Source organism: Faecalibacterium sp. Marseille-Q4164, assembly GCF_017377545.1.
Taxonomy (GTDB): Bacteria; Bacillota; Clostridia; order Oscillospirales; family Ruminococcaceae; genus Faecalibacterium; species Faecalibacterium duncaniae.
Window position 1 is genome coordinate 515,704 of record NZ_JAFREJ010000001.1, and the last position, 56,185, is coordinate 571,888.

Annotated in this window: 54 protein-coding genes (2 of these 54 running past the window's edge); 39 read left to right on the forward strand and 15 right to left on the reverse strand. The window is 58.1% G+C overall.

Annotation, left to right across the window (positions count from 1 at the left end):
- The 7 genes from J3352_RS02470 to J3352_RS02500 form a co-directional block, all read left to right on the forward strand.
- Window positions 1-688, forward strand: partial view of a carbohydrate ABC transporter permease gene (locus J3352_RS02470; RefSeq protein WP_035394544.1) — the 3' portion only. It extends 239 nt beyond the left edge of the window; only the last 688 of its 927 coding nucleotides appear in the window; the start codon falls outside the window, past its left edge; its stop codon occupies window positions 686-688.
- Between the two features lie 14 nt (window positions 689-702).
- The gene (locus J3352_RS02475; RefSeq protein WP_005934426.1) at window positions 703-1,680 is read left to right on the forward strand and encodes a carbohydrate ABC transporter permease; all 978 of its coding nucleotides are present in this window, start codon (window positions 703-705) and stop codon (window positions 1,678-1,680) included.
- Window positions 1,681-1,972: 292 nt separating this feature from the next.
- A complete protein-coding gene (locus J3352_RS02480) occupies window positions 1,973-2,902 on the forward strand; it encodes a dihydrodipicolinate synthase family protein (RefSeq protein WP_005934429.1) in 930 nt (309 codons plus the stop codon).
- Between the two features lie 70 nt (window positions 2,903-2,972).
- Entirely contained in the window at window positions 2,973-3,434 is a 462-nt protein-coding gene (locus tag J3352_RS02485) for a YhcH/YjgK/YiaL family protein (protein ID WP_097771908.1), read from the forward strand.
- A complete protein-coding gene (locus tag J3352_RS02490; protein WP_097771907.1) occupies window positions 3,427-4,131 on the forward strand; it encodes an N-acetylmannosamine-6-phosphate 2-epimerase in 705 nt (234 codons plus the stop codon). Before J3352_RS02485 ends, J3352_RS02490 begins: the two co-directional genes overlap by 8 nt.
- A gap of 15 nt (window positions 4,132-4,146) precedes the next feature.
- Window positions 4,147-5,076, forward strand: a complete 930-nt coding sequence (locus J3352_RS02495; RefSeq protein WP_097771906.1) for an ROK family protein — start codon at window positions 4,147-4,149, stop codon at window positions 5,074-5,076.
- 30 nt (window positions 5,077-5,106) lie between these two features.
- Entirely contained in the window at window positions 5,107-5,745 is a 639-nt protein-coding gene (locus J3352_RS02500) for a GDSL-type esterase/lipase family protein (RefSeq protein WP_097771905.1), read from the forward strand.
- Between the two features lie 106 nt (window positions 5,746-5,851).
- Here J3352_RS02500 and eis read toward each other — a convergent pair whose 3' ends face one another.
- From eis to J3352_RS02515, 3 genes are all read right to left on the reverse strand, one after another.
- Window positions 5,852-7,060 (reverse strand): enhanced intracellular survival protein Eis, encoded by a 1,209-nt coding sequence (gene eis / locus J3352_RS02505; RefSeq protein WP_097771202.1) that lies wholly within the window; start codon window positions 7,058-7,060, stop codon window positions 5,852-5,854.
- A 16-nt stretch (window positions 7,061-7,076) separates the two neighbouring features.
- Window positions 7,077-8,411: an aspartate--tRNA(Asn) ligase gene (gene aspS / locus J3352_RS02510; protein WP_097771904.1), complete on the reverse strand. Its 1,335-nt coding sequence runs from the start codon at window positions 8,409-8,411 to the stop codon at window positions 7,077-7,079.
- A gap of 80 nt (window positions 8,412-8,491) precedes the next feature.
- Window positions 8,492-9,112, reverse strand: coding sequence for a sugar transferase (locus J3352_RS02515; RefSeq protein ID WP_097771204.1), 621 nt, complete (start codon window positions 9,110-9,112; stop codon window positions 8,492-8,494).
- Window positions 9,113-9,352: 240 nt separating this feature from the next.
- Between J3352_RS02515 and J3352_RS02520 the strand changes: the two genes are divergently transcribed.
- Complete coding sequence (locus J3352_RS02520) at window positions 9,353-11,368, forward strand: TIM-barrel domain-containing protein (RefSeq protein ID WP_097771903.1); 2,016 nt, start codon at window positions 9,353-9,355, stop codon at window positions 11,366-11,368.
- A 180-nt stretch (window positions 11,369-11,548) separates the two neighbouring features.
- On the forward strand, window positions 11,549-12,922 hold the full coding sequence (locus J3352_RS02525; protein WP_156068732.1) for an MATE family efflux transporter: 1,374 nt from the start codon (window positions 11,549-11,551) through the stop codon (window positions 12,920-12,922).
- Window positions 12,923-12,964: 42 nt separating this feature from the next.
- On the opposite strand, the gene J3352_RS02530 is transcribed toward J3352_RS02525, so the two are convergent.
- Window positions 12,965-13,507, reverse strand: a complete 543-nt coding sequence (locus J3352_RS02530) for a GNAT family N-acetyltransferase (RefSeq protein WP_097771207.1) — start codon at window positions 13,505-13,507, stop codon at window positions 12,965-12,967.
- A 187-nt stretch (window positions 13,508-13,694) separates the two neighbouring features.
- Between J3352_RS02530 and J3352_RS02535 the strand changes: the two genes are divergently transcribed.
- The 3 genes from J3352_RS02535 to J3352_RS02545 are packed head-to-tail and all read left to right on the forward strand — an operon-like array spanning window position 13,695 to window position 15,845.
- On the forward strand, window positions 13,695-14,450 hold the full coding sequence (locus J3352_RS02535; protein WP_005934447.1) for a GntR family transcriptional regulator: 756 nt from the start codon (window positions 13,695-13,697) through the stop codon (window positions 14,448-14,450).
- 14 nt (window positions 14,451-14,464) lie between these two features.
- On the forward strand, window positions 14,465-15,406 hold the full coding sequence (gene pyrB / locus J3352_RS02540; RefSeq protein WP_156065793.1) for an aspartate carbamoyltransferase: 942 nt from the start codon (window positions 14,465-14,467) through the stop codon (window positions 15,404-15,406).
- Between the two features lies 1 nt (window position 15,407).
- A complete protein-coding gene (locus tag J3352_RS02545; RefSeq protein ID WP_156065795.1) occupies window positions 15,408-15,845 on the forward strand; it encodes an aspartate carbamoyltransferase regulatory subunit in 438 nt (145 codons plus the stop codon).
- Window positions 15,846-16,324: 479 nt separating this feature from the next.
- Here J3352_RS02545 and J3352_RS02550 read toward each other — a convergent pair whose 3' ends face one another.
- The 3 genes from J3352_RS02550 to J3352_RS02560 all read right to left on the reverse strand — a co-directional run bounded on the left by J3352_RS02550 (window position 16,325) and on the right by J3352_RS02560 (window position 19,875).
- A complete protein-coding gene (locus J3352_RS02550; protein ID WP_156065797.1) occupies window positions 16,325-17,614 on the reverse strand; it encodes a sensor histidine kinase in 1,290 nt (429 codons plus the stop codon).
- On the reverse strand, window positions 17,607-18,332 hold the full coding sequence (locus J3352_RS02555) for a LytTR family DNA-binding domain-containing protein (protein WP_156065799.1): 726 nt from the start codon (window positions 18,330-18,332) through the stop codon (window positions 17,607-17,609). The genes J3352_RS02550 and J3352_RS02555 overlap by 8 nt, the downstream gene beginning before the upstream one ends.
- A 172-nt stretch (window positions 18,333-18,504) precedes the next feature.
- The gene (locus tag J3352_RS02560; protein ID WP_156065802.1) at window positions 18,505-19,875 is read right to left on the reverse strand and encodes a sodium-dependent transporter; all 1,371 of its coding nucleotides are present in this window, start codon (window positions 19,873-19,875) and stop codon (window positions 18,505-18,507) included.
- A 186-nt stretch (window positions 19,876-20,061) separates the two neighbouring features.
- Between J3352_RS02560 and J3352_RS02565 the strand changes: the two genes are divergently transcribed.
- From J3352_RS02565 to J3352_RS02585, 5 genes are all read left to right on the forward strand, one after another.
- Window positions 20,062-20,607 (forward strand): RNA polymerase sigma factor, encoded by a 546-nt coding sequence (locus J3352_RS02565; RefSeq protein ID WP_005934461.1) that lies wholly within the window; start codon window positions 20,062-20,064, stop codon window positions 20,605-20,607.
- Window positions 20,597-20,941: a hypothetical protein gene (locus J3352_RS02570; protein ID WP_156065805.1), complete on the forward strand. Its 345-nt coding sequence runs from the start codon at window positions 20,597-20,599 to the stop codon at window positions 20,939-20,941. Before J3352_RS02565 ends, J3352_RS02570 begins: the two co-directional genes overlap by 11 nt.
- Window positions 20,931-21,551, forward strand: a complete 621-nt coding sequence (locus tag J3352_RS02575; protein ID WP_156065808.1) for a hypothetical protein — start codon at window positions 20,931-20,933, stop codon at window positions 21,549-21,551. The genes J3352_RS02570 and J3352_RS02575 overlap by 11 nt, the downstream gene beginning before the upstream one ends.
- A complete protein-coding gene (locus tag J3352_RS02580) occupies window positions 21,538-22,179 on the forward strand; it encodes a PrsW family glutamic-type intramembrane protease (protein ID WP_156065811.1) in 642 nt (213 codons plus the stop codon). The genes J3352_RS02575 and J3352_RS02580 overlap by 14 nt, the downstream gene beginning before the upstream one ends.
- A gap of 145 nt (window positions 22,180-22,324) precedes the next feature.
- A complete protein-coding gene (locus J3352_RS02585; RefSeq protein WP_156058176.1) occupies window positions 22,325-22,690 on the forward strand; it encodes a hypothetical protein in 366 nt (121 codons plus the stop codon).
- A gap of 140 nt (window positions 22,691-22,830) precedes the next feature.
- Here the strand turns inward: J3352_RS02585 and J3352_RS02590 are convergent, their stop codons facing one another.
- Window positions 22,831-24,438, reverse strand: coding sequence for an MBL fold metallo-hydrolase RNA specificity domain-containing protein (locus J3352_RS02590; protein ID WP_005934470.1), 1,608 nt, complete (start codon window positions 24,436-24,438; stop codon window positions 22,831-22,833).
- A gap of 207 nt (window positions 24,439-24,645) precedes the next feature.
- On the opposite strand from J3352_RS02590, the gene typA reads away from it, so the two are divergent.
- On the forward strand, window positions 24,646-26,469 hold the full coding sequence (gene typA, locus J3352_RS02595) for a translational GTPase TypA (RefSeq protein WP_097771893.1): 1,824 nt from the start codon (window positions 24,646-24,648) through the stop codon (window positions 26,467-26,469).
- A gap of 79 nt (window positions 26,470-26,548) precedes the next feature.
- Here the strand turns inward: typA and J3352_RS02600 are convergent, their stop codons facing one another.
- Window positions 26,549-27,577, reverse strand: coding sequence for a GDSL-type esterase/lipase family protein (locus tag J3352_RS02600; protein ID WP_242699842.1), 1,029 nt, complete (start codon window positions 27,575-27,577; stop codon window positions 26,549-26,551).
- Window positions 27,578-27,951: 374 nt separating this feature from the next.
- Here J3352_RS02600 and J3352_RS02605 point away from each other — a divergent pair, with 374 nt between their 5' ends.
- Together J3352_RS02605 and J3352_RS02610 are read left to right on the forward strand one after the other, a co-directional pair.
- Window positions 27,952-29,175, forward strand: coding sequence for a 6-phosphofructokinase (locus J3352_RS02605; protein ID WP_005934476.1), 1,224 nt, complete (start codon window positions 27,952-27,954; stop codon window positions 29,173-29,175).
- 94 nt (window positions 29,176-29,269) lie between these two features.
- Window positions 29,270-30,496, forward strand: a complete 1,227-nt coding sequence (locus J3352_RS02610; RefSeq protein WP_097771892.1) for a 6-phosphofructokinase — start codon at window positions 29,270-29,272, stop codon at window positions 30,494-30,496.
- A gap of 86 nt (window positions 30,497-30,582) precedes the next feature.
- On the opposite strand, the gene J3352_RS02615 is transcribed toward J3352_RS02610, so the two are convergent.
- The gene (locus J3352_RS02615) at window positions 30,583-31,410 is read right to left on the reverse strand and encodes an RNA methyltransferase (RefSeq protein ID WP_156065816.1); all 828 of its coding nucleotides are present in this window, start codon (window positions 31,408-31,410) and stop codon (window positions 30,583-30,585) included.
- Window positions 31,411-31,593: 183 nt separating this feature from the next.
- Here J3352_RS02615 and J3352_RS02620 point away from each other — a divergent pair, with 183 nt between their 5' ends.
- The 4 genes from J3352_RS02620 to J3352_RS02635 all read left to right on the forward strand — a co-directional run bounded on the left by J3352_RS02620 (window position 31,594) and on the right by J3352_RS02635 (window position 35,635).
- Window positions 31,594-32,310: a YoaK family protein gene (locus tag J3352_RS02620; protein ID WP_117476118.1), complete on the forward strand. Its 717-nt coding sequence runs from the start codon at window positions 31,594-31,596 to the stop codon at window positions 32,308-32,310.
- A 175-nt stretch (window positions 32,311-32,485) separates the two neighbouring features.
- Complete coding sequence (locus J3352_RS02625; protein WP_097771889.1) at window positions 32,486-32,959, forward strand: RNA polymerase sigma factor; 474 nt, start codon at window positions 32,486-32,488, stop codon at window positions 32,957-32,959.
- Window positions 32,960-33,940, forward strand: a complete 981-nt coding sequence (locus J3352_RS02630; RefSeq protein ID WP_097771888.1) for a hypothetical protein — start codon at window positions 32,960-32,962, stop codon at window positions 33,938-33,940. It abuts the gene before it with no gap.
- 204 nt (window positions 33,941-34,144) lie between these two features.
- Window positions 34,145-35,635: a DUF1846 domain-containing protein gene (locus J3352_RS02635; RefSeq protein WP_005934483.1), complete on the forward strand. Its 1,491-nt coding sequence runs from the start codon at window positions 34,145-34,147 to the stop codon at window positions 35,633-35,635.
- 89 nt (window positions 35,636-35,724) lie between these two features.
- On the opposite strand, the gene J3352_RS02640 is transcribed toward J3352_RS02635, so the two are convergent.
- Window positions 35,725-36,228: a CYTH domain-containing protein gene (locus J3352_RS02640; RefSeq protein WP_005934485.1), complete on the reverse strand. Its 504-nt coding sequence runs from the start codon at window positions 36,226-36,228 to the stop codon at window positions 35,725-35,727.
- A gap of 261 nt (window positions 36,229-36,489) precedes the next feature.
- On the opposite strand from J3352_RS02640, the gene J3352_RS02645 reads away from it, so the two are divergent.
- The 5 genes from J3352_RS02645 to J3352_RS02665 all read left to right on the forward strand — a co-directional run bounded on the left by J3352_RS02645 (window position 36,490) and on the right by J3352_RS02665 (window position 43,954).
- Window positions 36,490-37,719, forward strand: a complete 1,230-nt coding sequence (locus tag J3352_RS02645; RefSeq protein WP_097771887.1) for a class I SAM-dependent rRNA methyltransferase — start codon at window positions 36,490-36,492, stop codon at window positions 37,717-37,719.
- 250 nt (window positions 37,720-37,969) lie between these two features.
- Window positions 37,970-40,057 (forward strand): glutamine synthetase III, encoded by a 2,088-nt coding sequence (locus J3352_RS02650; protein ID WP_156065822.1) that lies wholly within the window; start codon window positions 37,970-37,972, stop codon window positions 40,055-40,057.
- A gap of 202 nt (window positions 40,058-40,259) precedes the next feature.
- The gene (locus J3352_RS02655) at window positions 40,260-41,579 is read left to right on the forward strand and encodes a glutamine synthetase family protein (protein ID WP_156065825.1); all 1,320 of its coding nucleotides are present in this window, start codon (window positions 40,260-40,262) and stop codon (window positions 41,577-41,579) included.
- A 75-nt stretch (window positions 41,580-41,654) separates the two neighbouring features.
- Window positions 41,655-42,224: an ANTAR domain-containing response regulator gene (locus tag J3352_RS02660; RefSeq protein ID WP_156065827.1), complete on the forward strand. Its 570-nt coding sequence runs from the start codon at window positions 41,655-41,657 to the stop codon at window positions 42,222-42,224.
- Between the two features lie 98 nt (window positions 42,225-42,322).
- Complete coding sequence (locus J3352_RS02665) at window positions 42,323-43,954, forward strand: CTP synthase (protein ID WP_097771883.1); 1,632 nt, start codon at window positions 42,323-42,325, stop codon at window positions 43,952-43,954.
- Between the two features lie 114 nt (window positions 43,955-44,068).
- Here the strand turns inward: J3352_RS02665 and J3352_RS02670 are convergent, their stop codons facing one another.
- Both J3352_RS02670 and J3352_RS02675 read right to left on the reverse strand, forming a co-directional pair.
- Complete coding sequence (locus tag J3352_RS02670) at window positions 44,069-44,827, reverse strand: RICIN domain-containing protein (RefSeq protein ID WP_156065830.1); 759 nt, start codon at window positions 44,825-44,827, stop codon at window positions 44,069-44,071.
- Window positions 44,828-45,088: 261 nt separating this feature from the next.
- Window positions 45,089-46,285, reverse strand: a complete 1,197-nt coding sequence (locus tag J3352_RS02675; protein ID WP_156065833.1) for a cation:proton antiporter — start codon at window positions 46,283-46,285, stop codon at window positions 45,089-45,091.
- Between the two features lie 326 nt (window positions 46,286-46,611).
- Between J3352_RS02675 and rpsF the strand changes: the two genes are divergently transcribed.
- The 3 genes from rpsF to rpsR are packed head-to-tail and all read left to right on the forward strand — an operon-like array spanning window position 46,612 to window position 47,710.
- Window positions 46,612-46,896: a 30S ribosomal protein S6 gene (rpsF, locus tag J3352_RS02680; protein ID WP_005933510.1), complete on the forward strand. Its 285-nt coding sequence runs from the start codon at window positions 46,612-46,614 to the stop codon at window positions 46,894-46,896.
- Window positions 46,897-46,926: 30 nt separating this feature from the next.
- On the forward strand, window positions 46,927-47,406 hold the full coding sequence (locus J3352_RS02685; RefSeq protein ID WP_005933513.1) for a single-stranded DNA-binding protein: 480 nt from the start codon (window positions 46,927-46,929) through the stop codon (window positions 47,404-47,406).
- A gap of 46 nt (window positions 47,407-47,452) precedes the next feature.
- The gene (rpsR, locus tag J3352_RS02690; RefSeq protein ID WP_050762800.1) at window positions 47,453-47,710 is read left to right on the forward strand and encodes a 30S ribosomal protein S18; all 258 of its coding nucleotides are present in this window, start codon (window positions 47,453-47,455) and stop codon (window positions 47,708-47,710) included.
- Here the strand turns inward: rpsR and J3352_RS02695 are convergent.
- The gene (locus J3352_RS02695) at window positions 47,700-47,855 is read right to left on the reverse strand and encodes a hypothetical protein (protein WP_156065836.1); all 156 of its coding nucleotides are present in this window, start codon (window positions 47,853-47,855) and stop codon (window positions 47,700-47,702) included. The two genes, rpsR and J3352_RS02695, sit on opposite strands and share 11 nt — an antisense overlap.
- A 323-nt stretch (window positions 47,856-48,178) precedes the next feature.
- Between J3352_RS02695 and J3352_RS02700 the strand changes: the two genes are divergently transcribed.
- The 7 genes from J3352_RS02700 (at window position 48,179) to J3352_RS02730 (ending at window position 54,999) form a co-directional block, all read left to right on the forward strand.
- Window positions 48,179-49,195, forward strand: coding sequence for a LacI family DNA-binding transcriptional regulator (locus J3352_RS02700; protein WP_097771880.1), 1,017 nt, complete (start codon window positions 48,179-48,181; stop codon window positions 49,193-49,195).
- Between the two features lie 60 nt (window positions 49,196-49,255).
- Entirely contained in the window at window positions 49,256-50,596 is a 1,341-nt protein-coding gene (locus J3352_RS02705) for an ABC transporter substrate-binding protein (protein ID WP_097771879.1), read from the forward strand.
- 96 nt (window positions 50,597-50,692) lie between these two features.
- Window positions 50,693-51,544, forward strand: a complete 852-nt coding sequence (locus J3352_RS02710) for a carbohydrate ABC transporter permease (protein ID WP_005933523.1) — start codon at window positions 50,693-50,695, stop codon at window positions 51,542-51,544.
- The gene (locus J3352_RS02715) at window positions 51,544-52,386 is read left to right on the forward strand and encodes a carbohydrate ABC transporter permease (RefSeq protein ID WP_156065842.1); all 843 of its coding nucleotides are present in this window, start codon (window positions 51,544-51,546) and stop codon (window positions 52,384-52,386) included. Before J3352_RS02710 ends, J3352_RS02715 begins: the two co-directional genes overlap by 1 nt.
- Before the next feature lie 13 nt (window positions 52,387-52,399).
- A complete protein-coding gene (gene malQ, locus J3352_RS02720; protein WP_156065845.1) occupies window positions 52,400-53,878 on the forward strand; it encodes a 4-alpha-glucanotransferase in 1,479 nt (492 codons plus the stop codon).
- 320 nt (window positions 53,879-54,198) lie between these two features.
- Window positions 54,199-54,645 (forward strand): hypothetical protein, encoded by a 447-nt coding sequence (locus J3352_RS02725; RefSeq protein WP_005933531.1) that lies wholly within the window; start codon window positions 54,199-54,201, stop codon window positions 54,643-54,645.
- Window positions 54,646-54,669: 24 nt separating this feature from the next.
- Complete coding sequence (locus J3352_RS02730) at window positions 54,670-54,999, forward strand: hypothetical protein (RefSeq protein ID WP_097771250.1); 330 nt, start codon at window positions 54,670-54,672, stop codon at window positions 54,997-54,999.
- Window positions 55,000-55,086: 87 nt separating this feature from the next.
- Here the strand turns inward: J3352_RS02730 and J3352_RS02735 are convergent, their stop codons facing one another.
- Window positions 55,087-56,185, reverse strand: partial view of a galactokinase family protein gene (locus tag J3352_RS02735; protein WP_156065849.1) — the 3' portion only. 194 nt of this gene lie beyond the right edge of the window; only the last 1,099 of its 1,293 coding nucleotides appear in the window; its start codon lies off the right edge, out of view; it ends in the stop codon at window positions 55,087-55,089.

Sequence of the window (56,185 nt, forward strand, 5' to 3'; positions counted from 1 at the left end):
CTTCCTGGGTGCTCTGAAGAACACCTTCATCATCGTCATCGTGTCGGTGCCTGTGACCTGCGCCTTCTCGCTGTGGGTCAGCTCCGCCATCGTGGATCTGCCCGAGTGGGCCACCAGCCTTTTCCGCTGCGTGTTCTACTTGCCCGTTGTCACCGGTTCCGTTGCCGTTACCGTTGTCTGGAAGTGGATGTACAACAATTACTACGGCATCTTCAACTATCTGGGCAAGACGCTGGGTCTGATCGACAAGAACATCAACTGGCTGGGCGATGAGCGGTTCGCTCTGGGCTGCATCATCCTCATCCTGCTGACCACCTCTGTGGGCCAGCCCATCGTTCTGTATGTTTCCGCCCTGGGCAACGTGGACCAGTCCATCGTAGAAGCTGCCGAAGTGGACGGCGCGACCGATTTCCAGTGCTTCTGGAAGATCAAGTGGCCCGCCATCATGCCCACCACCCTGTACATTCTGGTCATCACCACCATCAACTCCTTCCAGTGCTTTGCGCTGATCCAGCTGCTGACTTCCGGCGGCCCCAACCACAGCACCGATACCATCATGTACTACATCTACTACACCGCGTTCAAGCTGTACCGCTACGGCTATGGCAACGCCATGGGTGTTGTGCTTGCCATCATCATTGCCATCCTGTCTGCGATCCAGTTCAAGGCTGGCAACCAGAATAATTGAGGAGGTGCGTAACAATGAGTGCAACTGCTGCAACCGCAAAAAAGCAAAAGCCCTTGAAGCGTCACCCCAGCAAGCTCAAGCAGGCCAGCGCCTATACCATCCTGACCCTGATCCTGATCAGCATCGTGGCCGTGACCTTTGCGTTCCCGCTGTACTGGATCATCACCGGTTCCTTCAAAACCGGTGCAGCCATCAACTCCACCACCCCCGAGTGGTGGCCCCATGAGTGGGTGCTGACCAACTACCAGAAGCTGTTTGCCGGAAAGAGCGCCCCCCTGTGGCAGCTGGCCATTCCCTTCAGTGCACGCTTCAGTGCCGACGGCGATCCCATCTACTTCTCGGTCGGACCCACCGCTCCTGCTGCCCTGCGCTGGATGATCAACACCGTGTTCATGGCTGTTGTCTCCATGATCCTGACCTGCATCACCGCCGCCATGGCCGGTTATGCACTGGCCAAGAAGCGCTTTGTGGGCCGTCAGCTCCTGTTCACCCTGATCGTGTGCGCAATGGCTCTGCCCAAGCAGGTCATTCTGATTCCCCTGCTGCGTGAGATGAGTGCCCTGAACCTCTACAACACCATCTGGGCCGTCATCTTCCCCATTGTCGGCTGGCCATTCGGTGTGTTCCTGATGAAACAGTTCAGCGAGGGCATCCCCACAGAAATGCTGGAGGCCGCCCGCATTGACGGTGCAAGTGAAGCCAAGACCTTTATCAGCATCGTGCTGCCCATGGTCAAGCCGGGCATCGGTGCTCTGGCCATCTTCACCTTTATCAACAGCTGGAACGATTACTTCATGCAGTTGATCATGCTGTCCAGCACCAGCAATCTGACCATTTCTCTGGGCATTGCAAAGCTGCAGGCGGAAAACAGCACCGACTTCGGTCTGATCATGGCAGGTGCTGCACTGGCTGCTGTGCCTATCATCATCATCTTCCTCATCTTCCAGAAGTACTTCACCAAGGGCATCGCAATGGGTGCTGTTAAGGGCTAAAATCCCGACCGCCGCCTGCGGCGGGAACAGGGAGGGATTTTTGGCGCAGCGGTCTGCAGGATGCGAGGCCCGCCCAAGGGCCGAAGCAGACGCTGGGCACCGCAAGAGGGCGCTGATCCCGTTGACCGAACGAAAAGCGTTGGAGCTTGATGTTCAGGAAGCAATTTTTGGCGCAGCGGTCTGCAAGACGCAAGGCCCGCACCAAGGGCCGAAGCGGATGCAGGGCACCGCAAGAGGGCGCTGATGCAGTGAACAGAACAAATAAGCATATAGGAGCTTAAGGAGACAAACCATGAAAGATATCACTAAGTACCAGGGCGTTATCCCCGCTTTCTACGCCTGCTACGACGCAGAGGGCAATATTTCCACTGAGGGTGTCAAGGCCCTCACCCGCCACCTGATCGCCAAGGGCGTTAAGGGCGTGTATGTCGGCGGTTCCTCCGGTGAGTGCATCTACCAGCATGTGGACGAGCGCAAGGCTGTGCTGGAGGCAGTGATGAGCGAAGCCAAAGGCAAGCTGACCGTCATTGCACATGTTGGCTGCAACAACACCGCCGACAGTGTGGAACTGGCCCGCCATGCCGAGAGCGTGGGTGTGGATGCCATTGCTTCCATCCCCCCCATCTACTTCCACCTGCCCGAGTATGCCATTGCAAAATACTGGAACGACATGTCCGCTGCTGCTCCCAATACCGAATTCGTCATCTACAACATTCCCCAGCTGGCTGGCACCGGCCTGACCATGAGCCTGCTGAAGGAGATGCTCAAGAACCCCAACGTGGTGGCTGTCAAGAACAGCTCCATGCCCACCCAGGACATTCAGATGTTCAAGGATGCCGGTATCGCTGCCCGCGGCGAAGGCAACTTTGTGGTCTTTAACGGCCCCGATGAGCAGTTCGTCTCCGGCCGCGTCATTGGCGCAGACGGCGGCATCGGCGGCACCTACGCCGTGATGCCTGAGCTGTATCTGGCCATGAACGAGCATATCAACAAGGGCGAGGTCAAGGAAGCACAGGCCCTCCAGTACGAGGCCGACCGCATCATCTACAAGATGTGTGAGGCCCACGGCAACCTGTACGCCGTGCAGAAAGAGATCCTGCGCCGGATGTACGGTCTGGAGCTGGGCGGCGTGCGTGAGCCCATGCCCAGCCTGATCCCCGAGGATGAGGCCATCGTGGCCGAAGCACAGGCCATGATCGAAGCCGCCATCGCAAAACTGTAAGCTGAACAAGCGCCCCCTCTCCGTCTCTTTTCAGAGGGGAGGCGGGCGCTTCTTTTTGGAGGGAAAGCGTATGATCTGCGATACCCTGGATCAACTGCATCTGTACAAGGGGTTCCACAAAAACCTCGACACGGCCATTGAGTTTCTGGCCGCACACCCGCTGGATACCCTGCCGCTGGGCCGTACCGAAGTGGACGGCGACGAGGTGTTCATCAATGTGATGGATGCCGATCTCAAACCTCACACCGATTCCCACGCCGAATATCACCGTCTCTACGCCGATCTGCAGATCGACCTGACCGGCGGCGAGGGCTGGGGCTACGAGACCGCCCCCGGCACCGAGGTAGAGCCCTACCAGCCGGATATCGGCAAAAAGGACAGCGAGGATGCCGTTTTCGGCGCTCTGGGCGAGGGGCGGTTCGTCCTCTTCTTCCCCGGTGAGCTGCACCGCCCCGGCGTGGAAATGCCCGGCTGCGATCGTGTCCGCAAAGCTGTTGTCAAGATCAAGATGGAGGATAAGTATCATGGATAAGGAAAAACTGTTTGCTCAGATCAAGGGCGGGCTGATCGTCTCCTGCCAGGCATTGGAGCACGAGCCCCTGTACACCAAGGAGGGCGGCGTGATGCCCCTGATGGCCAAGGCTGCCGCCATGAGCGGCGCGGTGGGCATCCGTGCCAACACCGTGCGGGACATCACCCAGATCAAGGAGGTCGTGGACCTGCCCGTGATCGGCATCATCAAAAAGGACTACCCCGGCACCCCCATGTACATCACTGTGACCATGAAAGAAGTGGACGAGCTGGTGGCCTGCGGCGTGGATATTCTGGCGGTGCAGGGCACGGGAGCTCTCCGCCCGGACGGTTCCACCTCCGCTGAGTTCATCCGCACTATCAAGGCAAAGTACCCGGATCAGCTGGTGATGGCCGACTGCGACAACTTTGAGAACGCCATGGCCTGCGCCGAGGCCGGTGCCGACTTTGTGGGCACCACCATGCGCGGCTACACCCCTGAGACCCAGGGCATTGACGACATCGATTTTGATTTCGTCCACAAGCTGGCCACCGAGTGCCCCGCCAAGGTCATTGCCGAGGGCCACATCCACTACCCCGAGCAGGCCGTCAAGGCACTGGAAGCCGGTGCTTTTGCACTGGTGGTGGGCGGTGCCATCACCCGCCCTGCCGAGATCACGGCCCGCTTTACCGGTGCCATCAACGCCATGAACAAGTAAAACGGAGACACCGAGATGAAACAGTATCTTGCGATCGATATCGGCGGCACTGCCGTCAAGCTGGGCATCGTGGATGAGACCGGCGCGGTGGGCCCCAAGGCCGAGGAGAGCGTCAACTTTGACGGCTACCAGACCCCGGTGCTGGCCACCGTGCTCAAAGCCGCCAAAGCCTTTGTGGAGACCCAGAACATCGACGTGAACACGCTGGAAGGCGTGGGCGTTTCGGCCACCGGCCAAATCGACAGCCGCAAAGGCATCGTGGCCGGTACCTGCGGCAACTTTCCCAACTACATCAACAGCCCCATCCAGGCCGAACTGGAACGGCTCTTCGGCCTGCCCGTCACCGTTGCCAACGATGCCAACTGCATGACGCTGGGCGAGGTCTGGGTCGGCGGCGCAAAGGGTTATACCGATGTCATCGGCGTTACCCTGGGCACCGGCGTGGGCGGCGGCATCCTGACCGGCGGCCGCCTTTTGGAGGGTGCCCGCGGACTGGGCGGTGAGCTGGGCCACTACCGCACCCATGCACTGGACGGTGTTCCCTGCACCTGCGGTGCCACCGGCTGCTGGGAGCGCTACGCCGCCACCACGGCTCTGGTACGGGCCGCACAGGAAAAGGACCCGGCCTGGAAAGACGGCCGCGCCATTTTTGCTGCCGCGGAGGCTGGCAACGAGACCGTTCTGGCCCTGCTGGATGCTTGGACGGATGAGATCGCACAGGGCCTTGCAGGCATGGTGCACATCTTCAACCCGCAGCTCATTCTCATCGGCGGCGGCGTGAGCGCCCAGCAGAAGCTGCTCATCGAGCCCATTGCCGCCAAAGTCAGGGCCTCCGTTATGCCCGCCTTTGCCGAGGGGCTGGAGATCCGCGCCGCCCAGCTGCACAATGATGCCGGTATGGTAGGCGCAGTCTATTACTTCCGCCAGCAGCACGGCGAAGCCTGATCATCTGAACGATCAAAGGAGTGTATTGAGATGAAAACACATATTCTCTGCCTGGGCGATTCCAACACCCATGGTTATTGTGCCGACCCCAAGGATAACGCCGACGGCGGCATCCGCTTCAACGAGGACGAGCGGTGGACCTGCCGCCTGCAGACTGCTCTGGGTGACAAGTATCTGGTAACCGAAGAGGGCCTTTCCGGCCGCACCACCGTTTTTGTAGATCCCATCCACGAGTCCATGGATGCTCTGAGCGTGGCCTATCCCCTGCTCAAGAGCCATGAAGTCATCGACCTGCTCATCATCATGCTGGGCACCAACGATGTGAAAGAGCGCTTCAACGCAAACGCCGCCTGCATTGGTGCGGGCATGGAGCGCCTGATCCAGAAGTGCAAGACCGTGGACTGCTGGGGCGGCAAGGAACCCAACATTCTTGTGGTCGCTCCTCCGCGCATCAAGGAGGGCTTCCACGATGAGGTCATGGGCGACGGCTGTGTGGAGAAGTCCAAGGGCGTTGCCGGCTGGTACAAGATCATCACAGAGCGCAACAACGTCCATTTCCTGGATGCTGAAGGCTGCGAGTTCAACCAGATCGACTTCATGCACCTGACCCGTAAGGGCCACGCACAACTGGCTGAGAAGCTGGCCGAGCTGGTTCCGACGCTGCTCTGAGTCAAAAAGAACAACCCTCTCCGTCATTGCCTCGCAATGCCGCCTCACCCTTTCGGGGGAAGCAGGCAAAGCAAAAGGCTTTGACGGAGAGGGTTGTTTTCTTTTGTCAGATGTAATCCGAAATATACGGAATCTTATGGAAGAGCACGTCATCCAGCCGTTCCACAGCCTCTTCCCTGCCCTCGATGCGCTCCAGCTCATACAGACGCTCTGCGGTCTTGTAGCCCAGCAGCAGGGTGGTAAAGGTGCCGATGCCCATTTTCAGGTGATACTCGGCAGGTTCACGGGTCATGGTGCAGTGCCCATCCGCAAAGCGAACGTTGAACGTCCGGTCGTTCCATGGCAGAAGCGAGTCCTCGATCTCCAGCTCGATGCACAGGGTGCCGCCGTCCGGGTCACAGGGGTAATCGGCGAGGAAATCCTCTACGTCGATGATGCGTCCCATGGCATAGGGGCGAATGCTCTCCTTGATGTCGCCATCGTCCATCTCAAAGGCGATGGGTTCGCTGAAATAGGTGCTGCCGTGCACCTCATCGATCATGGAATCATGGGCATGGATATACTCCCACAGGCCTTTCTGGGCCTCGCGGTTGAGGTAGACCATCTCCTTGATGTGCATGATGTCGTTTTTGATGAGGTAGACCATGTAGCCGCAGGGCTTATCCTTGACGTTGTAGTAGACCGCAACATTGGTATCGTCCTCGTCCCAGCGCCAGTATTCCTCCCAGGCCAGACTGTTGCGGAACAGACAGCCGTGGGTGATGGACGCAAAGTGGGAGTGCAGCTCATGGAACTCGGTATTATCCCAGCTGACGCGCCGGACATAGCCGGGAGCCTTGACCTTGGTGGGGATCTGCCGGTCCTTGATGTTGAACGAGATCTTGTTGGAAACGATCTCCCAGCCCAGGTGATGGTACAGCGGAATGCTGTACGGGTAGAGCAGGGCGAAGGATTTGCCCTCTTCGTGCATCTGGGTCAGACCCTTGATCATCAGGTGCTTCATAATGCCCTGCCCGGTGTACTCCGGGTAGGTGCAGACACTGGTGACAAAGCCCACATGGTAGACCGTATCGTAGATGTTCATTTTCAGCGGATAGACGGCAAACTGGGACACCAGCGTGTCTCCATCAAAGCAGCCCAGTACATCGGCACGTTCCAGCACCGGGAATTTGGACTGCTTGATTTCATCGTCCTTCCAGCCTGTGGCAGTCAGCTCTTCTTCCGTGACCTGAAAGGTGTAGCGGAGCAGTGCATTGTACTGATCAAGATCCTTCGCTTCCAGATAACGGGTCAGATAATGGTCTGCGGCGTTCATACGAACACCCCCGTCCTTACGGGGTCAGACGGTTGGGGCCGCGGAACAGGAACTCCGCGTCCTTGATGCTCTCGCCCACCAGCAGCATGGTCAGGCGGTCGATGCCCAGACCGAAGCCGCCGTGCGGGGGGCAGCCATACTGGAAGAACTCCAGATAGAACTTGACATCCTCAGCCAGACCCTTTTCCTCAGCCTGCTTCTTCAGCACCTCATAGCGGTGCTCGCGCTGGGCACCGGTGGTGATCTCCACACCGCGCCAGATCAGGTCGTAGCCCTGAGGCACGCCGTTCTCGTCGCGCATGTGGTAGAAAGCGCGCTTCTCAGCATCGTAATCCGTGACGAAGAGGAACTCGTGGTTATAGTGCTTCTTCACCCAGTCGTAGCTCAGGCGCTCGGCCTCGGTGGTCAGGTCGCCCTTCTCGGAATCGTCCACCACATAGCCGAAGTCCTCTTCCAGACCCTTGTACAGGTCAGCCAGCTTGACCACGGGGAACGGGGTCTCGGGCACGATGACTTCCTTGCCGAACAGCTCCTGGATCTGGTCGCCGTATGCTTCCTTCACAGCCTGCAGGCCAGCCTTGAGCAGCTGCTCCTCCATGGCCATGACATCCTTGTAAGAGGTGATGTAGCTGAACTCCAGATCAAAGCCGGAGAACTCCGTGGCGTGCTTGTTGGTATAGCTCTTCTCAGCGCGGAACACAGGGCCGGTCTCAAAGATGCGCTCAAAGCCTGCAGCCATTGCCATCTGCTTGTAGAACTGGGGGCTCTGTGCCAGATAGGCATTGCGGTCGAAGTAATCCACCTTAAACACCTCAGAGCCGCTCTCGCTGGCAGCAGCGATCAGCTTGGGGGTGTGGATCTCGATGAAGTTCTGGTCCAGCAGGAACTTGCGCATGGCGTTGACCATGCAGCTCTGAGCCTTGAACATCAACTGGTTCTCGTCGGTCCGCAGATCGACCCAGCGGTAATCAATGCGCTGGTCGATGCTGGAACGCTCCACCGCCTTTTTCTTCTTGGTGGCGGCAATGGCCTTGCGGGCAATGGGCAGTGCATCCGCAATGCTCTCCACCTCGATGGCCTCGGGGATCATCTCGATGCCGCCCATCTTGACGTAGTCGTTCTCGACCACCTTACCGGTGACAGTGATGACAGAATCAGGGGTCAACTGATCGATGGTGTCCACCAGATCAGGATGATCCTCTTTTTCAACCGTGATCTGCAGCTTGCCGGTGATATCCTTCAGTACGATAAAGGCCATATACTTGCTGTTGCGCAGGTTTTCAATAAAGCCCTGTACCTTGACCGTATTGCCAATTTCCTTTTGTACCTCGTTGATGTAGGTGCGATTCATGGAAATCCTCCTTTGATGTCTTATACCGTTTTATTATACGCTTTTCAGGGGATAAATCAAGTATTCTGCCCAGGCCAGTCTTACTTCTTGTGGTTTTCCTCTTCGTGCAAAGTGCCGGTGCCGCCCTCGACCACACCGTCGTGGTCGAGCACCGCCCTGATGGTGCCAAAGAAGCACTTTACGTCCATGCCAAAGCTCAGGTGCTCCACATAGTAGCCGTCCAGCCGGGCCTTGTCCACGATCTCCAGCTCATCCCGCCCATGGATCTGGGCCCAGCCGGTCAGGCCGGGGCGGACATCGTTGGCACCGTACTTGTCCCGCTCGGCCAGCAGGTCATACTGGTTCCACAGCGCCGGGCGTGGGCCGATGACTGCCATATCGCCCACAAAGATGTTCCAGAGCTGGGGCAGCTCGTCCAGACTGGTCTTGCGCAGGAAGTGCCCCACCCGGGTGATATACTGATCCGGGTCCTTGAGCATGTGGGTGGGCATATCGTGGGGGGTGTCGATGCGCATGGTGCGGAACTTGAGGATATTGAAATGCTGTTTGTGGATGCCCACCCGCTTCTGCCTGAAAAAGATCGGTCCCGGGGAATCGATCTTGATGGCAAGGCAAAGGATGAGCAGCAGCGGCGAGAGCACGATCATGCCGCAGAGGGACAGAATGACCGCCAGCAGCCGCTTGATGCCGTTTCGATACATGGAAGATCCTCCCTTTTCAGAGTACCTTTTATTATAGCAAGCCCTTCGACAGTTTGCAATCCATTCCGTGCAGTTTCACGCCCGAGGGGCTCCGGCAGGCGCAGCAGAAGTATTGGCTGTTGCGCAGACCACAAAACGCCTGTTTTGTTGCATTATTTATCCTGTTTTCTCTCTTGTTCTGGAACGATTTCTGCCGTATCATTACAGTAACCACTCTATCTGAAACAGGAGGTCTTTTCTGTGATCCAGCGTTTTTCTTTCGGGCATCCCTTCCCCACCCAGAGCGTTGTGCTGTCTCTTCCCGCGGAAAGCGGCCCCGTCCCCTTTCTGACTCCCGATGGCACCGGCTGGCGGCTCACCCTCAGTGAGCAGGCTGCGGTCTACGGTCTGGGGGAAATGCCCCGCGGCATCAACAAGCGCGGCTGGCACTACATCACCAACAACACCGACGAATCCCGCCACAGCGAGGACAAGCTTTCCTTCTATGGTGCGCACAATTTCCTGCTGGTGCGGGATGGCAGCACCTGCTTTGGCCTGTTCGTGGATTTCCCGGGCAAGGTGTATTACGACATCGGCTATACCCGCCACGATCTATTCTCTTTCCACACCGAGACTCCCGACTATGATCTGTATCTCCTCTCCGGCGGGAACGAGAATGCGATCTGCAAGGAGTTCCGCACCCTCATCGGCCGCAGCTACATCCCGCCCCGGTGGGCATTCGGTCTGGCACAGAGCCGCTGGGGCTACAAGACCGAGGAGGACGTACGGGAAGTTGCACGCCAGTACAAGGAGCACGACCTGCCGCTGGATATGATCTGCATGGACATCGAGTATATGCAGGACTATGCCGATTTCACCGTAAACAAGGAACGGTTTCCAGACCTTACAAAGCTCTCCGCAGACCTGAAAGCGCAGGGCATCCGGCTGGTGCCCATCATCGATGCCGGCGTGCGTATTGATCCCAACGACCCCACCTGCACCGAAGGGCTGGAAAAAGGATACTTCTGCAAAAAGGCCGATGGGACCCCCTTTGTGGCGGCAGTCTGGCCCGGCAAGGCCTACTTTGCCGACTTCCTGCGCCCTGAGGTGCGGGAGTGGTTCGGCCACAAATACAAGACCCTGACCGACTGCGGCATCGAGGGCTTTTGGAACGATATGAATGAGCCCTCCCTCTTCTACTCACCCGAGCGGCTGCGCGCTTTTCTGAACGACATGGCCGCCCTGCGGGAGAAGGACAACATTGAGCAGGAGGAGTTCTTCCTGCGCGTGATAGGCGGTGCCATGGGACTGATGAACAGCCCGGCAGACTATGCCAGCTTCTACCACGAGGTGGACGGCCAGAAGGTGCGCCACAATCAGGTCCACAACCTCTACGGCGGCAGCATGACCCGCGCCGCTGGCGAAGCCTTTGCCGACTTGCGCCCAGGCCAGCGCACCCTGCTTTACAGCCGCTCCAGCTTCATTGGCAGCCACCGCTACGGCGGCATCTGGCTGGGCGACAACAATTCCAGCTGGGCCCAGCTGCTGGCCAACATCCAGATGATGCCCAGTGTCCAGATGTGCGGTTTCCTGTACAGCGGTGCCGACCTCTGCGGCTTCTCCTCCGATACCACGCCGGATCTTGCCCTGCGCTGGCTTGAGTTCGGTCTGCTCACCCCGCTGATGCGCAACCACTCCGCAGTTGGCACCCGGATGCAGGAATACTACCGCTTCCCCGAGGTGCTGCCCGCTGTGCGCAATATGATCCGTCTGCGCTACGCCCTGCTGCCCTACCTGTACAGCGAATTTATGAAAGCCGCGCTGGAAAACACCAGCTACTTCCGGCCGTTGGCCTTCGACTACCCGGATGACCCCGATGCCCGGGAGGTGGAAGATCAGCTTCTGCTGGGCGAGGGCCTGATGGCCGCTCCCGTCTATGTCCAGAATGCCCACGGGCGGCATGTCTACCTGCCCGAATCCATGAAGCTCCTGCGCCTGCGGGCTGTGGACGACTACGATGAAGAGATCCTGCCCGCCGGACACCACTATATCCGCTGTGCGCTGGACGAAGTGCTGTTGTTCCTCCGTCCGGGTCACATCGTTCCCGTGGCACAACCCGCCAACAACACCTCTGAGCTGGATGATGCCAGCCTGACTCTGTGGAGCTTCCTGCCCGACGGCGAATCTGCTGAGTACCGGATGTACCGGGATGACGGTGTGACAACAGAATATGAGAAGAAAGAGCACTGGAAAACGCTGCAGATCCATCATTCCTGATCGAAGTGTCCCGGAAAGGCAGGATCTCCCCTGCGCAGCATCTTGTATTTTACAGAAAACTGTATTATAATATAGATGTTCTTTACAATTGCGTTGTGCCGCAAAACGGCACGGCGCATTTTTTACGCTTCAATTTTGGTGCAAGAGTATGAGAGAAGTTTCAAAGGAGGCGGAGCTTTCATGGCACAAATGTCCCAAGCCGGTGATCTGACCAGCGGCCCGATGCTGAAAAAGATCATCCTGTTTTCCCTGCCGTTGGCGGCATCCAGCTTTTTGCAGCTGCTGTTCAATGCTGCCGATGTGGTCGTGGTGGGCCGGTTCGTCGGCAGCGCCGCGCTGGCAGCAGTTGGTTCCAACGGTGCGCTCATCAACCTGCTGGTCAACCTGTTTGTCGGCCTTGCGCTGGGTGCAAACGTTGTGGCTGCCCGCTGCTATGGCGCAAAGGATGACCAGGGCGTGCACGAAGCGGTGCAGACCGCTGTTACCCTGAGCCTTGTGGGCGGCGTACTGATGGCTTTTGTGGGCTTTTTTGCAGCCCACGGCCTGCTGGAACTGATGTCCAGCCCCGAGGATGTCATTGACCTTGCCACCCTTTACCTGAAGATCTACTTCATCGGAATGCCGATGACCATGCTGTACAACTTCAACGCCTCCCTGCTGCGTGCCGTGGGCGACACCCGCCGCCCGCTGGTCTGTCTGGCGGTGGCAGGTGTCATCAATGTGGTGCTGAACCTGCTGTTCGTCATCGTGTTCCAGATGAGCGTGGCGGGTGTTGCGCTGGCCACCATCCTCAGCCAGACGGTATCCGCCATTATGGTCACGGTGCTGCTGGTCAAGGAAGAGGGTGCCATGCACCTTGACCTGCGGCATCTGGGCTTCCACAAGAAAGCCCTGCTGCAGATCATCCAGATCGGCCTGCCCGCCGGTCTGCAGAGCACCGTGTTCAGCCTGTCCAACGTGGTGATCCAGTCGGCTATCAATTCCTTTGGCTCCACGGTCGTGGCCGGAAACTCTGCCGCATCCAACCTCGAGGGCTTCATCTACACCGGCATGAATGCCTTTGCGCAGGCGGCCGTGACCTTTACCAGCCAGAACGTGGGTGCCCGCCGGTACGACAACCTCGACCGCGTCATGCGCAACTGTCTGCTCTGCGTCACTGTGGCGGGCCTGTTCCTGGGCTGCGGCGCTTACTTTGGCGGTGAGGTCCTGCTGCACTTCTACTCCACGGATGAAGCCGTGGTGGCTGCCGGCCTGTCCCGGATGCAGATCATCTGCACTGCCTACTTCCTGTGCGGCATAATGGACACTCTGGCCAGCTGCCTGCGCGGACGCGGCTACTCGGTGATTCCCATGATCGTCAGCCTGGTGGGCAGCTGCCTGCTCCGTCTGGTCTGGATCGCAACCATCTTCCGGATGTTCCGCTCCACCGGCACGCTGTACATCAGCTATCCCATCAGCTGGGCCCTGACCGCAGGGGTGCATCTCATTTGCCTGCTGGTCGTGCGCAAAAAGATGAACGATCAGCTGAAGGAAGAGCGCCACCTGGCCGCATAACAAAAAACGCTCTCCTGTGCTCAGCAGGAGGGCATTTTTTGTTTACAGCATCTTCTTTAACAGATATCGGTCATACCCGCCGTACATCTCACGGCGGTCGGCAATGACAAAACCGCAGGCAAGGGCATTGTTCAGGCTGTATTGATTCTCCGGGCTGACGGTGGCCCCGATGCCCACGATGCCGGGCCGGACAAGGGGCAGCGCCGCTTCCAGCAGCTTCCGCTGCAGGCCGTTGCCCCGCCAGTCCGGGTGGACCACTGCGCTGTCTGCATTGGCCCAGTGCTCCCACTCCTCCCGGGGCACCCCCAGAAAGGCTGCATAGTTGTGCGCGCTCCGGCCGCAGTAGCGCAGGATAAAGTACGCCCCCAGCCGTTCGCCGTCGTATGCCCCGATGCACAGGTCCTCCCTCAGGTAGGCCGTGATATTCTCCAGTGTGTCCGGCACAAACTGCTCCGGGTGGGGCATAGCGGCCCGCACTTCGTTCTGCAAAGCAAAGAATGCGGCGGCATCCGCAGGGCCGCACCGGCGCAGGCGAATGGGAAGCTGTGCAGGTCGGCCACACACTTTTTGCAGTATCAGTTCCATTTTGTGAACCCTCCAAAAATAAAATCATACTTTCTGCTGGATTCCAGTATAATTACCATTCAAAATAAAGTCAAATCATGCTATAATGAAAGTAAGAGAATCTGTCCGGCGCAGCTTTTGGGATGCAGGGCAGGTTTTCCCAAGTCCAGGCGGGCACTGCCCCGCCCGCGAACCGGAGGAACAGCCCATGAAAGAATCCAGCTCTTCGTCATCCATCCGCCTGGGCGGTGCGGTCATCAGTGACCGTGTCGTCGCGGCGCTTCTGGAAGAACTGCGCACCGGCCGCTACGCCGATGCCGACCGCCTGCCCGCCGAGGTCGATCTGGCCGCGGAACTCGGTGTCAGCCGTACCGTGATCCGGGACGCGCTGAGCGAGATGGAGCGCGCCGGTTACATTGAGCGCGTGCGCGGCATTGGCACAGTGGTCAACCGCACCGTGCTCGGCCTGCGCAGCCGCCTTGACCAGAAGCTGGAATATTACCCGTTGATCCGCAGCTTTGGCAGCTACCCCCACGCCGATGGCATCCAGATCTATCCCATCCGCGCCGGGGCCGAGCTTGCCCGGGATCTTGCCATTGCACCGGGGGACGAGGTCATCTGCATCAAAAAACGCATCCTGGCCGACACCACCCCGGTCATCTACTCCATCGATTATCTGCCCCGCGCCCTCTTTGGCAGCCGGGACTACACCCGCATCGACCTGAGCGGCGGCGTGTTCGATATCCTGGAGCAGGAATGCAACCAGCAGATCTCCTCGAATGTGGCCCACCTCAAGGCCAGCTGCGGCGACGAGGCCATCCGGGCTGCCATGCGTCTTGCCCCCGGCGAGGCCATGCTGCTGCTGGATGAGATCTGCTTCAACCGTCTGTGCCACCCGGTCATGCGCTCACTGAGTTATTACACAAATTTCTTCGATTTTTCCATTCTACGAAAATTACTTTGACGGAGGTAAAATTCATGCGCCATCTCATCGATCCCTTGGATTTCAGCCAGGAAGAGATCACCTCTCTGCTGGATCTGGCCGACCGCATCCGCTCCGATCCTGCCGCTTACCAGGACGTTGCGGCTCACAAAAAGCTTGCCACCTTGTTCTATGAGCCGTCTACCCGCACCCGCCTTTCCTTTGAGGCGGCCATGCTGAACCTGGGCGGTCATGTGCTGGGCTTCCCGAGCGAGACCGTCTGCAGCGCTTCCAAAGGAGAAAGCGTTGCAGATACCATCCGTGTGGTCTCCTGCTATGCTGATATCGTGGCAATGCGCCATCCCAAAGAGGGTGCGCCGTTCCGCGCTTCCCGCTACTCCCGCATCCCGGTCATCAATGCCGGTGACGGCGGCCACCAGCACCCCACCCAGACCATGACCGATCTGATGACCATCCGCACCCGGATGGGTCGGCTGGATAATCTGACCATCGGCCTGTGCGGCGATCTGAAGTTCGGCCGCACCGTCCATTCTCTCATCAAGACCATGGCACGCTGCAAGAACATCCGCTTTGTGCTCATCAGCCCCGAGGAGCTGCGGGTGCCCGACTACATCATCAAGGACGTGCTGGAAGCCAAGGGCATCGAGTACCGCGAGACCCGGAGCCTGGAGGAATCCATGCCCGAGCTGGATATCCTGTACATGACCCGTGTGCAGAAGGAGCGCTTCTTCAACGAAGAGGATTACATCCGCCTGAAGAACAGCTACATTCTGACCAGCGAAAAGATGGCCCTTGCCAAGCCTGAAATGGCAGTGCTGCATCCCCTGCCCCGCGTGAACGAGATCGCACTGGATGTGGACAATGACCCCCGTGCCGCCTACTTTGAGCAGGTGCAGAACGGCGTATACGTCCGCATGGCACTGATCATGACGCTGCTGGGTCTTGCTGACCCCAAGGCACCGAAGGAGGGCAACTGATATGCTGAATATTGACGAGATCCAGAACGGTATTGTGATCGACCACATCAAGGCAGGCACCGCTGTGGGCCTGATGGACCTGCTGGGCATCAAGGGCAACCGCACCGCCAACGTGGCACTGATCCAGAATGCGCGCTCCCACAAGGCCGACTGCGGCCGCAAGGACATCATCAAGGTCGAGGGGGATGCCTCCTGGCTGAACCTGGATGTGCTGGCCTACCTTGACCCTGACATCAGCGTGACCGTGATCGAAAACGGCAAGGCTGTGCGCAAGGAAAAGCCGAAGCCCCCCAAGCGTCTGGTGAACATTGTGCGGTGCCGCAATCCCCGCTGCATCTCCTCCATTGAAGAGGAATGCGACCAGATCTTTGAGATGAGCTCCAACGGCAAATACCGCTGCATCTACTGTGAGCAGGAGCTGCAGGTGAAGCCGGAATAATCGGTACAAAAGCAAAAGGCAGTGCGTCCCACGCGGCGCACTGCCTTTTTTTGTTTGCTACACGAAATCCTCCCGCATCGGGGTGAAGATATCCAGCAGGATGCCCGCTTCCGTGCAGGTGCAGCCATGCTCCACACCGTCCTCCTTCCGGCCCGATCTCAAACAAAAAAGCCCGACAAAGCTCCCTCCGGCAGCACCGCCCGGCATCCCATTCCCACATACGATGCCGTGCAGGTGCAGTGCATTCAGAAGGTCTCTATCTGCAGCAATCCCCCAAGATCGCCATTCAGAGCTTCGTCAGACTTTTTATTCGTAAAGACGTTCCGGCCCACGCACACACGCCTGCGTTCCCGGATGTTCCTTCCTCTGTCGGCCGCAAACCATACAGCGGGGAGGCGCTCCTGCCTTTAACTTGGTTTCATTGTAGCAGATTCCGATGAAACTTTCACCCCAAATGTCATATTCTGCAGGGTTTCATGTCATAACTTGCGGAGCGGGATGGTGCAGGTAAAGCGGAACCAGCACCCCCGGCAGCTGATGGTATATTCGCCGCCGTATTTTTTCAGCACATCCCGCACGTTCCACAGCCCGAAGCCGTGGCCCGCCCCTTTCTGAGAGATGCGGGGCAGCTGACCGTCCACGAGGTTCAGGTCCTTTTTCACCCGGTTGCGGACAGAGAGCACCACCTCGTCCTCGCTCTTCCGCATCCGCACATAGACCTCCGGCGGATCAGCCTGCGCGGCGGCCTCAATGGCATTGTTGAGCAGGTTGGAGAGCACGATCACAAGATCCGTCTGGCCCATGGGCATATCCCGCAGATCGGGCAGATCAAAATAGACCATGACCCCTTTTCGGCTGGCTTCCTCGTACTTTTTGCTGAGCAGGGCATCCAACAGGGGGTTGTGGGTGTTCATAATGGTGGTATTCGCCGCAATGGTCTTTGTGAGCGTGGAAAGGTAGGCCTTTGCGCCCTCGTAATCGCCCTGCTGAAGCAGCAGAGCCAGTGCATCGGTGTGGTTGGTGAACTCATGGGTCAGCCGCCGCTGAGTCTTGTAGGATTCCAGAAGAGCTTCTGCGCTCTTCTTCTGGCGCACAGCCTCCACCATCAGTGTCTGCTGCTGCAGCATCTGGTCGTTGACCATCTGCACGATCCCCAGATGGATCAGCACTGCTATGGTCAGACCAAAGGTCAGCATCATGTTCATCATGCTGGGCACTTCACTGCCGCCGGATACCATCAGCACGATGTTCAGCACCACAACGATGCCAGGAAAAAAGGACATGACCAGCATCTGCAGCGGGGTCAACGCCTGCTCCCGCCGCCAGCGCCGGATAATGTAGGCTGCAAGCAGGCCAGCCCCCACAACAGCAGCAACCAGCAGGAACAGACAGCTGCGGTAGCGCCAGACCTCCCGGACCGGAATGTGCTTACACCAGGCAAAGGTGTAGCTGACTGTATTTTCCGTCAGCAGGCACATAATGCCGTTGACAAGGCAGGCCGAGAGCTTCTGGTTCCAGCTTCCGCCGAAAAAGAGCACCGTGACCAACAGGTAGATGACGTTCAATATCACAGATCCGATATTGAAAAAACCAATGTCATGCCGGATCGAAGCCGCCAGAAATACTGCTGCCAGCAGGGCTGCCCACAGGCAGGGGAAGCGGAATCTCCTGCCGCGGCCCAGAAATGCATGGTCCACCATGATAAAGGCCGCCCACTGGCCAACGCAGACCAGATGCCCCATCAGAAACCAGAGCATTTCCTTAGTCATCCCCAAACTGCCCCTTCCATTCCAGATAGGTGCTGCGGATCTCAGCATAGCCGTTCCGGCTCACGCCCAGCTTGACCCCATTGCGCAGAGTGACCATATAGCTGCTGATCTGCCGGATGTACTTCATATTGACCACCGCGCTCCGCCCCACCCGCAGAAAGCCGTTCTCAAACAGGGCCTGCGGCAGCTCATTCAGCTTGCCATAGTAGGAGCACAGGGGCTGGTGAGCCACATCCCCGTAAACATTGATCTTGCGCAGGTCGCTTTCGAGGTAGTAGATGCTGTCGTAGGGCAGCTCAGTCTCGGTGCGGTTCTGCCGGATGGTCAGGGTCTTGGGAGCCCGGTGATCCTGCTCGTGCAGAATGGCATCCAGACAGCGGGGCAGCTGGCAGTCCAGGTCGCGCTTGAGGATATAGCGGAACGCATTCACGGTGTAGCCCTCTGGGGCAAATTCCAGATAGGCCGACACATACACCAGGCAGATCTCCGGGCTGCACTGGCGCAGCTGCTTTCCCAGTGAGATGCCGTTCATGGTGTCCAGATCCACATCCAGCAGCGCCACCTGATACAGATCAAGGTCCCGCCGGGCCAGTGTCTCTTCCCCGCTGTGGCAGACAGTGCATTCCACCTGCAAGCCCCGCCGCGCAAAGAAATCCCGGACGAGCGTTTCCACGCGGGCAGCAAATATCGCATCATCATCACAGATCAAAATGTGCATTGTGTCCTCCAACAAAAACGCCCTCTCCGCCAGTGCTTCGCACTGCCACCTCTCCCAAAGGGCGAGGCAATTGCTGCTCTGACTTCAGGCTGTGCAAGTTGTTTGCCCATCAGATGCGTTGCTCTCCTTGGGGAGCTGGCGAGCGAATGCGAGACTGAGAGGGTTTATTTCCTTATGCAAAGAACTTGTCGTAGATGCCAAAGGCGAAGATGAACAGCACGATCACGGGCAGACCGTAGGTCAGGTAACCGCGCATCCAATCGTGGATCTTCAGCCCCTTGCCGGTGTTGACTTCCTTCTTATAGTTGTCCCAGCCCCAGCCATAGCGGGAAACGCAGAACAGCAGGTAGACCAGGCTGCCCAGCGGCAGGAACAGGTTGCTGACAAGGAAATCCTCAAAGTCCAGCACTGCACCACCAAACACGGCAAAGCCATCCCAGGCCCAGAGGTTATACCCCAGCACGCAGGGCATGGACAGCAGGATGATGAGGAACAGGTTGACCAGACTGGACTTTTTACGGGTGCAGCCGGTCAGCTCCATGCCGCAGCAGATGATGTTCTCGAACACCGCCAGCACGGTGGACAGGGCCGCAAAGGCCATGAACAGAAAGAACAGGCTGCCCCACAACCTGCCCAGCGCCATGTTGGCAAAAATATTGGGCAGGGTGATGAAGATCAGGCTGGGACCTGCGGTCTGATCCACACCAAAGGTGAAACAGGCCGGGAAGATGATGAGGCCGGCCGTGATGGCCACAAAGGTATCCAGCACCACCACACGGACGCTCTCGCCCAGCAGGGAGTGTTCCTTGCCGATGTAGCTGCCAAAAATGGACATGGCACCGATGCCCAGGCTCAGGGTGAAGAAGGCCTGATTCATCGCACCCACCAGGGTGTTGACGATGCCAACCTCCTTCATGCGGCCAAAGTCAGGCACCAGGAAGAAGGAAAGGCCCTCCTTTGCGCCATCCATGAAGAGGCTGTTCACGGCCAGAATGACCATGATGAGGAGCAGGGCGATCATCATGCCCTTGGTCACACGCTCCAGACCATTCTGCAGGCCCTTGGCGCAGACCAGAATGCTCAGAACGACCACGAACACCATCCAGAAGGTCATAATGCCGGGGCTTGCCAGCATCTCGGTGAACTTGCCCGCCACCTCGTCTGCGTTCAAGCCGGAGAGCTTTCCAGCGGCGGTCATATAGAAATAGTGCAGCATCCAGCCTGCAACGGTGGTGTAGAACATCATCAGCAGGTAACAGCCGATCAGGGTAAAATAGCCGTGGATATGCCACTTCTGACCCGGCTTTTCCAGCACCTGATAGGCGCGCACCGGGCTTTTGCGGCTGGCACGGCCCACAGCAAATTCCATGGTCATAATGGGCAGACCCAGAATGACCAGGAACAGCAGGTAAAACAGTACGAAGGCTCCGCCGCCGCCCTGACCTGCCATATAAGGAAATTTCCACACGTTGCCAATGCCGATGGCACAGCCTGCCGACAGCAGGATGAAGCCCAGCCGCGATTTCAGCGTTTCACGTTCCATAATAAATTTGTCCCCTCCAATAATTTCAGCCGCCCGCCTTCCGCGCGAAAAACAGGCGAAATCAGTTTATTATATCACAAATTGGAAGAGAATGGAGTGCTTTTTCGTATTTTCCCTTGCAAATTTCTTTCATCTTATATAAAATAGACAAGATGAAATGTGTACAACACGGAAAGGAACAACCGGATGGTCTCAGACGAAACAGCCTACCGGAAGTATCTGGCCGGAGACGAAGCTGCCGCTCAGCTGTTGGTGGAGCGGTATGGCGACGCGCTGACCCTTTACATCAACGGCGTGCTGGGCGATATCCACGAGGCAGAGGATCTGATGATCGAAGCCTTTGCCCATATTTTTGCAAGAGAGCGGCCCATTCAGGATGGCTGCTTCAAGGCTTACCTCTATAAAACCGGGCGCAATCTCGCATTGCGCTGCAAGACCCGGCGGCGGTTTTTTCTGCCGCTGGAGGAACTGCCTTTTGAACTGCCGGACGAGGCACTGGCCGAAACCGGGCTGTTCCAGAACGAACAGCACCAGCAGCTGTACGCCGCACTGGGCAAGCTCAAAAAGGAATACCGGGAGACACTTTTTCTGGTCTATTTTGAAGAACTGAGCTACCGGCAGGCCGCACAGGTGCTGGGACGTACCGAGCAGCAGGTAACGAACCTTGTGTACCGGGGCAAGCAGCAGCTGAAACAACTTTTGGAACAGGAGGGATATCAGTATGAAAACTGATACCGAACGGATGGCGCTGATCCGCCAGCGCACGGCCCAGCTGCAGCGTCAGGCGCGCGCACGGCAGATGCTGCTGATCGATGCAGGCTGTATGGCGGCCTGTCTTGTGCTGGTGGTCTGCCTGGGCCTTGCCATGCCCGGCTGGGCAGGCACATCGGTCGCGCTGCATGTTTCCCCCACCGGCACCGCCGGGATGTTGAGTGAGCGCGGAGCCGACGGTTATATCCTGGTGGGCGTACTCTCGTTCCTGCTGGGCTCCTGCGTGACCATCCTGCTCTACCGCCTGCGCCGCAGCAGTGAAAAGAAGCACACGAGGGACGACGATGAGCTTTGAGATCATTGACAACACCTTTCAGGTGATCGTGCTGGCTGCGATGGCGCTCCTCGCCTTTCTCCTCGCCTTCCGGCGCAGCAGCCGCTCCTGCCTGATCCTGGCGTTCGGCTACGCCAGCTTTATGATGGGTACTTTGTACTACCTGCTCCATCTGATCATTCTGGGCCATGGGCCGCAGGTGTTTTATGTGGCCGAATGCTCCTGGATGGCCTCGTATTTCTTTTTTCTCTCGCTGGAGATCCTCTATTGGGAGGGCCTGCGCCCGCCGTTCTCCCCTTTTGCGCTGGCGGCCGGGGTGGTCATTGCCGGAGTTGTCATGCGGGTGCAGGTGTTTGGCCCTTCGCCGCTGATGTCTGGTGTGCTGGCGCTCACCTTTGGCGCGCTGGCCTATCTCTGTTTTTCGGCCCTGCAAAAGGAAAAACGGCTCCGGCCTTATGAGATCGCACTTTTGTTTGAAATGCTGTTGCAGATCCTTCTGTTCGTTGCCTCCGAGTTCATCCGTGATTACACCCGGTTCAGCCTTTACTATGCTGTGGACATCCTGTTGACCCTCACGCTGGTCAGCTTCCTGCCCCATATCCTGCGGGAGGAGCCCCATGACCTACATTGAAAACATCTTTTTGTGCCTGGCGCTTCCCATGCTGCTCTCCCTGCTGTTCACATCGGGCAGCCCCCGGCGCTTAACCCTGTTCGTGGTGCTGGGCATGGCCACCTGCCTGCTTTCGGCTTATGTCAGCAGCTTTTTCATGGGGCGGCACCAGTGCAGTGCCGTGACCACCGCCATTGAGATCGCACCTGTCTGCGAAGAGATCCTGAAGCTGCTGCCTCTGCTGCTCTACTTTTTGATCTTTGAGCCGGATTCCCACAAGCTGACTCCTGCGGCCATTGGCATTGCAGTGGGCTTTGCTACCTTTGAAAACGTCTGCTACCTGACCGAAAACGGTGCAGGAAGTTTTGTTTTCCTGCTCATCCGCGGCATGTCCGCCGGGGCCCTGCATCTGGTCTGCGGCATCCTGACCGGTCTGGCACTGGCCTATGTGTTCCGCCGTCCGTGGCTCACCTGCACCGGCACGGTGGGGATTCTGGGGGTCTGCATGGTGCTGCACGGCATCTACAACCTGCTGATCACCGCCGACGGCTTCTGGCAGATGGTCGGGTACTTCTTTCCTTCTGCCATCATCGTCACCCTGTTTGCGGCAAAACTGCTCCGCAGGGGCAGGCACACTGTTTTTCACTGACCGTTTCCCGCTCTTTTCCGGAGCGGGAAATTTTTTTGAACTTTTTTCAAATTTGGGTGAAAGGAATCGGCGCGAACTGTATTATAGGAGATAGAGAGGACGGAAAGCAGCCGCTCTGATGATCTCTCAAAAGGAGGGACTGTCCATGACCCAGAAGGCGAGTGTTCGTATGGAGGAAATTCGCCGCCGCACACGCAGGCTTCGTCAAAGGCGGGCACATCGAATCAACTGCACTCTCTCAGCAGTTTGTCTGTTTTTGACAGTCGGCATTGCGTCCCTGCTGTATCAGGAGCATGTTCCGGGTCTTTCCATCGTTCTGGCCGGGTACGGCTCGGTGCTGCTGCACAGCGGCGCTGATGCTTATATCGTGGTCAGCGTCGGCTCCTTTGTCACCGGCGTTGTATTCACGTTGCTCGGCATCCGGTACAGGCGGTACAAAACATTGCACCGCCCCTTCTCCCCGGATGCTGCAGACAAGGCTTCCTCCCAAAGCCTCTCTGACGACCAGTAGCGCCCTCCATGCTCTTCTCCCACACACTTTTCTCCATACCCCGAAAAGGCTCTGCCGTTTCTCCCGGCAGAGCCTTTTCCTTTTCAACCAAAAACAGCACGCCGAAACCGAACGGCGTGCTGTTTTTTCTGGTTCTATGGTTATCTGTCCCACTTGTCGCACAGGGCGTTGATCTGGTCGGCAAACTTGGCAAGGTCCTTGTTGGCCCCGCCCTCGTTGTGCTCGATGACGCGGAGCAGCCGCTTGCCGGCGCTGACCAGCCGCTGGAACACCGTTGCGGCGCGGGACGCGCCCTCACTGGGCTTGTGCTCCAGCCGGACACGGGAGCCTTCCTGCAGGCAGACCGCACCCTCGGCCCCAATGGCCCACTGCTCCCCATTGTAAGGGGCACAGGCGGTAAAGCCCTGCTCGGTCAGGGTCTGGGCAAAGATGTTCTCCACCTCGTCCTCGCCATGGATGACGAACACCCGCTTGGGCTTGGGGCTGAACGCGTTCACCCAAGCCAGCAGGCCCTCGCGGTCGGCATGGCCCGAAAGGCCCGTCAGCTGACAGATCTCTGCCTGCACGTCGATGGTCTCACCAAACAGCTTGACATTGACGGCACCATCGATCAGGGTGCGGCCCAGCGTTCCCACGGCCTGATAGCCCACAAAAAGGATCGTGCACTCCGGCCGCCACAGATTGTGCTTGAGGTGGTGGCGGATGCGGCCTGCCTCGCACATGCCGCTGGCCGAGATGATGACCTTGGGCACCCGGTCGGCGTTGATCATCCGGGACTCATCGCTGGTCACGCTGACCTGCAGCCCCGGGAACTGGATGGGGTCGATGCCCTGGGCCAGCAGCGCCCGGGTATCCTCGTCAAAGCAGTCGGGGTCGGTATCTTTGAAGATGCGGGTCGCCTCAATGGCAAGGGGGCTGTCGATGTAGACCGGGAAATTGCCATGGCCGGTGACCAGACCCTCTTTTTTGATCTCACGGATAAAGTAGAGCAGCTCCTGGGTACGGCCCACCGCAAAGCTGGGGATGACCACATTGCCGCCCCGGTCAAAGGTGCGCTGCAGGATTCTGCTCAGCTCCCCCACATAGTCCGGGCGGGGACCGTGGCTGCGGTCGCCATACGTAGACTCCATAAACACATAGTCCGCGTCCCGGATCGTTGTCGGGTCCTTGATGATGGGCTGATGCTGGTTGCCGATGTCCCCGGAAAAGACCAGCTTGGTGGTGGTGCCGCTCTCAGTGACCCAGATCTCGATGCTGGAAGAACCCAGCAGATGGCCCACATCGATGAAGCGGATCACAAGGCCCGGGGCCAGTTCGATCTTAGTGTTATACTCCATGCCCCGGAACAGCTGCATGGCCGCCTCGGCATCCTGCACAGTGTACATCGGCTCCACCGGCTCGGCACCGGCACGCTTCGCCTTGCGGTTCTTCCACTCAGCTTCAAACTCCTGAATGTGGGCAGAGTCCCGCAGCATGATGCTGCACAGCTGAGTCGTGGGCTTGGTGGCATAGATCCTGCCCCGGAAGCCGTTGCGCACCAGCAGCGGCAGCTGGCCTGTGTGGTCGATATGCGCATGGGTCACCAGCACGCCGTCAATTTCACCTGGTGCCACAGGAAAGGGCTGGTTCTCGTAAACATCCTTCCCCTGCTCCATACCGCAGTCGATGAGGTAGCGCTGCCCAGCTGCTTCCAGCAGGGTGCAGCTGCCCGTGACCTCGTGGTTGGCTCCCAAAAATGTGAGCTTCATAGATACACCTCCCAGTTCGGTTTTGCACCCTTAGTATAGCATAACTCGCCGCGTCCATCTGCCCAAATCGTGTAAAGAGTTATCGGGCAAAGCGCCGAAATTTTGAAAAAGTTTTTATACAATCTTGACAAACCACCCCCAACTGAGATAAACTTTATTCGTATGACGTAACTTCTACAGAGATTCAAAATAGAGAGGTAGTTATTTATGGTTCGTAACGATTTGCGCAACGTCGCCATTATCGCTCACGTTGACCACGGCAAGACCACGCTGGTGGATGCCATGCTGCGTCAGAGCGGCGCTTTCCGCGACAATCAGGTCGTGGCAGAGCGTGTCATGGACAGCGGCGATATCGAGCGTGAGCGCGGTATCACCATTCTGGCCAAGAACTGCTCCTGCACCTACAAGGGTGTCAAGATCAACATCGTTGATACCCCGGGCCACGCCGACTTTGGCGGCGAGGTCGAGCGCGTGCTGAAGATGGTCAACGGCGTGCTGCTGCTGGTGGACGCTGCTGAGGGCTGCATGCCCCAGACCCGTTTTGTTCTGCAGAAGGCTCTGCAGCAGAACCTGAGCCTGGTGGTTGCCATCAACAAGATCGACCGCCCCGATGCCCGCATCAAGGAAGTCATCGACGAGGTGCTTTACCTGCTGATGGATCTGGGCGCTTCCGATGAGCAGCTGGAATGCCCCATCCTGTTCTGCTGCGGCCGTCAGGGCACCGCAAGCCTGGACCCCGATGTGCCCGGCACCGACCTGATCCCCCTGTTCGATACCCTGCTGGACACCATCCAGCCTCCTCAGGGCGATCCCGAGGCTCCCTTCCAGATGCTGGTCTCCTCTGTTGACTACAACGAGTTCGTTGGCCGCATCGGCATTGGCCGCATCCAGAACGGCGTTGCCAAGGTCGGCGAGGAAGTGGTCGTGTGCGACTGGCACAACCCCGACCTGAAGATGCGCGGCCGCCTGACCAAGCTGTACGATTTCCAGGCCAATGGCCGCCAGCCCTGCGACAACATCACCGCAGGCGATATCGTTGCATTCTCCGGCCTGCCCGATGTCACCATCGGCAACACGCTGTGTGCTCCCTCTCAGGTTGAGCCGCTGCCCTTCGTGAAGATCAACGACCCCACCGTGGAGATGACCTTCTCCGTCAACGACAGCCCCCTGGCCGGCCGTGAGGGCAAGTACGTCACCAGCCGCCAGATCCGTGACCGCCTGCAGAAAGAGCTGCTGAAGGACGTTGCTCTGAAGGTGGAGGATTCTCCCACCACCGATTCCTTCCGCGTCATGGGCCGTGGTGAGATGCACCTGTCCATCCTGATCGAGACCATGCGCCGTGAAGGCTACGAGCTGCAGGTCTCTCCCCCGCACGTTCTGACCAAGGTCATCGATGGCAAGACCTACGAGCCCATGGAGCACGTTGTCATCGACGTTCCCACCCAGTATCAGGGTGCTGTGATGACCGGCCTGGGTCAGCGCAAGGCCGTTCTGCAGCAGATGGAGTCCCTGGGCACCGACCGTGTCCGCCTGGAGTTCCGGATGCCCAGCCGCGGCCTGTTCGGCTACCGCAACCAGTTCCTGACCGATACCCACGGCGAAGGCATCCTCAACCAGATCTTTGATGGCTACGATGTCTGGGCCGGTATGATCGCCAACCGTTCCACCGGTTCTCTGGTCAGCTTTGAGACCGGCGATGCCGTTACCTACGGCCTGTACAACGCGCAGCAGCGCGGCACCCTGCTGGTGGGCGCTGGCGAAAAGGTCTACGAGGGCATGGTCATCGGCTACACCGCTTCCGGCGAGGATGTGGATGTCAACGTCTGCAAGACCAAGCACCTGACCAATACCCGTGCTTCCGGCTCCGATGACGCTCTGCGCCTGATCCCCGTCAGCAAGCTGAGCCTGGAGGGCTGCCTGGAGTTCCTGGCACAGGACGAGCTGCTGGAGGTCACCCCTGAGAATCTGCGCATCCGCAAGCAGATCCTGAACCACGACCAGCGCATGAAGGCCAAGAGCAAGCTGAAGTAAGCTGCTTCCCTTCCCGATCAACATAAAAAACGGCATCGCAAACCGATCGGTCTGCGATGCCGTTTTTGTGTTTCGCTCTTTATTCAGCGCTGTATGCGCTGCCCATAGTCCAGGAGTTGGAAGCCGAATACTTTGCGTGGTTGCGCAGGTAGGTGACCCAGGCACCATAGCCGTTTCCGGCCGAGAAGTGGACTCCATCCGGAGCCGCCAGCATCTCCTTCAGATTCCCGTTCTCATCGGCAAAGGTCTCCCACAGGTCAAGGTAGACACAGCCCTTGTCTGCAGCCAGCTTTGCCAGCTGCTCGTTCACCGAGCGCAGGACATCAGACGCAAGACCGGGCTTTTCCGCAGCGGCCTGGGGCCGCACCGGCGGGATGGACTGGACATAGATGACGCAGCCGGGCAGGGCCTGCCTGAGCTGATCCAGCATCTGGCCATAGTAGGCCAGAAAGCGGTCTGCCGCCCCCAGCGTGGTCAGCGTGTTGGTGCCCAGCAGGATATAGAGCTTTTTCGGCTGGGCCGCTGTCAGCACATCCATTGCCACCTCTGAGCCGCGCACGCTGCTCTTGACCGCGCTGCGGTTCACGATGGCATCGGGACCCACACCGGTATAGCCGCAGATGAGCGCCCCGCCCAGGTTGATGCTGTAATCGGAAAAACCCACGGTCAGGCTGTCGCCCAGCAGGGCCGCATCCGAAAAGTAACTCAGATCCACCTGCCCACAGCTGGGCTGACGGATCACGCTGCTGTCATACGCCTTGACCTGATAGGCCCCCGCTGCCTGCCGGGCGGGGCCGAACTGTTCCAGCGTGACAGCCGACGCATCGGCGGCTCCACTGCCTTCCCCTGCCGTACTGCCGGCGCTGTCTGCCGCGGAGGCTCCCGTATCTCCCTGCATGGGCAGCGGAGCCAGGATATTGGCCGCTGTGCCCGCCGCCGGGCTTTGCTGGGCAGCCTCGCTCTGCTTTTCGCCATTTTCCAGAATGGCCGTGATGGCCAGCGACAGCAGCAGGATCGCTGCAATGACCCCCGCCAGCCGCAGGCCGGTGCCTGCCTTGCTGCGCCGTCTCCGGCCATGGGTGGAATGATATTCGTGTGAGATCCCCATTCTCTTTCCCGCCTTTCCCTGTTTTCTTTTCTCTATCATTACGGTCAGTATCCCCGAAAAATTGCAGAGTTTGCATTCTGCACTCCGGCCGACCCTGTGTTTTTGTAGGATACGCCAAATATTGTATCATAATTTTTTTGCCCGTGCAACCAATCAGGTCTTGCATACAACAGAGAAATAGTTTACAATAGTATTGTTGCAGGAATTGCACAGTTTTCATTGAATCAGATGCACATCCTGCATTCTTTTTGTACGACTTGCGGCGCGCATCCGCAATCTCCTTCCCCGGGCAGTGCAGGGCTCTGGGAGGACACAGAAGGACTTGCCGCGCTTTGCAGGACGTGAAATGTTGTTCTTTTGGATAAGGAGGACGTATGTCAAAAAATGTCATCATCGGCCAGAGCGGCGGCCCCACCGCCGTTATCAATTCCAGCCTGGCAGGCGTATACAAAGCTGCCTGCAGTCTGGGAGCCGATAAAGTCTACGGAATGAAGTACGGCATCGAGGGCCTTTTAAAGGAAGAGATGCTGGAACTGAATGTTCTGCTGGATGACCGCATGAGCATCGAGCTGCTCAAGCGCACCCCGTCCAGCTATCTGGGCAGCTGCCGCTACAAGCTGCCGGACCCGGACGTGGACTCTACCCCGTTCATCAAGCTGTTCACCCTGTTTGACAAGTACGATATCTGTGCGCTGTTCTACATCGGCGGCAACGACTCGATGGACACCATTGCAAAGCTCTCCCGTTACGGTGCCCAGGTGGGCAGCAGCGTCCGGTTCATCGGTGTGCCCAAGACCATCGACAACGACCTCTGCCTGACCGACCACACCCCTGGCTACGGCTCTGCCGCCAAGTACATTGCCACCATCCTGAAGGAGGTCATCCGTGACTCCTCCGTTTACAACATCCGCAGCGTAACGGTGGCCGAGATCATGGGCCGCCACGCGGGCTGGCTGGCTGGTGCGGCCTGTCTGGCCGGCGGCGATGACTGCGAAGGCCCCGACCTCATTCTGCTGCCCGAAGTTCCCTTTGACCCGGACAGGTTCCTGACCCGGGTGGACGAGCTGCAGCGGGTCAAGCCCAATGTCATCATTGCAGCCAGCGAGGGTGTTAAGACTGCCGACGGCACCTATCTGTGCGATCTGGTCTCCACCGCCGGGCAGCTGGATGCCTTTGGCCACAAGGCCATCCTCAGCGGCACCAGCCGGTATCTTTCTGACCTCATCCACGACAACCTGAACTGCAAGAGCCGTGCCATTGAGTTCTCGACCCTGCAGCGCTGCGCCAGCCATCTGGCCAGCCGCACCGATGTGAACGAGGCCTACGCCGTGGGCGGCGCTGCCGCTTCCGCTGCCTTTGCGGGCGAGACCGGGCGGATGATCTCGCTCAAGCGCATTTCCGATTACCCCTACCAGTGCATCACCGAGTCGGTGGATGTCCAGCAGGTGGCAAACCTGGAGAAAAAGGTGCCGCTGGACTGGATCACCCCGGACGGAATGCAGGTGACGGCGGCATTTGAGGAGTATGCCCGCCCGCTCATCCTGGACGAAGTAACACCGGTCTATGTCAACGGTACCCCGCGCCATATCTGCCTGTAAGTTTCATTTGCGCGCTTCCTCCCCCCTCGTGGTCTGTTTTCGTGCTCCTGCACGATAATATAAAAGCCGAAACAGAAGAAAAGGAGAAATCATCATGGGTAAAAATGCAATCGTTGGTCAGTCTGGCGGCCCTACCTCCGTCATCAATGCTAGTCTGGCAGGCGTATTCGAGAGCTGCAAGAGCCGCGGCGCTGAGATCGTTTACGGCATGTGCAACGGTGTTGCCGGTCTGCTGGAGGAGCGCGTGGTGGATCTTTCCACCGTGCTGACCGATGACCTGGATATCGAGCTGCTCAAGCGCACCCCGTCCAGCTTCCTGGGCAGCTGCCGCTATAAGCTGCCCGATTGGCACGATGACGAAACCGTTTACAAGAAGCTGTTCGCCATCCTGGAAAAGCTGAACATTGGCTACTTCTTCTACATTGGCGGCAACGACTCCATGGATACCATCGGCAAACTGGCTGAATACGGCAACCGCATCCAGAGCGACATCCGCTTCATGGGCGTTCCCAAGACCATCGACAACGACCTGATGGTGACCGACCACACCCCCGGCTACGGCTCTGCGGCAAAGTACATCGGTGTGGTGATGAAGGAGATCATCCGCGATGCCACCGTTTACGGCACCAATTATGTCACCGTGGTCGAGATCATGGGCCGCAACGCCGGCTGGCTGACCGCTGCTGCCTCTCTGGCCAAGAGCGATGACTGCGAGGGCGTGGATATGATCTGCCTGCCCGAAGTCCCCTTCAACGTGGAGCACTTCATTGAGAAGGTTCGCACCATGCAGGAGAAGAAGCCCAGCATCGTGATCGCTGTTTCCGAGGGTGTCAAGCTCGAGGACGGTCGTTACGTCTGTGAGCTGGCCGATGATGTGCACGCAGTGGACGCTTTCGGCCACAAGGCACTGACCGGTACCGCACGCTATCTGGCGAATGTGGTCGCCCGCAATCTGGATACCAAGACCCGCTGCATCGAGCTGTCTACCCTGCAGCGCTGCGCTGGTCACCTGACCAGCCGCACCGATATCACCGAGGCTTACCAGGTGGGCGGCGCTGCTGCCAAGGCCGCCTTTGAGGGTGTCACCGGTCAGATGGTCGCCCTGAAGCGCATCTCCAACAGCCCCTATCAGTACATCACCGAGCTGCACCCCATCAGTGAAGTTGCAAACCTCGAGAAGAAGGTCCCCCTGAGCTGGATGAACGAGAATCACACCCAGATGACCGAGGAATTCCTCGAGTATGCCCGCCCGCTGATCCAGGCTGAGCTGACTCCGTTGTACATTGCAGGTCTGCCCCACCACATCTACATGAAGAAGTAATTTCTCCTTTGAATCCTTCTAAGGCATAGCAAAACTCCCGCCCGGATGCGCTCCGGGCGGGAGTTTTTTGCTGTGTGGCTTATGAATTACTGTTTGCCCAGCTGCCAGAACGCCACGGCGCTGGCGGCGGCAACGTTCAGGGAATCGACCCCGTGGGACATGGGGATCTTGACTGTGTAATCGCAGGAAGCGATGGTGGTACGGGAAAGGCCGTCTCCCTCCGTGCCCAGCACAATGGCAAGCTTCGGTTCCCGGGCAAGAGCCTCGTCATCGATGCTGACCGAACGGTCACTCAAGGCCATGGCAGCCGTCTTGAAACCCAGGGCATTCAGCTGAGCAAGCCCCTTTTCGGGCCAATCGGCGGGCGTTTCGCCGATCTGCGCCCAGGGCACCTGAAACACCGTGCCCATACTCACACGCACGGCCCGGCGGCAGAGCGGGTCACAGCAGGAGGGGTTAATAAGGACAGCGTCCATGTTCAGCGCTGCCGCGCTGCGGAAGATGGCACCCACGTTGGTGGAATCCACAATGCCCTCCAGCACGGCCACCCGCCGGATGTTCCGGCAGAGCTCCTCCACGGTGCGGGGTTTCGGACGTTGAAAGGCGCAGAGCACACCCCGGGTCAGCTCGTAGCCTGTCAGTGCAGCCAGCAGCTCCCGGTCAGCAGTATAAATGGGTGCATCCCCGCAGCGGGTCAGGATCTCCGCCGCAGGGCCGGTGATCTGCCTGCGCTCCATCAGCAGGGAGACCGGCACAAAGCCTGCATCCAGTGCCCGGGAGATCACCTTGGGGCTCTCGGCAATGAAGATGCCTTTTTCGGGTTCCAGCCGACTGCGCAGCTGGTTCTGCGTCAGGCGGGCGTAGGGGTCCAGCTCCGGCGCGTGAAAATCCGTGATCTCGATGATATTGGGCATGGGGGGATTCTCCTTTTTCTGTATGAATGGTCTTATTGTAGCACAACCCGGATACAATTGCAAAAAACATGGCAGGCATATTCGTTTTACATAGTCAAAACCGCCAAAAATCACCTTTTGTTTTTGACAAATCCGTCAACCCGCGTTATAGTATAGGGGTAAAAAATCAGAGGGGGAATTTGTATGAATTCCAAGAAAAAGCGCCGCGGCCAGATGTCGGAAGCCTTCTGCACGGCAATGTTCCTTTCACTGTCCGGCGGCCTGCAGGACGTATACACCTATCTGTTCCGGGGCAAGGTGTTTGCCAACGCCCAGACCGGCAACATTGTGCTGATGGCTGTCCATGCCTTTGCCGGGGAGTGGGGGCGTGTGCTGCATTATCTTGTGCCCCTGTGCTTCTTTGCGCTGGGCGTGTTCGCGGCAGAACTGATGCACCAGAAGCTGCAGAATCTGCAGCGGCTCCACTGGCGGCAGCTGGTGGTGCTATGTGAGATCGTGATGCTGTTCGTGGTGGGCTTTTTCCCGCAGGAGTGGAATCTTATGGCCAACGCACTGGTCTCGTTTGCCTGTGCGATGCAGGTGCAGACCTTCCGCAAGGTGAACGGTTATGCCTTTGCCAGCACCATGTGCATCGGCAACATGCGCAGCGGCATGGACTCTCTCTGCAGCTGGGTGCTCAACCGCAATCCTGCCGCCCTGAAAAAATCCCTTTATTACTGGGGCATCATCCTCCTGTTTGCGCTGGGCGCGGGCCTGGGCAGCCTGACGCTGGACCTCTGCGGCGCAAAGGCCATCTGGTTCTCCTGCCTGCTGCTGGCCGTCAGCTTCTGCCTGATGTTCCTGAAAGAAGATGTGGAAGAGATCAAAGAAGATCTCGAAGCGCTGGAAGCAAAACATTAAATCAAGGAGTTTCCCTCAGTTTCACGCTGTTTACCGCCATGCCAAGGGCTCCCCTGGTAGGGGAGCTGGCGAGCGCCAGCGAGACTGAGGGTTTATTTTTTTCCGAATCTATCCAACACTTCCCCGGTCTCCTTCGTCTTACAGGCAGAACGACGCAATGAAAGGAGGAAGCCCCATGTGGGAGCTGCTGTACGAGACCTTCTGGGACAGGCTGGAACACTTCTGTTTCAATCTCTGCCGGGACGAAGCCCGGGCGGAGGATCTGACCCAGGAAGTCTTTCTGCGGGCACTGCAGAACCGGAGCCTTATCAACAGCTTTACAGAGCGGCAGTGCAAGGCCTGGCTGTTTACCACAGCGCGGAATCTCTACTGCGACCAACTCCGCCGGGCGGCAAAGGAGGAGCAGCTGTTCAGCACCTTTTTCCCGGAAGAGGACAGTGCCGAACCGGATTCCGCGCTGGACACAGTGGAAGCCGCCAGTCTACTGGCTCTGCTCACCCCGGAAGAACGGCGGCTGTTCACCCTGCGCTATACAGCGGGCTACAATGCCAGCGAGATCGGTCAGCTGCTCTGTCTCCCGCCCGGCACGGTCCGCAGCCGCCTTGCCCAGATACGCCATCGCCTCAAAACTGAACTTACGGAGGATTAAATGATGAAAAAGAACCTGAATGTGGACGCTATGATCCTGGACCTGCGCAATGTGCAGGAGGATTTTCTTGACCGCTATGAGCAGATCAAGCTGGACTGCATGATCGCGCTGACCTCGCCCCGGGTGCAGACGCTCCTGAGCCAGCACAACATTTCTCTGGATTCGATGCTCTGCAAAAATGTCCCGGAGGAGGTCTCGGTGGGTGTGGTCAATGGCAAGGTCACGCTGAGCTCTGCCAGCCAGACCGCCGCCGGGCAGGTACTGGTGGTCAACGGCAAGCTGATGATCACACCGGATGCTGCAGAGGTTTTACAGAAGTACGCCTGCATTCTGGTCAACGGTATGATCTACTGCCCGCAGTGCCTCTCGGCAGTGGTATCCGCCCGCTGCATCCTGAACGGAAAGCTGGCGGTCTACCCCGATGATGCAGTGCTCCTGCCGGGAAGCTCCATCAAGCTAGACAACACCTTCCTGCTGCGGGCACAAAGCCGCCTGTACTGGAATGAACATCGCTTCCTGGCGGTTGACCCCAGGCTCGACACTGCCGCACTGGCCGCAAAGGGCTGCAGCTTTTCCGCTCCAAAGGCCATCCTGTGCGCAAGCCTTGCGCCCGTTCTGGCCCCGCTCTTCCCGGATTCCACCGAGCTGATCATCGTGCCGGACGGCACCGCCGTGGTGGAGGACGACCTGGAGCTGACCGCCTCTTCCCTGCGCCGGTATGGCACCCGTCTCTATGTGCTGGGCGATGCTGTCATCCCCGCAGAGAGCGCAGACCTGCTGGCTCAGATCGAATTCCTGCATGTTACCGGTGAAGTAGAGCTGCCTGATGCTCTGGAAGCAGCCTTCTTTGCCATCCCTGAGCTGGAATGCGGCAAAGTAGTCCACGAGGACGCTCTGCCCAAACAGACCCGCGCCAAAGCAAAGGATGAGGAGCCTGATCCGGATACCGTGACCCTCAGCGGCATCCAGCTGACCCTGTAATCCGCACTGTTCCTCCCTGCCCCGCTCTTTCCGGCAAAAGCTCTCTGCTGGAAGGAGCGGGACTTTTGTTGATTTTTTATTGCACCCGCTCTTCTGATATGATATACTGTTTGTTGTATTGTGTAATTCCCCGGGCACACTTCCGCCGTGGAACCCGCTGCCCGGGCTGGATATGGGAACCGAAATCAGGAAGAGGAGCAACGAATGAAAAAAGGATTTGACAACGACAAATACCTGCAGATGCAGTCGGAGCACATCCGGGAGCGGATCGCGCAGTTCGACAACAAGCTGTATCTGGAATTCGGCGGCAAGCTGTTCGATGACTACCACGCCTCCCGCGTGCTGCCCGGCTTCCAGCCCGATTCCAAGCTGCAGATGCTGCTGCAGCTGAAGGATCAGGCCGAGGTCGTTATCGTCATCAACGCTGAGGACATCGTCAGCAGCAAGGTGCGCGGTGACTATGGCATCACTTATGATCTGGACGTTCTGCGTCTCATCGATGCATTCCAGGAGCGCGGCCTATTTGTGGGCAGTGTATGCGTGACCATGTACACCGCTGCCCCCGAGGTGGAAGCCTTTGAGAAGCGGCTGAACAGCCTGGGCATCCGCACCTTCCGGCACTATAAGATCCCCGGCTACCCCAACGACGTTGCCCGCATCGTGAGTGACGAGGGTTATGGCCGCAACGAGTACATCGAGACCCAGCGCCCGCTGGTGGTCATCACGGCTCCCGGCCCCGGCAGCGGCAAGATGGCCACCTGCCTGTCCCAGCTGTACCACGAATACAAGCGGGGCGTGAAGGCCGGTTATGCCAAGTTTGAGACTTTCCCCATCTGGAACATCCCCCTGAAGCACCCGGTCAACCTGGCTTACGAGGCTGCCACCGCCGACCTGAACGATGTGAACATGATCGACCCGTTCCATCTGGAGGCCTATGGCAAGACCGCGGTCAACTACAACCGCGACATTGAGATCTTCCCCGTGGTCAACGCCATGTTTGAGCTGATTGCAGGCAAGAGCCCCTACCACTCCCCCACCGACATGGGCGTGAACATGGCCGGCAACTGCATTGTGGATGACGCGGCCTGCTGCGAAGCTTCCCGCAACGAGATCGTCCGCCGCTACTTCAAGGCCCTGTGTGACCTCAAGAACGGCGCACAGATCCAGAGCGAGGTCTACAAGCTGGAGCTGCTGATGAATCAGGCCGGACTGACCCAGGGCAGCCGCCCGGTGGAGCAGGCCGCCCATGCAGTCTCTGAAAAGACCGGCGGTGCCCCCGCCGCTGCCATCGAGCTGCCGGACGGCACCGTTGTCACCGGCAAGACCGGCCCCCTGCTGGGTGCCGCTTCCTCCGCTCTGCTCAACGCGCTGAAAAAGCTGGCCGGCATCGACCAGGAGCTTGACCTCGTTTCTGCCGCCGCCATCGAGCCCATCCAGACCCTCAAGACCAACTATCTGGGCAGCAAGAACCCCCGCCTGCACACCGACGAGATCCTGATTGCCCTGTCCAGCTCGGCCGCGCAGAATCCCACTGCTGCAGCCGCCCTCAAGCAACTCTCCCACCTGAAGGGCTGCGATATGCACTCCACCGTCATCCTGTCCAGCGTGGATATGGACACCGTGAAGAAGCTGGGCATGTATCTGACCTGCGAGCCCGCCTATGAGGAAGCAGACCGGATGTACCACAAGAAGTAAAAAATAATGACCCTCTCTGTCATTGCTTTGCACTGCCGTCTTTCCCCAAGGGCAAGGCGGCCGTATCTGCGCGACGGAGAGGGTCATTTTTATTTCCGGGTCTGTTCCCAGTAGGCTCCCATGCTCTGGCCGGGCTGGTCGGTGACATCATCGTTCAGATAGTCTGCAAGGCCAAAGGCTTCCGGCTTCCAGCTGCGGGCGGCATCCACGGTGGGGTATTCCACCTCAGCGTACCAGAACGCAGTGGGCTGGCCCTCATCCACATGGTTCACCTCCAGCACAAGGCCATCGGGCAGGGCGTAGCTTCTGCGGATCTTCCCGATCAGGGGCTTACCGATGATCTTTGTTTCCAGTTCATCAAACAGTTTCTTGTCGATGGGGCGCTCGATCTCCTCCCGTGCAAGCCCGCTTCCGGACTTGAAGCAGAGGATATAGGCCGTCTCGCCGCCCTTGAGCGCCTCCTCCCGGATGCGCACGGTGGGCCGCACGCTGATATATCCCTGCCGCATGGCAAACTCTTCCTTGAGCGGCAGAGCCGGGAGGTTTTCGCCCTCCGGCCAGCCGTTCACCATCCATTTGCGTTCGATTTCCATGACGTTTTCCTCGTTTCTGTGTTTTTGTATTTATTCTAGCACGTTTTTATGTTAGAATAAATATCAGTATGAAATTTTAGCATCCTCACCCTCTCAGTCAATGCCTGACGGCATTGCCAGCTCCCCCAAAGGGGGAGCCAAGAGCCGCTCTGTATTCAAGCTTGATGAGACTGAATCGAAAATCGCCAAAGGCTCTCCCTTTGGGAGAGCTGGCGAGCGGAGCGAAACTGAGAGGGCGAGCCAGTTATAACAGGAGCAACTATGAAATCTTCTCGCAATTACCCCGTTTACACCGTCAACAAACACGCCGAAGGGCTTCTGGTGGGCGGCCACCCCTGGGTGTACGAAAACGACATCCTGGGTTTCCCGGAGGCGGAGCCTGAAAACGGCACGCTGGTCGATGTAGTCAGCACAAAGGGTGCCTATCTTGGCACCGGTTTTCTCTCACTGAAAAGCAAGATCCGGGTGCGGCTCATCTCCCGCAACGCCAACGACACCTTCGATGCCGCTTTCTGGAAGCGCCGTGTCGAATACGCCTGGGCCTACCGCAAGACTGTGCTGGAGCCCGCCGACCTGACCGCCTGCCGTGTCATCTTTGGCGAGGCTGACCAGTTCCCGGGCCTGACTGTGGACCGATTCAACAATATCCTTGTCACCCAGACCCTGAGCGTGGGCATGGAAAAGCTCAAGCCCATCCTCTTCCCCCTGCTGGCGGAAGTCCTGCGCGCTGACGGCCAGACCATTGAGGGCATCTACGAGCGCAACGACGAGGCTCTGCGGGCCAAGGAGGGCCTGGCACAGAACAAGGGCTGGTTTGACCTGCCCGGCGAGACGCACCCCGACAGCACCCAGACCGAGATCTGCGAGAACGGCGTGTTCTACCACGTCGATTTTGAGAACGGCCAGAAGACCGGCTTTTTCCTCGACCAGAAATACAACCGCCGGGCTGTGGCCCGCATTGCTGCCGGTCACACTGTGCTGGACTGCTTTACCCACACCGGCAGCTTTGCGCTGAACGCTGCCAAGGGCGGGGCTGCCCGGGTCACTGCCGCTGACATCAGCGCCGAGGCCATTGCCATGGCCCAGCGGAACGCCCAGCGCAACAACCTGACCAACATGGATTTTCTCTGCGAGGACACCTTTGAGCTGCTGCCCCGGCTGGAAAAAGAGGGCCATCCCTACGACTTTATCATCCTTGATCCGCCGGCCTTTACCAAGGCCCGCCGCACGGTGGAGAACGCCATGCGCGGCTATAAGGAGATCAACTACCGCGCCATGAAGCTGCTGCCCCGGGGCGGCTATCTGGCCACGGCCAGCTGCTCTCACTTTGCCACCGAGGAGCTGTTCATCAAGATGCTGCACGCCGCCGCAAAGGATGCCCACCGGCAGCTGCGGCAGATCGAGGTGCGCCAGCAGGCCCCGGATCACCCCATCCTGTGGGGCGTGCCCGAGACCAATTACCTGAAGTTCTTCCTGTTCCAGGTGATCTAAAAGTAATACCAAATACGATATCTCCCAAAAAAACGACAACGTGTTTGTGCAGAATCGTCAGTTTTGTCAATTGCCTTTTGAGCCGTTCCGGGATATAATCAAACCATAGACAGCAACGGCGCTGTGGGTCACCTCCTGACTCGCAGCGCCGTTTTTGTTAAAAAGCTTTTCGCTGTTTCCGGGCCGCAGTTCGGCGGCGGGAGACAGTTTCGGAAGGGACAGACATAAGATCAAGTAAGGAGTAGGATTTATGGCAGCAAATGTTATGGAAATCTACGGCAGCAAGGTCTTTAACGAGCATGTAATGAAGGAGCGCCTGCCGAGCGCTACTTACAAGAGCCTGGAGCGCACCCTGCACAAGGGCGCACCCCTGGATATCGAGGTGGCAAACGTTGTGGCCAGCGTGATGAAGCGCTGGGCCATGGAGCTGGGTGCCACCCACTACACCCACTGGTTCCAGCCGTTGACCGGCATCACCAGCGAGAAGCACGACGGCTTTGTGAGCCCCGTGGGCGACGGCACCGCCATCATGGAGTTCTCCGGCAAGGAGCTGGTGCGCGGCGAGCCCGATGCTTCCTCCTTCCCCTCCGGCGGCCTGCGTGCCACCTGCGAGGCCCGCGGCTACACCGCATGGGACCCCACCAGCTACGCTTTCGTGAAGGATGACGTGCTGTGCATCCCCACTGCTTTCGTCAGCTACACCGGCGAGGCACTGGACAAAAAGACCCCCCTGCTGCGCTCCATGAATGCACTGTCCGGTCAGGCCATCCGCATCCTGAAGCTGTTCGGCAAGGATGTTGATTACGTCTCCACCACCGTCGGCCCCGAGCAGGAGTACTTCCTTGTCAAGAAGGAGGATTACGAGGCACGTCAGGATCTGATCCTCACCGGCCGCACCCTGTTCGGTGCTCCCTCTGCCAAGGGTCAGGAGCTGGAGGAGCATTACTTCGGTGTCATCCGTCCCGAGGTCTCCGCATTTATGAAGGAGCTGGACGAGGAGCTGTGGAAGCTGGGCGTTCCTGCCAAGACCAAGCACAACGAGGTGGCTCCCTGCCAGCATGAGCTGGCCCCCATCTTCGACACCACCAATGTTGCCATTGACCACAACCTGCTGACCATGGAGATGATGAAGAAGATCGCTCCCAAGTATGGTCTGGTCTGCCTGCAGCACGAGAAGCCCTTTGAGGGTGTGAACGGCAGCGGCAAGCACAACAACTGGTCCATGTCCACCACCCACGAGAATCTGCTGGATCCGGGCGACACGCCCATGGAGAACCTGCAGTTCCTGGTATTCCTGGCCGCTGTCATCAAGGCAGTGGACGAGTACGCTGATCTGCTGCGCACCTCCGTTGCCACCCCGGGCAATGATCACCGTCTGGGTGCCAACGAGGCTCCCCCGGCCATCATCTCGATCTTCGTGGGTGAGGAGCTGGAAGCTGTCATCGATGCCATTGCATCTGATTCGCCTTATGCCGGCCCCGTCAAGATGAAGATGGATCTGGGCGTGGATGTCCTGCCCAAGTTCAGCAAGGACACCACCGACCGCAACCGCACCTCTCCCTTCGCCTTCACCGGCAACAAGTTCGAGTTCCGTATGCCCGGTTCTGCTGAGAACCTGAGCGATGCCAACACCATCCTGAACACTGCTGTTGCCAAGGAGCTGAAGGGCTACGCCGACGAGCTGGAGGGCGCTGAGGACTTTACCAGCGCTGCCATTGCTCTGATCAAGCGCACCATCCGTGACCACCGCCGTGTCATCTTCAACGGTAACGGCTACACCGCCGAGTGGGAAGAGGAAGCAGCACGCCGCGGCCTGCCCAACAAGAAGAACACGCCCGCTTCTCTGCCCGCACTGATCGACCCGAAGAACATCCAGCTGATGGAGGATTTCGGTGTTCTGACCAAGATCGAGATGGAAAGCCGTTACGAGGTCGAGATGGAGCACTACTCCAAGATCATCAACATCGAGGCTCTGACCATGCTGGAGATGGCACGCAAGCAGCTGCTGCCCGCCATCAACGCCTACATGAGCGAGGTTGCCAACACCGCCGCATCCAAGCTGGCCGTCAGCGAGGCCATCAGCGTGCGCAGCGAGACCAAGACCCTCACCCGCCTGTCCACCGATGCCGATGCCATGAGCGATGCCATCGATGCCCTGCAGGCTGCTGTGGATACCGCTGAGGCCATGACCGATGAGAGTGCCAAGGCTGTCTCCTTCCATGATGACGTTCTGCCCAAGATGGATGCTCTGCGCGCCGCTGCTGACGATGCCGAGACCATCTGCGGTGAGGACTACTGGCCTCTGCCCAGCTACAGCAAGATGCTCTACTACGTCTGATCTTTCTGACATAGCTTGATAAGCATCGCTGGGTTGTTGGATTTTTAAGCCATTCCCCTTTTCCTATTTCTTACACCAGCCTAAAGACCTGCTTTGCGCATACGAAGCAGGCCTTTAGGCGTTTTTTAAGAACGCAAGCTGATTTTTCCAGTTTTGCACTGATGTGCCATTCGCCGCACCCTGCGGCTCGGAGGGAACCACTATGAGCTATAATACCCAACAGGACATCCTTGATTTTGTGGAGGACAACAACGTCAAATTTGTCCGCTTTGCCTTCTGCGATATCTTTGGCACCCAGAAAAACATCGCCGTGCTTGCCAGCGACCTGCCCAAGGCCATGGAGGATGGTGTCTGCTTTGACGGCAGCTCCATTGCCGGTTTTATGAAGGTGGAGGAGAGCGATCTTGTGCTCCGGCCCGATCTTTCCACCGTGACCATCCTGCCCTGGCGGCCCACCGAGGGCCGGGTGATGCAGTTCTTCTGTGACGTGGAAAAGCCGGACGGCGCTGCCTTTGGCGGCAACTGCCGCGGCTTTCTGCGCCAGATGAGCCGCAGCTTCCGCAAGCTGGGCCTGACCTGCAACGTGGGGGCCGAGTGCGAGTTCTACCTGTTTGAGAATGACGACCGGGGCCGCCCCACCCGTATCCCCATCGACTTTGGCGGCTACTTTGATGTTGCCCCGCTGGATGCAGGCGAGAACCTGCGCCGGGATATCTGCCTGACCATGGAGCAGATGGGCATGAGCCCCCAGCACAGCCATCACGAGAGCGGCCACGGCCAGAATGAGATCGACTGCCACTACGCCGGCCCCCTGAAAACAGCCGACAATGTGATGATGTTCAAGCAGATCGTGCGGGCTGTTGCCATGCGCAACGGCATCCACGCCAGCTTCCTGCCTAAGCCCCTGCCGGATCAGGCAGGCAGCGGCCTGCACATCAACCTTTCGCTCTGCATGGACGGCCGCAATCTGTTTGAGGGCGACATTGCCCCGGACAGCATTGCAGGCAGCTTTATGGCGGGTGTTCTGGCCCACAGCCGGGAGCTGACCGTGTTCACCAATCCCCTGCCCAACAGCTACCAGCGCTTTGGCTGTGACGAGGCACCCCGCTATGTGAGCTGGAGCCGCCAGAACCGCAGCCAGCTGGTGCGCATCCCGCAGGTCAAGGGCACCAACTGCCGCATGGAACTGCGCAGCCCTGACCCTGCCTGCAACCCCTATCTGGCCGTGGGTCTGGTGCTGGCCGCCGGTCTGGACGGCATCGAGCACCGGATGGTGCTGCAGGCCCCCATCAACAAGAACCTGTTCGATCCCGCCGAGGCCGCAGGTCTTGGGCTGGAAAGACTGCCTTCCACGCTGGAGGAGGCCGTACAGGCCGCGCAGGAGAGCGAATTTCTGCACCGCGTGCTGCCGGAAGAGCTTTCGCATCGGTACTATGAGGAAGAACTGAAGCGCTGTGCCGCCCTGAAAGCTGCCGCCGACCCGGCAGAGTACGAGCGGGTGCACTACTTCAACGCCATCTGAACCGCTTTTGAGGGAAAGTACGAAGGGGCAATGATTCGGCCCCTTGCCTGGATGTAAGAGAAAGGAGCGATTCAAATGGGACGTGCTCTGATCGTGAGCGCCGGAGCAAGCTCCAACGAGTACATCTCCGCGCGGCTGGCAGAGCTGGGATACACCCGGCCTACGATCATCCCCAGTGGTGCCGAGGCCCGGCGCAGGATACTGGAATCTGATTTTGAGTTGATCGTGGTCAACGCGCCTTTGCCGGACGAGTTCGGCCACGAGCTGTGTTCCTCTGCCGTAGAAAAAACAGACGCAGGCGTGGTGCTGCTGGCCAAGGCAGCCGCCGCCGAGCAGCTGCTGACCCCCATGAGTGAGCAGGGGGTGCTGCTGCTGAGCAAGCCGTTCTCCAACACGCTGTTCCTGCAGGCCATCCATCTGGCCGCGGCCAGCAACCACCGCCTGCAGCTGCTCCGGCAGGAAAACGCCCGGATGCAGGAAAAGATCGTACAGGTACGGCTGGTCAGCCATGCAAAATGCTGTCTGGTGGAGCGGGAGCAGATGAACGAGGATGCCGCCCACCGCTACATTGAAAAGCGCGCCATGGACACCCGGCGCAGCCGTGCAGAAATTGCACAGGAAATCCTTGATTCTTACGAGGATTAGGATTATAATCTGGTGTTGTATGTTTTGTTTCGGATGCAGGCGCATCCGTACTGGGAAAGAATGATCTCTGAAAGATAAATTAGAGGAGGACTGAACAAATGGCAAAATTCATCTTTGTGACCGGCGGTGTTGTCTCCGGTCTGGGCAAGGGTATCACGGCGGCTTCTCTGGGCCGCCTGCTCAAATGCCGCGGACTGAAGGTCGCCAGCCAGAAGCTGGACCCTTATGTGAACGTGGACCCGGGTACCATGAGCCCCCTGCAGCACGGTGAGGTGTTCGTGACCGATGACGGCACCGAGACCGACCTGGATCTGGGCCACTATGAGCGCTTCATCGACGAAAATCTGAACAAGTACTCCAACCTGACCACCGGCAAGGTGTACTGGAACGTGCTGAACAAGGAGCGCCAGGGTGCTTATCTGGGTCAGACCGTCCAGATCATCCCCCACATCACCAACGAGATCAAGAATTACATCTATAACATGGCATCCTCTACCGATGCCGATGTGGTCATTACCGAGATCGGCGGCACCACCGGCGATATTGAGAGCCAGCCCTTCCTGGAGGCCATCCGTCAGGTGGGCCTGGAGCAGGGCCGCGACAACTGCTGCTACATCCATGTTGTGCTGGTGCCCTATATTTCCGGCTCCGACGAGTACAAGTCCAAGCCGGCCCAGCATTCCGTCAAGGAGCTGCAGGGCATGGGCGTGAACCCCGATATCATCATCCTGCGTGCCGACGGCAGCGTGGGCGGCGATATCCGCCGCAAGATCAGCACCTTCTGTAATGTCAAGCCTGAGTGCGTCATCGAGAACCTGACCATGCCCAGCCTGTACCAGTGCCCGCTGATGCTCCACACCAACGGCCTGGATGATGTGGTGGTGGAAAAGCTCAAGCTGGACGTGCCCCCCGCCGACCTGACCGAGTGGAAGGGTGTGGTCTCCCGCATTGCCACCCGCAGCAAGACCTGCACCATTGCGCTGGTGGGCAAGTACGTCAAGCTGCACGACGCTTATCTTTCCGTGATGGAGAGCCTGTACCACGCCGGTTTTGAGAACGACAGTCAGGTAGACATCAAGTGGGTGGAGAGCGAGGACCTGATCGATCAGGATGCCTGCAAAGAAGTGTTTGCTGACGTGGACGGCATCATCGTGCCCGGCGGCTTTGGCGACCGCGGCATCGAGGGCATGATCCAGGCCGCACAGTATGCCCGTGAGAACCAGATCCCCTACTTTGGCATCTGCCTGGGAATGCAGATCATGGTGATGGAGTTCGCACGCGGCGTGCTGGGCTATGCCGATGCCAATTCCAGCGAGTTCACCCCCGATGGTGCCCACAATGTCATTGCCCTGATGGCCGACCAGCAGGGCAACATCCCCAAGGGCGGCACCATGCGTCTGGGCAAGTACCCCTGCACCGTCAAGCCCGGCACCAAGATGGCCGAGTGCTACGGCGAGGCTGAAATCTGGGAGCGTCACCGCCACCGCTACGAGTTCAACAACGAGTTCCGTCAGGAGATGGAGGATGCCGGACTGGTCATTTCCGGCACCAGCCCTGACGGCCGTCTGGTGGAGACCGTGGAGCTGCCCGGCCGTGACTTCCATCTGGGTGCACAGTTCCACCCCGAGTTCAAGAGCCGCCCCAACCGCGCTCATCCCCTGTTCAAGGGCTTTATTGCCGCCGCACTCAAATTCCGCATCCATGCACAGCGCGGCATGATGCACGTCTGACCCTCTCAGGCGTTTCGTTCCAGTTCTCCTCGTAGGAGAGGCCTGTAAGATCGCAACAAAAAAGCAGCTGCACTCCGTGTTTTTACGGAATGCAGCTGCTTTTTCTTGTATTACTTACTTTTTAGCGGCAGCGGCCTTTTTGCGGGCGGCGCGGCTGGTCTTTTTGGCGGTGGGCTTCTTTGCGGGAGCCTTGGCAGCGGGAGCGGCGGCCTTGACAGGCTCTGCCTTCACCTCTTCGGCCTTAACAGGCTCAGCGGGCTTCTCCTCAGCCTTTGCAGGCTCCTCCACGGGCTTTTCCTCCACAACGGGCTCTTCCTTGACCTCCGGCTTTGCCTCCTCTGCAGGAGCGCTCTCGACCACAGGTGCAGCCTCTGCAACGGGCTCCTCTGCCTTCTTGGCAGGGGCACGCTTTGCACGATCCTTCACCTCGGAAATGGTCCACAGCTGGTCATCGCCTGCGGCCTCCTGCCAGATCTGCAGGATGGCACCATCGTTGGCACCCATGCCCACGGTATCGATGCACTTGCCGCTGGCCCAGGAAGAGCGCAGACGGACGGTGCCGGCGGGGGTGGGCTCCACGGTCCACATCTGAGAGGTGCCGCCCACATCCTCCCACAGGTGCAGCCAGGTGCCATTGGCGGTGCCGGTCATCATCAGGTCGATCAGCTTGCCGGATGCGCGGTTGCGGATGCGGTACACGCCGTCACCCTCGCGCACAAAGGCCCACTCCTGCTCGGGCTTGTGCTCGTACTTGCCCAGGCGGATATCGCCGCCGTTGGTGGCCTTCTCCACGGCCTGAATGACACTGCCGCCCTTGGCAGCGATGGTATAGAAGCGATCTGCCTCGATCACGGTCTGCGCTACAGTTTTCATGTAAATCCCTCCAAGTTTGTTTCTTTTGAGCCAATCATTTTCGTTTTACAGGTAAATTATACCACCTGCTGTTATTTTTTACAAGGATTTCGCCATTTCTTTAGCACTATTCACAAAAGGGCCCCGCTTTTCAGCCCGTTTTGCACCGTTTGCGAAAACTTTTCGCCCCGTTTCTCCCCATAAAGCAGCAGCACCCCGCCATTTCTGGTGAGGTGCTGCTGTCGTTTTGGAAAATATCAAAAAGGTTCTGGCAGAGCTCCCTTACTGTTTTGCCTGACTGGGATGCGGCTGCACAGGCATTTTAGTGAACAGCGCTTTCAGGACCAGCGGAGTGGCCACACTGGACACGACGATGAGCAGGATGACGGCGGTGAAGTAGACGGAATCCACCACGCCGATGTCCAGACCCTTCTGGGCCACGATCAGGGCCACCTCGCCGCGGGTCATCATGCCAACACCCACCTTGAGGGAATCACCCCAGCTGAACCTGCAGACCTTGGCCGCCAGCCCGCAGCCGATGATCTTGGTGATCAGGGCCACCACCACGAAGCACACGCTGAACAGCAGGATCTCCGGGGTCAGGCCGCTGATATCGGTTTTCAGACCGATGCTGGCGAAGAAGATGGGAGCAAACAGCACATAGTTGCTGATGTCCACCCGGCGCTCCACATAGGGGGCATCCTCCAGAGTGCACAGGACGATGCCCGCGATGTAGGCACCGGTGATGTCTGCAATGCCGAAGTAAGCCTCGGCAATGTAAGCCATGGCAAAGCAGAACGCCATACTGACGATGGTGATGCGCTGGGTGTGGGGGTTGCGCTTGTCCAACCACTTCATGGCGAAATGGGCAATGATACCCACGCCGATGGCGGTAGCGAAGAACAGCACGGTGTTCATCAGCACCTTACCCAGCCCTGTGCCGGTGCCGGAGCTTGCTCCCAGCACACAGGTCAGCACCACGATGCCGATGACATCATCGATAACGGCGGCACTGACGATGGTGGTGCCAAGGAAGCTCTTCAGGTGGCCCAGCTCCTGCAAGGTAGCCACGGTGATGGACACGCTGGTGGCGGTCATAATGGTACCGATGAAGAGGGCGCGGTAGAACTCCTGGCTGCCCAACGCCGAGAAGCCGTAGAATAAACTATAAAGGAGTGTGCCCCCTGCCAGCGGCACCGCCACGCCCACACAGGCGATCAGGGTGGCGATGGGGCCTGCCTTGATCAGCTCCTTCAGGTTGGTGCCAAGGCCCGTGGAGAACATCAGCAGCACCACGCCGATCTCTGCGAAGATCGAGATGGTATCGCTGATATGCACAAGGTTCAGCAGACAGGGCCCGATGATCAGGCCCGCGATGATCTCGCCCACCACCTGCGGCGCTTTGAACTTGCGGGCCACCAGCCCGAAGAACTTAGCACTGAGGATGATGATGGCAAGATTCCGAAAAACAGAATACATAAATTTACCTTCCTCCGTTTTATTTCATTTAATAGGGCTGTCGGCCGCGCCCGACCCCCTATTCTTTTATTATATCGCCGCTCAGAACCAAAATCAAAATGCTTCTCAATTTTTCTCGTTAAAAAAACAGACAAAGTTCACCAAAGCTTTAGCACAAATTTTTGTGCGGATTTTTGGCCCGCAGGGCTTGACAAAACAGCAGGGACTTGCTATAATAAATTGCTGTCTGAACAGACACGCCGCACACGGCAGGCGATGCCGCATGTCGTGTGTACCCTTGGCCTCATAACCTTGAGGCCCTTAAGTCCAAAAGGAGGTGCTACAAAATGGCAAAGTACGAAACCATGCTGATTACCAGCGCCGCTCTCGACGAGGAGGCTACCGCCGCTCTGGTTGGTAAGTTCAAGACCCTGATCGAGAACAACGGTACGATCGATTCCATCGACGAGTGGGGCAAGCGCCGTCTGGCCTACCCCATCAACGACGAGGAGGAAGGCGTTTACACTGTGATCAACTTCACCAGCGAGCCCAGCTTCCCCGCTGAGCTGGACCGTGTGTACAAGATCACTGAAGGTGTTATGCGCAGCCTGATCGTTGCCCACGAGGAGTAATCTTTTCGTGACAGAAAGGGAGACCGTAAAATGTTGAATGTTGTTGCTATCATGGGCCGTCTTGTGGCGGATCCTGAACTCCGCACCACGCCCCAGGGCACCAATGTGTGCAGCTTCCGCATTGCCTGCGACCGCAATTTTGTGCGTCAGGGTGAGCAGCGTCAGGCTGACTTCATTGATATCGTTGCCTGGCGTTCTCAGGCCGAGTTTGTTTCTAAGTATTTCCAAAAAGGCAGTCTGATTGCCATCGAAGGCTCTCTTCAGACCCGCCAGTATCAGGATAAGAACGGCAACAATCGCACGGCTGTGGAAGTCGTAGCCAACAACATCAGCTTTGCAGGCCCCAAGAGCAGCAATCAGGGCGGTGGAGCAAATTATCAGAATTCTGCTCCCGCCTACCAGAACGCAGCCCCTGCCCGTCCGGCTGCTGTGGAGGCAGCTCCCAGCTATTCCGCCGGCAGTGCAGATGATTTTGCTGTCATTGATGACAGTGATGACCTGCCGTTCTGATTCCGTAACGGTCTGACCGTTCAATTCTTATAGGAGGTAATAAGCAATGGCTTTTGAAAGAACCGAAGGCTCTCGCCCCGCACGCCCCATGCGTCGCGGCCGCAAGAAGGTTTGCAGCTTCTGTGTCGATCGCATCGACACCATCGATTACAAGGACGTGCCCCGTCTGCGTAAGTACGTCTCTGAGCGTGCTAAGATCATTCCCCGCCGTGTGACCGGCACCTGCGCTTATCATCAGCGCGCACTGACCACCGCCATCAAGCGTGCTCGTCACGTTGCTCTGATGCCCTACGTCAGCGACTAATCAGAACTTTATCAACCCATTCAAAATAATCAGCAATCAGCAAAGCGCTTTCACCGATGACAAGGTGAAAGCGCTTTTTTGTTGTATCTTTCGTTTGTGCAGTGCTCCCGGCACTCAGTAGTCTGCCTGTTTCTTTTTGCCGCATTCTGGGAACATCTTATGGAACCGTTCCCGCAATTTCCGGGCAGATCACCCTCGTCCATAAAAATGCATCACCCGGTCAAAAAGTTACAAACCGGTACGGTTTTTCCGGTATTTCCTGAAATGTTACCGGGAATTTCCGAAATCAACCGGTGTTCTGATGTGTTGGCAAATCAAACTGCACAACGTCAAGCCGATTCTTTGTACACATTTCACGAAATCGCTCCAACATGATTGATTTTTTGAACAAAATGTGCCATACTATAGCCACTGGAAACGTTCCCGACACCGTTCCCGATAATCCAACCGAAAGCGAGGGCACGCGATATGACGATCAAGGACATTGCCCGCATCAGCGGCTGTTCTGTCAGCACCATTTCGCGCGTCATCAATGACCGGCCGGATGTCCGGCCCGAGACCAAGGAGCATGTGCTCAAGGTCATGCGGGAGGCAGGCTTTACCCCCAACACCAACGCGCGGCAGCTGAAGATCCAGCAATCCCGCAGTCTGGTGTTCGTAGTCAAGGGGACCCGGAACATCTTCTTCTCCGACTTCCTCGTTCAGCTGCAGCGGGCCGCTACCCTGTATGGGTACAACGGCATCGTCTCCTACCTGGACGAGAACGCCAACGAGATCGATGCTGCCGAGAAGATCCTGCGGGAGATCAAGCCCAAGGGCATGATCTTTCTGGGCGGCAGTGTCACGAACTTCCAGAACGGCTTCGCAAACATCTCCGTTCCCTCCGTGCTGGCTACACTGGTCTCCAATGAATTGGACTTCCCCAACCTCTCGATGGTGGGTGTGGATGACCGGGCCGCAGCAAAAGCGGCAGTCTCCCATCTCATCGCACAGGGGCACCGCAAGATCGCGGTGCTGGGCGGCCCGGCCACCAGCTTTCCCAGCCGGATGCGCCGTCTGGGTGCGCAGGATGCCATGGAGGACGCAGGGCTTGTCTTTGACGATAAACTCTATGGCCTGTGCAACTACGATTTCGAGTCCGCCTACCACGCCATGAACAGTCTGCTGGCCCGCCGGGCCGAGTTCACTGCCCTGTTTGCCATGAGCGATGTGATCGCCTTTGGTGCCATCCGGGCGCTGGTAAGTGCAGGGATGCGGGTGCCGGAGGATGTCTCAGTGATCGGTTTTGATGGCATCACGATGTCCCGCTACTGCGTGCCGGTGATGACCACCATCGTCCAGCCCAGTGAACAGATCGCACTGCAGAGCATCGAGCTGCTGGTGCGGCAGATCGAACACGGAGCCCCGGCCCAGACCGTCACGCTCCAGCCGGAATTGCAGCAGGGCGAAAGCGTTTGCCCCTGCCGCCGGAACGATTCAGTCTAACTTCCGTCCTCATGCTGTGGACGGTGGCAGATATTAACCAAAAGAAGAAGGAGTACTACTATGAAAAAGATGATCTCTCGTCGTAATTTCCTGAAAGTGGCCGGTGCATCCGCCGCTGCTCTGGGTCTGGCTGCCTGTGGCGGTTCTTCCAGCTCCACCGCTTCCTCCACTGCCAGCTCTGCTGCCGGTTCTTCGACCGCTGCAAAGGCTGACGGCAAGGTCTACTACCTGAACTTCAAGCCGGAGCAGGATCAGGATTGGCAGGATCTGGCCGCTGAGTACACCAAGGAGACCGGCGTGCCTGTGACCGTTGTCACCGCCGCTTCCGGCCAGTATGAGACCACTCTGATGAGCGAGATGGAAAAGAGCGAGGCTCCCACCCTGTTCCAGGTCAACGGCCCTGTGGGTCTGGCCAACTGGAAGGATTACTGCTACGACCTGTCCGGCAGCAAGCTGTACGGCGAGCTGACCAGCGACTCCTTCGCCCTGAAGGACGGCGACGCTGTCACCAGCATTGCATACGTCATTGAGACCTACGGCATCATCTACAACAAGGAGCTGCTGAGCGCCGCTGGTTACACCCAGGACGATATCAAGGGCTTTGACGATCTGAAGAAGGTTGCCGATGATATCCAGGCACGCAAGGCCGAGCTGGGCGTGGACGGTGCTTTCACCTCCGCTGGCATGGACGGTTCTTCTGACTGGCGCTTCAAGACCCATCTGGCAAACCTGCCCATCTACTACGAGTACAAGGCAGACGGCATCGGCTCCACCGACGCCATCAAGGGCACCTATCTGGACAACTACAAGCAGATTTGGGATCTGTACATCACTGATTCCACCTGCGATCCTACCCTGCTGGCTTCCAAGACCGGCAACGACGCTGTGGCCGAGTTCGTGGGCAAGAAGGCTGTCTTCTATCAGAACGGCACCTGGGCTTACAATGACGTGAAGGATCTGGGCGACGACAACCTGGGTATGCTGCCCATCTACATCGGCGTGGATGGCGAGGAGAATCAGGGTCTGTGCACCGGTTCCGAGAACTTCTGGTGCGTGAACAACGCTTCTTCTGATGCCGACATTCAGGCTACTCTGGACTTCCTGTACTGGTGCGTCACCTCTGAGGCCGGCACCAGCGCGATGGCTGACAAGATGGGCTTTGTCATCCCCTTCAAGAAGGCTAAGGACTCCACCAACCCCCTGATCGCCATTGCAAACGACTACGTTGCAGCTGGCAAGACCAGTGTTGACTGGTGCTTCTCCACCATGCCTTCCGAGGAGTGGAAGAACGGCGTTGGTTCCGCTCTGACCGCTTACGCAGCAGGCACCGGCGATTGGAACGGCGTTGTGACCGCTTTCGTCGATGGCTGGGCTAAGGAGTACAAGCTGGCAAACGGCTAAGCATTCTCGGTTTTCTCTTTCCCCTTTTATTTGTGTAAACCGTAATGGGAGGCGGGCGAGCTGTTCGCCCGCCTCCTTTTGTTTTGGAGGTATATCATGCAAAAGGCCATCAGCAAATATTGGCCGGTGTTCGTGCTTCCTACCTTGATCGCGTTCATCATCGGCTTTATCTGGCCCTTTATCTGGGGCATCTTCCTTTCCTTCCAGCGCTTCACCACCGTGAGCAAGACCACCTTTGTGGGCATCCAGAACTACATCTCGGTGTTCCAGGATTCCACGTTCCTGCATGCGTTCGGCTTTACGGCAGCGTTTACCGTGATCTCCACTGTGCTCATCAATGTCTGCGCCTTTGCCATTGCGATCGTGCTGACCCGCGGCATCAAGGGCACCAACATCTTCCGTACCGTCTACTTTATGCCCAACCTGATCGGCGGCATCCTGCTGGGCTACATCTGGCAGATCCTGCTCAACGGCGTGCTGGCAAACCTGCAAAAGCCCCTGCTGGCACTGGATGCCAAGGCCGGTTTCGTCGGTCTGGTCATTCTGATGTGCTGGCAGCAGATCGGTTATATGATGATCATCTACGTTGCCGGTCTGCAGAGCGTGCCCGGCGACCTGATCGAAGCTGCTAAGATCGACGGTGCATCTGACCGCGAGATCCTGTTCAAGATCAAGCTGCCCATGGTCATGCCCAGCATCACCATCTGCACCTTCCTGACCCTGACCAACAGCTTTAAGCTGTTCGACCAGAACGTTGCTCTGACGGCCGGCGAACCTGCCAACGCCAGTGAAATGCTGGCCCTGAACATCTACAACACCTTCTATGGCCGCTCCGGTGCTCAGTGGAAGGGCATCGGCCAGGCAAAGGCTGTGGTATTCTTCCTGATCGTTGTGGTCATCTCTCTGGCACAGCTCCACTTCACCCGTTCTAAGGAGGTCCAGCAGTAATGATTAAACAGAAAAAGTTGTGGGATAACACTCTCACCGTCATCATGGCCCTGCTTTGCCTGCTGTGGATCTACCCCATCGTCCTGATCCTGCTGAACAGCCTGAAAAAAGAGGGTACCTTTACCACCTCTACCGTGTTCCAGCTGCCCACCAGTGAGACCTTTGCTGGCCTTTCCAACTACGTCTACGGCGTGATCAAAATGGGCTTCCTCTCCAGCCTGGGCTACAGCCTCGTCATTACCGTTTCCAGTGTGGCCCTCATCCTGCTGTGCTGCTCCATGACAGGCTGGTACCTGACCCGGGTGAACAACAAGCTCAGCAAGTTTATGAACCTGCTCATCGTGTTCTCAATGGTCGTCCCCTTCCAGATGGTCATGTTCACCCTCTCCAAGACCGCAGATACCCTCAAGCTGAACACCCCTTGGAACATCTGCATCATCTATCTGGGCTTTGGTGCCGGTCTGGCTGTGTTCATGTTCACCGGCTTTATGAAGAGCGTTCCCATGGAGATTGAGGAAGCGGCCATGATCGACGGCTGCAACCCCATCCAGATCTTCTTCAAGGTCGTGTTCCCCATCCTGAAGCCCACCATGATCTCCACCGCCATTCTGGAGACCATGTGGGTCTGGAACGACTACCTGCTGCCCACTCTGGTGCTGGATATCAAGAAGTTCCGCACCATCCCCATGGCGATCCAGTATTTCCGCGGCGGCTATGGCCGTGTGGAACTGGCTCCCATGATGGCTTGCATCATCATCGCCATCATCCCCATCATCATCCTGTACATGACCTGCCAAAAATACATCATTGAGGGTGTTGTTGCAGGCGCTGTCAAGGGTTAAGGAGGAGTTCACCATGCGAGCATGCGGCATTCTGATGCCCGTTTTTAGTCTGCCGGGGCCCTTTGGCATCGGCACGCTGGGGAAAGAAGCCTTTGCGTTCGTGGATTTTCTGGCCCGTGCAAAGCAGACCTATTGGCAGATCCTGCCCATTGGCCCCACCGGCTACGGTGACAGCCCCTACCAGAGCTTTTCCGCCTTTGCCGGGAACCCCTACTTTATCGATTTCCGTGTCCTGTACGAGCAGGGCTATCTGACCGCCGATGAGATTCCCGCTGAGGTTCCGGTTGGACCGGTGGACTACGGCGTGCTCTACCAGCAGCGCCCAGTGGTGCTGCAAAAGGCCGCCGACCGCCTGCTGGCAGCGGCCAGCGTGGAGTACAAAGACTTCTGCACGGCACAGAGCTTCTGGCTGGACGATTACGCCCTGTTCATGGCCGTAAAGGCCGAACAGGGACAGGCAGGCCTGTGTGACTGGCCGGATGACCTGCGCACCCGCCAGCCCGCTGCCGTAGCCGCTGCCAGGGAGCGCCTGGCCGGACAGGTAGATTATTTCAAGGCGGTGCAGTTCTTCTTCTACACCCAGTGGAACGCCCTGAAAGCCTATGCCAACGGCAAGGGCATTCAGCTGGTGGGCGATATCCCCATCTACGTCAGCCCGGATTCCAGCGATCTGTGGACACGGCCGGAGCTCTTCCAGACCGACGGCCAGACCCACCTGACGCAGGTGGCAGGCTGTCCCCCGGATGCCTTTGCGGCAGACGGTCAGCTCTGGGGCAATCCGCTTTACGACTGGACTCGTCACAAGGCCGAAAATTTTGCCTGGTGGAAGCGCCGGATGCAGCACGCTACTTCGATTTATGATGTCGTGCGCATCGACCACTTCCGTGGTTTTGAGAGCTACTATGCCATCCCTGCCGGAAACAAGACAGCGGCGGGCGGCCACTGGGAAAAGGGGCCGGATCGTGCTTTCATCAATGCCATTCACGAGACCCTGGGTCAGGGCGGCATCATTGCAGAGGATCTGGGATACCTGACCCCAGAGGTCAAGACTATGCTGGCTGCCAGCGGCTATCCGGGCATGAAGATCATGCAGTTTGCCTTTGACAGCCGGGAACCGGGCAACTATCTTCCCTACACCTACCCTTCCAACAGCGTGGTCTACACCGGCACCCATGACAATGTGACCACCGAGGGTTGGCGGCTGTCTGCCAGCCCCGAGGATGTCCACTATGCCTGCCGTTACCTGCGCTGCCTGCCCGAGGATCTGACAGAGGCCATGATCTGCGCCTGCCTTGCCAGTGTTTCGGATATGGCCATCATCCCCATGGCCGACTGGCTGCATCTGGGCGCGGAGGCCCGCATCAATACCCCCAGCACCCAGGGAGCCAACTGGCAGTGGCGGCTGGACATCCCGCTTACCAGTCTGCTGGCCGAGCATATTGCCGATCTGACAGCACTGTATGACCGGATCCCGGCTGCGGCAGACCGCTAAAGCGTTCCTTCTTCTTTTCTCCCCATACAAAGACGGCAGGCTCTGGCCCCCTCCTTTCCGGAGGAACTGGTGCCCGCCGTCTCTTTTTGCATTATTTTTCAATTTTCACACAACATTTTTTCGCCGCATACCGCACAGGACGTTCCACGTATTTCCGCGCAGAACCGTTTCTTTTTTACAAAGCGGCCACAGTATCTTCACAATTCTTTCGCATTTTGGGTTTCATCGCTCTCTTGTTGTTTTTGGGCAATTATGCTATAATCCAATTAGCTTCACGTCCGCCTTTGCGCGGATTTTACGAACGAAAGGAGTTTTCCACCATGGAATTTACCTATCAGAGCACGATGCAGCTGCCCGCGTCCTATGCGGTTCTCTCCGAAGATGAAATGGTCTACACCGTTGGCGGCGCTTTTGAGCTGAATATCAACGCGCAGGATGTCCTGAATTTCACCGTCAATGTCGGTGTCAACCTGGTACGTATGCTGGGTCAGGCTGCCATCAGCAACACCATTGCCGGTATCATTGACATGCGGAACGATGGTCTGACCACGATGGGTGCCATTGAGCATTATTGGGGCCGCCAGACTCCCGTGGGCAAGACCATGACTGTGGTTGCTGCCGGTTTTGCAGGCGTTTATGTCTACTACTGGGCTAGGTCTGCCATTGAGAGCTTCCTGTCCATCTACAACGATATGCGGAATATCTACAACGAGAGCGAAGCCAAAAATCAGGCACAGGCCGCAGGTACAGCAGCTCTGGCCGCCTGAGTAAATCTTTGAAAGGAGCCTTTTATGGAAAACTTGCGTATGCCTGCATCTTATGCAACGCTTCCGGAAGAAGAGCTGCCGGAGATCTTTGGCGGCGGAGAACTGGGAGATGCATTGGACAGCTTTACGGATAACCTCCACCTGGACGATTTCTTCTTTCAGGGGGGGATCCTCTCCATCTCGATCTCGTTTGTGCCTCTGCTCCTGTTCAATGTTGTTGTTTCCGGCTACCGGTTTGTAGAAAACATTTACAAGAACCTGTCCAACTGGTTCGGTTATCACGATGATACCTTCTCTGCCGTTTCTAGTTTCACGGATGAAATGCGCCAGAAACAGCAGCAGCGCGGTATCTGAGCCGTTTTCCCTGTAACATAAAAGAGCTTCACGATTCCGGCTTCTGCCGGAGCGCGAAGCTCTTTTTGTTTGGCCGCGTCCAGATGTTCAAATGACCCGCAGAGCCCCCTGCTCCCGCAGACGGAGCAGATAACAGCTGCCCGCACCGAACACTTTTTCCATGGCATTGTGATACTTTGCCGTCAGCATACCGGGTACAAATGCCTGAATGGTCCCTGCAAAGCCGCCGCCCTGCATCCGCCAGGCTCCCCCCTGCCCCTCCAGCAGAGTCTGACTGAGGGCAAGCGCCACCGAGAGCCCCTGATGCCGTACGTCTGTGGAGCAGTAAACGTTCTGGCACAGGGCAAAAGAGGCATGTCCGCTTTCCAGAATCAGCTGCAGGAAGGCATTGAAATCTCCGCTGACCAGGGCATTCCGCTGGGCCAATGCGCGGGCATTCTCTTCAAAATAGTGGACCGCACGCAGAACAGCACGATCCCCGCAGGCCCTGCGCAGGCGTGGCAGAGCCGTCCAGAACTCCTGCTCCTTGACCTGCCCCAACACCTTACCGCCCAGACAGACCGCCACCGATTCCATTTCATGCCGGATGGCCGCAAATTCACCGGTCAGCTCGCTGTGACTGCCCCGGGTATCGGTCACGCAAAGGGTCATGTCCGCCGGGAGCAACCCTGCCGTGTGGATCTTTTCTATCCGGGGCTTCTTTGGGTCGGCAAAATCCGCAAAGATGACCCCTCCCACGGCGCTGGTCAGCTGATCCAACAGGCCGCTTGGTTTTCCGAAATATGTATTTTCCGCATACTGGCAGATCTTCGCCAGCTCCGGCGCTGTCAGACCACAGCCATATTCCCCGTTCAGGATGGCCGCCATTCCCATCTCGAAGGCCGCAGAGCTGGAAAGCCCGCTGCCCCGGAGCACGTCGCTGGCGGTATAGGCATCGAAGCCATCCACCGTCTTTCCCTGTGCCCGGAAGCCTTCCGCAATGCCCCGGATCAGACTGGCCGAATGGGTGCTCTCGCCCTGCTGAGGCTCGGCCTCGCTCAGATCAATGACATCCAGTTTGTTGAAGCCCCGGGATTTGACCCGGATAAAATCGTCGTCACTGGGGGATGCCACTGCGACCAGATCCAACGTCACCGCTGCCGCAAGACCATACCCGTGCTGATGATCGGTATGGTTGCCGCCCAGC

Bases quoted from the DNA above. Each gene is read 5' to 3' on its own strand.
- J3352_RS02495 (WP_097771906.1), top strand. From the start codon at position 4,147: ATGAAACAGTATCTTGCGATCGATATCGGCGGCACTGCCGTCAAGCTG.
- J3352_RS02530 (WP_097771207.1), bottom strand. From the start codon at position 13,507: ATGGAACTGATACTGCAAAAAGTGTGTGGCCGACCTGCACAGCTTCCC.
- J3352_RS02550 (WP_156065797.1), bottom strand. From the start codon at position 17,614: ATGACTAAGGAAATGCTCTGGTTTCTGATGGGGCATCTGGTCTGCGTT.
- J3352_RS02600 (WP_242699842.1), bottom strand. From the start codon at position 27,577: ATGGGGATCTCACACGAATATCATTCCACCCATGGCCGGAGACGGCGC.
- J3352_RS02710 (WP_005933523.1), top strand. From the start codon at position 50,693: ATGCAAAAGGCCATCAGCAAATATTGGCCGGTGTTCGTGCTTCCTACC.
- J3352_RS02650 (WP_156065822.1), top strand. From the start codon at position 37,970: ATGGCAGCAAATGTTATGGAAATCTACGGCAGCAAGGTCTTTAACGAG.
- J3352_RS02590 (WP_005934470.1), bottom strand. From the start codon at position 24,438: ATGAAGCTCACATTTTTGGGAGCCAACCACGAGGTCACGGGCAGCTGC.
- J3352_RS02625 (WP_097771889.1), top strand. From the start codon at position 32,486: ATGTGGGAGCTGCTGTACGAGACCTTCTGGGACAGGCTGGAACACTTC.
- rpsF (WP_005933510.1), top strand. From the start codon at position 46,612: ATGGCAAAGTACGAAACCATGCTGATTACCAGCGCCGCTCTCGACGAG.
- pyrB (WP_156065793.1), top strand. From the start codon at position 14,465: ATGCGCCATCTCATCGATCCCTTGGATTTCAGCCAGGAAGAGATCACC.
- J3352_RS02515 (WP_097771204.1), bottom strand. From the start codon at position 9,112: ATGTATCGAAACGGCATCAAGCGGCTGCTGGCGGTCATTCTGTCCCTC.
- J3352_RS02615 (WP_156065816.1), bottom strand. From the start codon at position 31,410: ATGCCCAATATCATCGAGATCACGGATTTTCACGCGCCGGAGCTGGAC.
- J3352_RS02545 (WP_156065795.1), top strand. From the start codon at position 15,408: ATGCTGAATATTGACGAGATCCAGAACGGTATTGTGATCGACCACATC.
- J3352_RS02485 (WP_097771908.1), top strand. From the start codon at position 2,973: ATGATCTGCGATACCCTGGATCAACTGCATCTGTACAAGGGGTTCCAC.
- J3352_RS02560 (WP_156065802.1), bottom strand. From the start codon at position 19,875: ATGGAACGTGAAACGCTGAAATCGCGGCTGGGCTTCATCCTGCTGTCG.
- J3352_RS02715 (WP_156065842.1), top strand. From the start codon at position 51,544: ATGATTAAACAGAAAAAGTTGTGGGATAACACTCTCACCGTCATCATG.
- J3352_RS02525 (WP_156068732.1), top strand. From the start codon at position 11,549: ATGGCACAAATGTCCCAAGCCGGTGATCTGACCAGCGGCCCGATGCTG.
- J3352_RS02675 (WP_156065833.1), bottom strand. From the start codon at position 46,285: ATGTATTCTGTTTTTCGGAATCTTGCCATCATCATCCTCAGTGCTAAG.
- J3352_RS02645 (WP_097771887.1), top strand. From the start codon at position 36,490: ATGAAATCTTCTCGCAATTACCCCGTTTACACCGTCAACAAACACGCC.
- J3352_RS02630 (WP_097771888.1), top strand. From the start codon at position 32,960: ATGATGAAAAAGAACCTGAATGTGGACGCTATGATCCTGGACCTGCGC.
- J3352_RS02635 (WP_005934483.1), top strand. From the start codon at position 34,145: ATGAAAAAAGGATTTGACAACGACAAATACCTGCAGATGCAGTCGGAG.
- J3352_RS02580 (WP_156065811.1), top strand. From the start codon at position 21,538: ATGACCTACATTGAAAACATCTTTTTGTGCCTGGCGCTTCCCATGCTG.
- malQ (WP_156065845.1), top strand. From the start codon at position 52,400: ATGCGAGCATGCGGCATTCTGATGCCCGTTTTTAGTCTGCCGGGGCCC.
- J3352_RS02730 (WP_097771250.1), top strand. From the start codon at position 54,670: ATGGAAAACTTGCGTATGCCTGCATCTTATGCAACGCTTCCGGAAGAA.
- J3352_RS02610 (WP_097771892.1), top strand. From the start codon at position 29,270: ATGGGTAAAAATGCAATCGTTGGTCAGTCTGGCGGCCCTACCTCCGTC.
- J3352_RS02705 (WP_097771879.1), top strand. From the start codon at position 49,256: ATGAAAAAGATGATCTCTCGTCGTAATTTCCTGAAAGTGGCCGGTGCA.
- J3352_RS02475 (WP_005934426.1), top strand. From the start codon at position 703: ATGAGTGCAACTGCTGCAACCGCAAAAAAGCAAAAGCCCTTGAAGCGT.
- J3352_RS02685 (WP_005933513.1), top strand. From the start codon at position 46,927: ATGTTGAATGTTGTTGCTATCATGGGCCGTCTTGTGGCGGATCCTGAA.
- J3352_RS02640 (WP_005934485.1), bottom strand. From the start codon at position 36,228: ATGGAAATCGAACGCAAATGGATGGTGAACGGCTGGCCGGAGGGCGAA.
- J3352_RS02695 (WP_156065836.1), bottom strand. From the start codon at position 47,855: ATGCGGCAAAAAGAAACAGGCAGACTACTGAGTGCCGGGAGCACTGCA.
- J3352_RS02620 (WP_117476118.1), top strand. From the start codon at position 31,594: ATGAATTCCAAGAAAAAGCGCCGCGGCCAGATGTCGGAAGCCTTCTGC.
- rpsR (WP_050762800.1), top strand. From the start codon at position 47,453: ATGGCTTTTGAAAGAACCGAAGGCTCTCGCCCCGCACGCCCCATGCGT.
- J3352_RS02575 (WP_156065808.1), top strand. From the start codon at position 20,931: ATGAGCTTTGAGATCATTGACAACACCTTTCAGGTGATCGTGCTGGCT.
- J3352_RS02570 (WP_156065805.1), top strand. From the start codon at position 20,597: ATGAAAACTGATACCGAACGGATGGCGCTGATCCGCCAGCGCACGGCC.
- typA (WP_097771893.1), top strand. From the start codon at position 24,646: ATGGTTCGTAACGATTTGCGCAACGTCGCCATTATCGCTCACGTTGAC.
- J3352_RS02490 (WP_097771907.1), top strand. From the start codon at position 3,427: ATGGATAAGGAAAAACTGTTTGCTCAGATCAAGGGCGGGCTGATCGTC.
- J3352_RS02670 (WP_156065830.1), bottom strand. From the start codon at position 44,827: ATGAAAACTGTAGCGCAGACCGTGATCGAGGCAGATCGCTTCTATACC.
- J3352_RS02725 (WP_005933531.1), top strand. From the start codon at position 54,199: ATGGAATTTACCTATCAGAGCACGATGCAGCTGCCCGCGTCCTATGCG.
- J3352_RS02655 (WP_156065825.1), top strand. From the start codon at position 40,260: ATGAGCTATAATACCCAACAGGACATCCTTGATTTTGTGGAGGACAAC.
- aspS (WP_097771904.1), bottom strand. From the start codon at position 8,411: ATGAATCGCACCTACATCAACGAGGTACAAAAGGAAATTGGCAATACG.
- J3352_RS02585 (WP_156058176.1), top strand. From the start codon at position 22,325: ATGACCCAGAAGGCGAGTGTTCGTATGGAGGAAATTCGCCGCCGCACA.
- J3352_RS02665 (WP_097771883.1), top strand. From the start codon at position 42,323: ATGGCAAAATTCATCTTTGTGACCGGCGGTGTTGTCTCCGGTCTGGGC.
- J3352_RS02660 (WP_156065827.1), top strand. From the start codon at position 41,655: ATGGGACGTGCTCTGATCGTGAGCGCCGGAGCAAGCTCCAACGAGTAC.
- J3352_RS02535 (WP_005934447.1), top strand. From the start codon at position 13,695: ATGAAAGAATCCAGCTCTTCGTCATCCATCCGCCTGGGCGGTGCGGTC.
- J3352_RS02565 (WP_005934461.1), top strand. From the start codon at position 20,062: ATGGTCTCAGACGAAACAGCCTACCGGAAGTATCTGGCCGGAGACGAA.
- J3352_RS02605 (WP_005934476.1), top strand. From the start codon at position 27,952: ATGTCAAAAAATGTCATCATCGGCCAGAGCGGCGGCCCCACCGCCGTT.
- J3352_RS02480 (WP_005934429.1), top strand. From the start codon at position 1,973: ATGAAAGATATCACTAAGTACCAGGGCGTTATCCCCGCTTTCTACGCC.
- eis (WP_097771202.1), bottom strand. From the start codon at position 7,060: ATGAACGCCGCAGACCATTATCTGACCCGTTATCTGGAAGCGAAGGAT.
- J3352_RS02500 (WP_097771905.1), top strand. From the start codon at position 5,107: ATGAAAACACATATTCTCTGCCTGGGCGATTCCAACACCCATGGTTAT.
- J3352_RS02555 (WP_156065799.1), bottom strand. From the start codon at position 18,332: ATGCACATTTTGATCTGTGATGATGATGCGATATTTGCTGCCCGCGTG.
- J3352_RS02700 (WP_097771880.1), top strand. From the start codon at position 48,179: ATGACGATCAAGGACATTGCCCGCATCAGCGGCTGTTCTGTCAGCACC.